Genomic DNA, 48,881 nt, shown 5'->3' with positions numbered 1-48,881 from the left:
GAAACGGTCTATGAGGTTATCCTGGCGCAGCACCTGCGGGAGAATCCCTGATGAAGAACGGGATCAACCGTACTGTGAATCGCCTTGTTGAGTAAATTTTCTCTCCTTTGCGCGCTTGGCGGCTTGGCGAGAGTCCATAATCAGCTTGAATTACCCACAAATATTTCTGAAGAGCCAAACAAATTAACCCCGTCATTTCGCACTCCTTGCGTTAACGTGTAACAATCATCGTCGCCTGGTCATATCCAGTTTTCAAGATCACAAATGCAGCGAAACCTGATAGAATCTCGACTGTTTTGGGCCTGTAGCTCAGTTGGTCAGAGCAGGGGACTCATCAAAATGGTGCGTCCACACAGAAATGTGCGGAATGAACGGGATGAATTCAGGGGAACCTCATCAGTCAGGCTGGTGGCAACCCTGAGCCAAGCCGAAGGTATACCTTCGGAAGGTGCAGAGACTACCTGGGGACTGGAAACCGCAAGGTTGCCGAAGTGTCCTTAATAACAGGCAAGAGCGTCCCGCGCCCTAACAACCCGGTTGAGGGTGATGAGATAGTCCACTCCTGATGGAAATATCAGGGTACAGTGAATCCCTTGGTCCCAGGTTCGAGTCCTGGCGGGCCCACCAACTCCATCCCTTCTTCAGCATTACGCAGAAATGGGCGATACTCCTGCAAAGACAAGCTTTATTCAGACATGACGAGGCGAAGAACAACATGAGTAATGAAGCCCCCCTGATCAGTGATGACCCGATGTATCGCCTGCTACGCGAAGGCGCAGTGGAGGAATTCAATACCCGGCGTGCCGCAGGCGAAGCCTGTGACTTGCGTGGCTGCGATTTCCGCACTCTGGATCTGCGCAAGCTGGACGCCACTGACCTGGATCTGCGTGACGCCTATTTCCGCCAGACAGACCTTCGCGGTGTTGACCTGTCAAATGCCAACCTCGAAGGCGCCAGCATCAACGCAGCAAAGATCTCCGGCGCCTATTTTCCGCCGCAGCTGAGCGCGGAAGAACTGATGCTGTCGCTGACACATGGCACGCGTATGCGTTACCGGAAAGACTAGTCACGGTCCAGCCACTCAACATAGCCTGCATACCAGAAAATCGAGTCCGACAAACGCGCCCTGACCTGCTCCAGGTGTGCCGTTACTGCATCGCGCAGCTTTTTGTCTTTTCGTAAATCGTCCAGTGTCAGTGTCATGCCTGTTATCACGGCTGTCGCTGACGGCAGTGGATTGTCATCCAGCGCCAGCTTGCCGTCCAGCATGGGAATCAGCGGCGCATCCGTCTCAAGCCAGCGGCCCTTTTGGTAGAACCGTTGCCAGGCCATGCGTACCAGCCGGCTGGCGAGCTGAGTGTGGCTTTTATCGCCACTGACACGCCCCCAGTCCTGCAAGCCCTTCGCCACCAGCGCATAGTCCTGCAGTGCGCCATCTGCCAGCACGCTCCCTGCATCCATAGCACGCACCAGGCGATCACCATTCCACAATGTGGTGGCAAGGTAGTTGGCAAGCTGCTCACCGTGGCGACGGTAGGCTTTTCCACCACCTGCTTCAACGGCATCCGCCAGCGCGCTCAGCGCCAGGCCATTCCATGCCGCCAGGCCCTTGCTGTCTGCGGGCAGGGAACGCCCTGCACGGGCTTTCAGTAGTTTGCTGCGTATCGCATCGAGACGTTTTTTCAATACGGCAACAGGTTGCCCGGTTTGCTTCGACAACCCGGCTTCCGTTAGCTGCCAGCGCGGCAACTTGCCCCACGCTGACTTCGAAACACCGGTTTCAAACCAGGCTTTCTTCGCCAGCTTCAGCTCATCGCCTGACAGCACCTTTTTGAGCGCCTCATCTGTCCACAGGTAGTAAGCCCCCTCTCTGCCGTGTTCGTCCACGGCGGAGAAGCTGCTGATGAAATAATTTTCCCGCCACATTTCACGCAACATAAAATCAAGTGTTTCAAAGGCCGTATCCCGGTAAACTTGCGCGTCAAAATCACTGGCAGCCCGCAGGTAAAGCGACACCAGCCGGGCATTGTCATAGAGCATTTTTTCATAGTGCGGCGTGTGCCAGCCCGGGTCCACGACATAGCGGAAGAAGCCGCCACCGACAAGATCGTGCATGCCTTGCGTGGCCATGTTGTCCAGTGTCAGACGCAGGAACTCATCGACATCGCCCTGTGCCTTGATACGACCGCGCGCATGCAGCAGGGCGCTTAACTGCGGGGTCATCGGGAACTTGTTCTGCTCGCCAAAACCACCGGACAAGTCATCCATTAATCGGCTGGCCTGTTCGACAAACCTGGGCGCCATTGGCGTATGTGGCACAGCCTGCTGTGTGTCGGGACGGCGTATTTCACGCCATTCCACCAGTGCGTCTTCCGCGATACGCCGCAATTCATCCGGCTCACTTTGCCAGCGTTCCTGCATCTGTTTCAGTACGGCAAGAAAACGGTCCCTGGGTAAATAGGTCATCCCCAGCATCGGGTAGCCTTCCGGCGTCAGGAAGACATTCAGCGGCCAGCCGGCACGGCCACGGGTGAGCTGTACGAATTCAATCAGGTGACTGTCGAGTGCCGGATTGAGTTCGCGGTCAACCTTGACCGGAATAAAATACCTGTTGAGAAATTCTGCTACCTGCGGATCCTGGTAGCTTTCACGCTGCATGACGTGACACCAGTGGCAGGAAAAATAGCCGCTGGAGATAAACAATGGCCGGTCCAGTTTCTTCGCCAACTGCACAGCGTCTTCCCCCCACACCTGCCAGTGCACGGGGTCATTGCCATGCATGGCGAGATAGGGAGAGGGATGATCGCTCAGGCGATTGGCGAATGGCGCCTGCCCCGCCATTGCGAGGGGGCTTGCAACGAGCACCACCAGGAACCACAAACACCCTTTACGCATGCGTACCTTCCTTGCAGAGATGAACCGATGTAAGCGTCTTGCTGGAGGGCTTACTTTTCGTCGTTCTCGTAACGATCCAGTTCTTTCTCCATTTCATCGTCTTTCAGCGGCTCATCTGTCATGGGCGGCTCGTACTCCTCGTGCGAACGCTCCGGACCCGGCTTGAAGCGTTCCGACATGAATACGCCTATTTCAAACAACAGCCACATGGGAATAGCCAGCAGCGTTTGCGAAATGATATCCGGCGGGGTCAGCAGCATACCCACAATAAACGCGGCAACGATAATATAGGGCCGTTTCTCTCGCAGTGTTTTGGGCGTTACCACACCGCTCCACACCAGCAACACCGTCGCCACCGGCACCTCAAAGGCCAGCCCGAATGCAAAAAACAGGGTCAGGACAAAATCCAGGTAACGACTGATGTCTGTCATGACCTCCACGCCTTCGGGCGCCGATTTGGTCAGGAAGCCAAACACCAGCGGAAACACGACAAAGTAGGCAAACGCCGCGCCCAGGTAAAACAACACCGTGCTCGACACCATCAGCGGCATGACACGCTGCTTTTCGTGCTGGTAAAGCCCTGGCGCCACAAAGGACCAGGCCTGGTAAAGGATATAGGGCATGGCGGCAAAGATGGCGACCACCATGGCCAGCTTGAACGGGGTAAAGAACGGCGAAGCGACCTCAATCGCAATCAGCGAACTGTTTTCCGGAAGGTGTGCCGTGAGTGGCCCGGCCAGTTGCGTGAACAGCCAGTTGGCGAAAGGCATGAGCGCGAGGAAAATCACTATGACCACCAGCACTACGCGCAGCAGGCGGTCGCGCAACTCGATCAAATGCGCAACGAAAGGCAGCTCTGCCTCTTCATCCGGTGGCTGGGGATTATCCGTTTGCGTCATTCGACTTGTGCGTTACAGCGACGGGTGGCTCAGGGTCGGGGGATGCGGGCTTTTCCTCACCCTGTGCTTCCAGTCCGTGTTTGGCATCCAGAATGGTTTGTTTGGTGTCTTCTATGATTTCGTACAACGATTCGCTGTTGGCCTGTTTGGCCAGCGCTTTCCTGAGTTCATCCGCGGCAATTTCACGGTCGATGTCCGCTTTTACGCCAGACACAAAACGCCGTGCGCGCCCGACCCACAGACCGGCCGTGCGCGCCAGCCCTGGCAGGCGTTCCGGCCCTACGACCAGAAGCGCCACCACGCCGATTACTGCAAGTTCCCAGAAGCCAATATCGAACATGCGCGGTCAAGACTGGCTCAGACTTTTTCCTGTTTCTTGGAGGTCACTTCGCCGTCAATGATGTGGCCGGCATTCTTGCCTTCCAGCTTTTCGTCGCCGCCCGGCTGATCGTCTTCCTTCATGGCCTTGCGGAAGCCCTTGATGGCGCCACCCAGATCACCGCCAATGTTGCGCAAACGCTTGGCGCCAAACAACACCAACACAATGGCGAGAATAATCAACAGCTGCCAAATACTGATACCCATAATGTTCTCCTGGAACCCAATCAGGCCGGGACTGGCCTATTTCTGTTCTCTTGCTGCCTTTTCATCCAGACCCGACAGACCAAAGCGGCGCTCCAGCTCGTTAAGCACCTGATCGGGGCCAAGCCCCTGGTGCGCCAGCAATACAAGACTATGAAACCACAAATCCGCCATTTCATAAACCAGCTGGTCGGCATCGCCGCCCTTTGCCGCAATTACGGTCTCGGTGGCTTCTTCACCGATTTTTTTCAGAATACTGTCCAGACCCTTGCTGTAAAGACTTGCAACATAGGACGAATCCGGCGCTGCCTGCTTGCGCTGTTCCAGCACTTCAGCCAACTGGCGAAGGATTTCGTCTGACATATCAGGATTTCCCGTAGATATCCGAGGGATCTTTCAACACCGGTTCAACGGTTTTCCAGCGCCCGCCTTCGAGTCTCTGGTAAAAACAACTGCGCCGCCCGGTATGACAGGCTATCCCGCCCTTTTGTTCGATTTGCAGGTTGATCACGTCATTATCGCAATCCAGGCGGATTTCCTTCACCACCTGCTGGTGACCGGATTCCTCGCCCTTGTGCCAGAGCTTTTGACGGGAACGCGACCAGTATACGGCATGACCGGTCTCGGCGGTCAGGCGCAGCGCCTCTTCGTTCATCCACGCGAACATCAGTACCTTGCCATCTTCGGCATCCTGGGCGATGACCGGTACCAGCCCGTCATCGGTCCACGCGATTGCATCCAGCCATTGTTCTGACATGCCGTTTTTTACCTGTATAAACCTGACGCGCAAGCGTCTGAATCCTTCCCTGCTGCGCTAGAGGCGCATTTCAATACCCTGGCTGGCCATGTGCTGCTTGGCCTCGGCAATCGTATATTCACCAAAGTGGAAAATACTCGCTGCCAGTACGGCATCCGCATGGCCCTGCAACACACCTTCGGCAAGGTGATCCAGGCTACCGACACCGCCGGATGCGATCACCGGCACATCGACTGCGTCGCTGACGGCACGGGTCAGCGCCAGGTCAAAACCGTTTTTGGTGCCATCACGATCCATACTGGTGAGCAGGATTTCCCCGGCGCCATATTCCACCATGCGTACCGCCCACTCGATGGCATCGATACCGGTTGATTTGCGACCGCCGTGGGTGAAAATTTCCCAGTGTATTTTCCCGGTCTTTGCACCATCGGCCACCTGCCTGGCATCGATAGCCACCACGATACACTGCGAACCAAACTGGTCTGCGGCCTCGCGCACAAAATCCGGGTTGAACACCGCAGCGGTATTGATGCCGACCTTGTCAGCACCGGCATTGAGCATACGGCGGATATCCGCCGGCTCGCGAATACCGCCGCCCACGGTCAATGGGATAAACACTTCACCCGCCACCTGCTCGACGACATGCACCATGGTGTCTCGCTGTTCGTGGCTGGCGGTAATATCGAGGAAGGTGATTTCGTCTGCACCTTGCTGGTCGTAGCGCCGGGCGATCTCTACCGGATCACCGGCATCGCGGATATCCACGAACTGCACGCCCTTGACGACGCGGCCGTTATCCACATCCAGGCAGGGAATAATACGTTTCGCCAGTGACACGAACTACCCGTCGACCAGCTTCTGCGCTTCAACCAGGTCAACGGTACCTTCATACAGTGCCCGGCCGATAATGGTACCTATGATGCCTTCGTCCGCAACGGCCTGAATCGCCTTGATGTCATCGAGGTTACTGATACCACCGGATGCAATCACGGGAATACTGATCGTGGCGGCCAGCTTTGCGGTTGCCTCCACGTTCACCCCCTGCATCATGCCGTCACGGCTGATATCGGTATAGATAATGGCTTCCACACCATCGCGCTCGAAACGCTGCGCCATGTCGATCACATCGTGGTTGGAGAGTTTCGACCAGCCATCGATGGCCACCTTGCCATCCCTCGCATCGAGACCAACAATAATATGCCCGGGGAATTCCAGGCACAGGTCATTGATAAAGTGCGGCGCACTGACGGCCCTGGTGCCGATAATGACATATTGCACACCGGCATCCAGGTACAACTGCACCGTATCTTCGTCGCGAATACCGCCACCGACCTGGATTGGCACATCGGGAAACGCCTCGGCAATACGATGCACCACATCGGCATTGACCGGCTGCCCGGCAAACGCGCCGTTCAGATCGACCAGGTGCAAGCGCTTCGCACCGGCGTCGACCCAGCGTTTTGCCATGTCCAGCGGATCGTCCGCAAAAATTGTTTCATCTTCCATTCGACCCTGGCGCAGGCGCACGCACTTGCCATCCTTGAGGTCGATTGCAGGAATCAGCAACATGTCCCCACCCTCGTGTTATCAATAAACATCATACCGCATTAACTGCCCTGTCCATCCCAGCGGCTGAAGTTGCGCAGCAGCGTCAATCCGGCGTGCTGGCTCTTCTCCGGGTGGAACTGTACCGCAAACAGGTTTTCACGGGCCAGCGCACAACAAAATGTACCGCCATAATCCGCAACACCCACACAGTCTTCAGGCTCGGCGGGCACCGCGTAGTAGCTGTGGACAAAATAGAAGCGGCTGCGCTGGTCAATATCCTGCCATAGCGGGTGCGCCTGCTGGTGTACCTGGTTCCAGCCCATATGCGGCACCTTGAGCTTCACGCCGTCAGCGTTGAGCGAATCGCTGAAACGCCGCACTTCGCCCTTGATCAGCCCCAGGCATTTCACCCCGTTATTTTCTTCACTGTGCTCCAGCATGGCCTGCATGCCCAGACAGATGCCCAGCAGCGGCTTGCTGGCAGCAACCTCGCGGATCACCTGGTCCAGCCCGCGGCGCAGTAACGCCTCCATACAGTGCCCGATACCGCCAACACCGGGGAAAATCACCCGCTCGGCCGCCAGAATTTCCTCTGCAACGGATGTGACGCGCACCCGGGTATCTCCCGCGACGTGTTCCACCGCCTTGGCGATGGAGTGCAGGTTACCCATTTCATAATCAATGATTGCGATGGTAGACATGGCGTACAGAAGCTTGCCGACGCGGCGCTGGAATTTTCCCGGCTACAGGCTCCCCTTGGTGGAGGGCATCATACCCGCCATGCGTGGATCCGCCTCGGCCGCCATGCGTACAGCGCGCCCAAACGCCTTGAATACGGTTTCAGCCACGTGGTGTGCATTGTCGCCACGCAGGCAATCGATATGCAGCGTCGCCCTGGCGTGACTTGTAAAGCCTTGAAAAAACTCATGAAAAAGATCCACGTCGAAATCACCGATGCGCCCGCGGGCAAAGCTGACGTGATATTCCAGCCCCGGCCTTCCGGAAAAATCGATCACCACGCGCGACAGCGCCTCGTCGAGCGGCACGTAGGCGTGCCCGTAACGACGAATACCTTTTTTATCGCCCAGCGCTTCGCTGAAGGCCTGTCCCAGCGCAATACCGATATCCTCCACGGTGTGGTGGGCATCGATGTGCAAATCCCCTTTTGCCTGTACGGATATATCCAGCAGGCCGTGGCGGGCAATCTGGTCCAGCATGTGCTCCAGAAAGGGGACACCGGTGTCGAATTCGGATTTGCCGGAGCCGTCCAGATCGAGTTTTACGCCAATCTGCGTCTCCAGGGTATCGCGCTGAATCTGCGCTGTTCTCGCCGTCATGATCAGGGTTTCGTTACCGTTGCTCGGAATGACTCGAATCCTATCTGAAATCGCGCAGTTAGAGAACCATTGTTTATGTATTAGTGGTTGCCGACAGGCGGAATTTTTGCACATAATGCGTACCTATGCTCATGCAGGTCGCGCTATGCCCACCCGAAAGCAGGAAAAGGTTGTTTCCCTGAAAGAAATCAAGGTTGCCTGCCAGGAGTGCAGCCTGAACGAGATCTGCCTGCCGGTTGGTATCGATGAAGAAGACATGGAGCGGCTGGATGCCATCATTGACCGCAAACGCCCGCTGGCGCGCGGCGATCAGCTGTTCCAGGTTGGCGACCGCTTCCGCTCACTGTTTGCGGTACGCTCCGGCTCGCTGAAGACCTACGCCACATCGGAAGACGGTCAGGAACAGGTGATGGGCTTTCACCTGCCCGGCGAGCTGGTCGGACTGGACGCCATTGCCAACGACACCCACCCACTCGCCGCCAAGGCGCTGGAAACCACCAGTGTCTGCGAAATACCCTTTGATCAGCTTGAAGCACTGAGTAACCGGTTACCGGATTTGCAACGCCAGATGCTGCGCGTCATGAGCCAGGAAATTCACAATGACGAGCAGAATATGCTCACACTCGGCCAGCGCTCGGCCGAGGAACGGCTCGCCGCCTTTCTGATCAGCCTCTCCAACCGCTACCGGCGGCGTGGCTTTTCAGCCACCCAGTTCAACCTGACCATGTCCAGAAGCGATATTGGTAACTACCTGGGGCTTGCGCTGGAAACTGTCAGCCGCCTGTTCACCCGCTTCCAGAACGAAGGCCTGCTGAAAGTCGAACGCCGCAGTATTGAACTGCTGGATCGCCAGCGCCTGTGCCATTTCTCCAGCGCCAACTGCTACGGCGACAACCCAACGCCTGACACCTGATCGCTCCGGAAACGCCCCCAGGGTGACGCAGACTTGATCTGCGTCAATGCCTGTTACGTCACACTCCCGCAAAGTACGCCTCAACCCCGCATGTCTACAGAGGAGTACAACAATGGGTACCTTGAAGAAAACCGTGATCGGCGTCGCCCTGGTCAGCAGTCTCGCTTCCATGCCACTCATGGCTTACGAAACAGGTGATTTTGTCGCCCGGGTTGGCTGGGCACACCTGGCACCGAATGATGATGCCGATGCTTTTTCCGGCATCCCCTCTCCCGCCACCACCGTCAGCGTTGAGGATTCCGATACGCTCGGTGTGTCCTTTACCTATATGTTCACCGATAACATCGGCCTGGGTGTACTTGGCGTGTGGCCGTTCACGGTAGACATCAAGGGCGACAAGGGCGCACTGGCCGGCGCCGGCAAGGTCGCCGACACCAAGGCATTACCGCCAACCTTTACACTCCAGTATCACTTCAATTCCGGTTCGAGCCTGCACCCCTATGTCGGCGCCGGTATCAACTACACCTATTTCTGGGATGAAAACACCAATGGCGCATTGAACGGCACCCAGCTCGATCTCGATGACAGTTTTGGTCTCGCCGCCGAAGCCGGCCTGGATTACGACCTCGGCAACGATACGCTGATCAGCGCGCAGGTCTGGTACGCGAAGATCGGCACCACGGCAAAATCGTCTGCCGCCGGCAAGGCGGATGTCGATATCGACCCCTGGGTCTTCATGCTGGGCGTCGGCAAGAAGTTCTGAAGTCACTGCAGGCGTGGCGAGAACCGCCACGCCTGTTTTCGTCCAATCTTTCTCTAGACAACAGGAAACGCTATGGACTCACAGACCACTTACAACTACAAGGTCGTGCGCCAGTTTGCCGTGATGACCATCGTGTGGGGCATCGTCGGTATGCTGGTCGGCGTCTTTATAGCCGCAGAACTGGTATGGCCGCAGCTGAACATGGACATTCCCTGGCTGACGTTCAGCCGCCTGCGTCCGCTGCATACCAATGCCGTTATTTTTGCATTTGGCGGCTCGGCACTGTTTGCGACGTCGTACTATGTCGTGCAACGCACCTGCCAGACACGCCTGTTTGGCGACAAGCTGGCGGCCTTCACCTTCTGGGGCTGGACACTGGTTATTCTACTGGCCGCCATCACCCTGCCGCTGGGCATTACCACCAGCAAGGAATACGCAGAGCTGGAATGGCCGATTGATATCCTCATCACCGTGGTCTGGGTGTCATATGCCATTGTGTTTTTTGGCACCATCATGAAACGTCGCGTCAAGCACATTTATGTCGCCAACTGGTTTTTCGGTGCGTTCATCCTGACCGTTGCCGTGCTGCACATTGTAAACAGCGCGGCCATCCCGGTGAGCCTGACCAAGTCCTATTCAGTATACCCGGGCGCCATCGACGCCATGGTGCAGTGGTGGTATGGCCATAATGCCGTGGGCTTCTTCCTGACAGCCGGTTTCCTCGGCATGATGTATTACTTCGTGCCCAAACAGGCGGGACGCCCGGTGTACTCCTACCGTTTGTCAGTGGTGCACTTCTGGGCGCTGATCTCGACCTACATGTGGGCCGGACCGCACCACCTGCACTACACGGCATTGCCAGTGTGGGCGCAGTCACTGGGCATGGTGTTCTCGCTGATCCTGCTGGCGCCCTCCTGGGGCGGCATGATCAACGGCATCATGACCTTGTCCGGCGCCTGGCACAAACTGCGCGACGATCCGATCCTCAAGTTCCTGATCGTGTCACTGTCTTTCTACGGCATGTCCACCTTTGAAGGCCCGATGATGGCGATCAAGACAGTCAACGCACTGTCCCACTACACCGACTGGACCATTGGCCACGTTCACTCCGGCGCGCTGGGCTGGGTCGCCATGGTCTCTATCGGCTCGATCTACTTCCTGATCCCGAAGCTGTTCGGGCGTGAGCAGATGTATTCCATCAAGCTCATCGACTGGCACTTCTGGATGTCGACCATCGGCGTGGTGCTGTACATCGTCGCCATGTGGATCTCCGGCATCATGCAGGGCCTCATGTGGAGGGCTGTCAATGACGACGGCACACTGACCTACAGCTTTGTCGAATCACTGGAGGCCATGTACCCGTACTACTTTGTCCGCTTCCTGGGTGGCGCGCTGTTCCTCTCCGGCATGCTGGTGATGGCCTACAACGTTATCAGGACGGTTTCCGGTGCAAAGCCTGTCGATGCACCTGTCCTGCAGACGGCATGAACGAGGAGAATTGTCATGAGTCATGAAGTCGTGGAAAAAAATATCGGTCTGATGGCGGTGCTGATCCTGCTGGTCATCAGTGTTGGCGGGCTGGTCGAAATCGTCCCGCTGTTCTTTGTGAAGAGCACAACGGAACCTGTTGAAGGCCTGAAACCCTACACCGCCCTGCAACTGGAGGGGCGCGATATCTACGTGCGTGAAGGCTGTTACCTTTGCCACTCACAGATGATCCGCCCGTTCCGTGCCGAGACCGAACGTTATGGCCACTACTCGGTAGCGGGTGAGTTCGTGTACGACCATCCCTTCCAGTGGGGTTCCAAGCGTACCGGCCCGGACCTGGCGCGCGTCGGTGGCCGTTACAGTGATGACTGGCACCGGGTTCACCTCATGAACCCCCGCGATGTGGTGCCGGAATCCAATATGCCGGGCTTCCCCTGGCTGGCGGAAAATGCACTGGACGGCAAGCTGATCAAAAAGAAAATGCGCGTGATGAATACGCTCATCAGCGCCACCTGTAACGGCTGCGAGACTTACAGCGATGCAGAAATCGACAAGGCTCCCGAAACGCTCAAGGGCAAGACCGAACTCGATGCACTGATCGATTACCTGCAAGTGCTCGGCACCGCCATTTCATCCCGGAGGTAAGCGCCATGGATCTCAATACATTGCGTGGAATCACTACCGTGCTGGCATTGATTGCTTTCCTGGCCGTGTGGGTCTGGGCCTGGAGCAACAAGCGCAAGCAAGCCTTCGACGAGGCAGCCAACCTGCCGTTCGCCGATGACAGTAACCTGGAACCAAAGGATGCAAGCCATGAATGAAGCAAACCTTGCACAGGATTTCGCCTTCACCAGTGAATTCTGGAGTGGCTGGATCATTGTTCTGACACTGGCCAATATCCTCGCCTGCTGGTGGCTGATACGCTGGACCGCCAAACGCCGCGCCGGTGAAGCCGCCGAAGGCGATACCACCGGACACACCTGGGACGAGACACTGGCCGAGTACAACAACCCGTTGCCACGCTGGTGGCTGTGGATGTTCTATATCACCCTGATCTTCAGCCTGGTCTACCTGGTACTGTACCCGGGGCTGGGTAGTTTCCGTGGTGTACTGAACTGGACCCAGCAGAGCGCCTACGCGAAGGAGATGGAGGCGGCGGATGCCAGGTTTGGCCCGCTGTTCGCGAAATTTGCCGCGAAACCCATCCCGGAACTTGCCCGGGACCCGGCGGCATTGCGCATTGGTGAACGCCTGTTCGTCAACTACTGCGCCAGCTGTCATGGCTCGGATGCCGGCGGCGCCATTGGCTTCCCCAGCCTGCGTGATAACGACTGGTTGTACGGCGGCACGCCTGAAGCCATTACCACCACCATTCTTGACGGCCGCAGCGGCACGATGCCCGGCTGGAAAGCCGCGCTGGGTGAACAGGGTGTCAAGGAAGTCGCTGCGTACGTGATCAGTCTCAGCGGGCGTGACGCCGATGCCGCACTGGTCAGTGCCGGACAACAACGTTTCGCCACCTACTGTGCCGCCTGCCACGGTGCTGACGGCAAGGGCAACCAGGCGCTGGGGGCACCCAACCTGACCGATAACATCTGGCTGTATGGCGGTTCTGCGGGAGCCATCCGCAAGACGATTGCCGAGGGGCGTACCGGCCGCATGCCTTCGCACCGCAACTTCCTGGGTGAAGACAAGGCGCACCTGCTGGCCACCTATATCTACAGCCTGTCACAGGAGAAACACTGAACTCATGCCGGCTGGGCCCGCAAGACCTGCTCAACCCACATCCCGCCCGGAACAGCACGGACAGGAAGGTTCCGGGCAGGATGAGATGTACGCCAGCCACAAGAAAGTCTATCCGCGTGAGGTCCACGGCACATTTGCCAGACTCCGCACCCTGGGCGTGGTGGTATTGCTGGGTCTGTTCTACGGCATCGCCTGGTTACCCTGGGATGGCCATCAGGCCGTCCTGTTCGACCTCCCGGCACGCAAGTTCTATATCTTCGGACTGACCTTCTGGCCGCAGGACTTCTTCTACTTTGCCTGGCTACTGGTTATTGCCGCGCTGTCGCTGTTCTTTTTCACGGCACTGGCCGGGCGCCTGTGGTGCGGTTATGCCTGTCCGCAGACGGTATGGACCGAGGCCTTCATGTGGATCGAACGCAAGATTGAAGGCACTCGCAACCAGCAGATCAAACTCGACAAAAGCAAGCTGACGCCCGTCAAGATTCGCACCAAGGCGCTGAAACATTTTATCTGGATCAGCTTCTCGTTGTTTACCGGCTTCACCTTCGTCGGCTATTTCACGCCTGTCCGTGAACTGACCGTGGAAGCCATGAATTTCAACCTTGGCCCCTGGGAAACTTTCTGGGTGTTCTTTTACGGCTTCGCCACCTATGGCAACGCCGGCTGGCTGCGTGAACAGGTGTGTATTTACATGTGCCCCTATGCACGCTTCCAGAGCGCCATGTTCGACAGGGACACGCTGGTCATTTCCTACGACGAAGCCCGCGGCGAACCACGCGGCTCTCGCAAGCGCAATGTCGACCCGGTCAGCCTCGGACTGGGTGACTGTGTCGATTGCACGCTGTGCGTACAGGTATGCCCCACCGGCATTGATATCCGTGACGGCCTGCAATACCAGTGTATCGGCTGCGCGGCCTGTATCGACGCCTGTGATGATGTCATGGACAAGATGGGCTATGCGCGTGGCCTGATTCGCTATACCACGGAAAATGCCATGGCAGGCCTGAAGACCCACCTGCTGCGTCCGCGTATTATTATGTACTCCATCGTGCTGGCAGCACTGACGACAGGCCTGGTATACGCCATTACCGTGCGCATGCCGCTGGAGCTGGATATTATCCGTGACCGTAACAGCCTGTACCGGGAAACCGTGGACGGGCTGGTGGAAAATGTCTACACGCTTAAACTGATCAACATGGACGACAAGGCGCATACTTTCCGGGTCAGCAGCTCGGGACTGGAAGGCATGCAGCTCAACATGGAATTACCGGTCGTGGAAGTCCCCGCCGGTGAGGTACGCAACCTGCCGGTATCGATACGGATTGACCCGATCGTGCTGGAACGCACTGCAAATACCATCGAATTCACATTACAGGCCCTGGACGATCCGTCACTGTCACGTACAGAAACCGCGCGCTTCCTTGGCCCGGTCATAAGGTAGACACCATGCAGCAAGCAGCAAACATTGACCCGACCCCCTGGTACCGTAAAGCCTGGCCCTTGCTGTTGTTCATTCCACCGGTCGGCGCAGTGATTGGCGGTATACTGACCATCGTGCTTGCCATCCACAGTCCGAATGCACTGGTTGTCGATGACTATTACAAGGAAGGCCTGGCCATCAACCAGCAGAAGCACCGCATCGAAGCAGCCAGGCAGCAGCAACTTGACGCCCTGCTGCGCAGCGATGGCAGCCGGCTTGAACTGACACTCAGGCGTCATGAGAAAACAGCGGACGAGACATTATCGCTCCAGTTCATTCACGCAACACGTGCCGAGCTGGATCGCAATATTCAGATGAAACGGGCAGGTAACGGGAAATACGTCGCCCCCACACCTGCGCTACCGGCCGGTGTCTGGTATCTTCGTCTCCGACCCGCCGACAAACGCTGGGAAATACGTGCCCGCGTACAGAGCGGAAAGCGGTTCCAGGTGCGCCTGAGTTCGGACGAACTCTGAAAGCACCCGGAATACCGAAAAGGAGGAGCACATGTCGGACATACCCCGTATTCAACGTATCATCGCCGTGTTGTGGCCGTCTTTCCTGACGTCCGGTATTGCCACCGGCGCTTTCTTCACGTTGTTCGACCCGCTGGACCTGATCCACATCGCCGGCCTGCCCGCGATGAGCCGCATGGGCGCCTACAGCACTGGATTCTTCCTGTTCTGGCTCCTGACCGCCGGGACCTGCGCACTGACCTGCTACTTCCAGAGGCCCTGCCACAACACCAACAACAACGGGGTCAGCCGGGCCTGACCTGCAACCAGAAGGTCACCGGGCCATCGTTCACCAGGCCCACCTGCATGTCGGCGCCAAATTGCCCGGTTTCCACCTGCGGGTGCCTGATGCCGGCCTGCTCAACAAGGTAGTCAAACCACTTCCTGCCCTGTTCCGGTGAAGCCGCCTGGCTGAAACCGGGCCGACGCCCGCGTGAAGTATCCGCCGCCAGCGTAAATTGCGGCACCAGCAGCAGGCCACCGCCGACCTCGCTCAGCCCCAGGTTCATACGGCCCTCGGCATCGCTGAACACCCGGTAGCCCAGCAGGCGCTCCAGCAGGCGGTCTGCCTGCAGGGCGCAGTCGCCACGTTCCACACCAATCAACACCAGCAGGCCGGTACCGATGCTGCCGACACGTTTCCCCTCAACATCGACCCAGGCTTCGGTTGTACGCTGTAACAGGGCTATCACGACAGCTGCCCGGCAAAATCGTCTGTGGCTTCCAGTAACGCATCCGCGATGGCCGGTTCCCCGGCTGAATGCCCGCTTGCCGGGATAATGCGCAATTCCGCCCCCGGCCATGCGCGATGCAGGGCAAAGGCCTGGTCGACCGGGCACACCACGTCATAGCGGCCGTGGATGATACGACCGGGGATGCCCGCGAGGCGTCCTGCATCCTCGATAATCCGGTCAGGGCGGATAAAGGCATCATGAACGAAATAGTGACATTCGATACGCGCCATGCTCAACGCAATATGGCTGTCGGCAAAGTGCCGCACCAGTGATGGCTGACGCTGGAGCGTCGAAGTCGTGCCTTCCCAGACCGACCAGGCGCGCGCGGCGGCCAGACGTCGCACTTCATCGTCGCCGGTCAGCAGCGTGTAGTAGGCCTGCACCAGCCTGTCACGGCGTGCCGGAGGCACGGGCGCGATAAAATCCTGCCAGGCCTCCGGAAACAGCCGCGATGCACCCTGCTGGTAAAACCAGTCGATGTCCTGCCGGCGACACAGAAAAATACCTCGCAGCACCAGCGCCAGCACGCGCGCCGGAAATGCCTGTGCGTACAACAAACCGAGCGTGGATCCCCAGGAACCACCAAACAGCATCCACTGCCCGATATCGAGGTGCTCACGAATACGTTCCATATCGTCAAGTAATGCCTGCGTGGTGTTGCCTTCCAGACTGGCGTGCGGGGTCGAACGACCACAGCCGCGCTGGTCAAACAGCACTATGCGGTAACGATCCGGGTCAAAAAACTGCCGGTGCCAGGGTTCACAACCGCCGCCCGGCCCACCGTGTACAAACAGCACGGGTATGCCGGCCGGATTACCGCATTCCTCTATGTACAGCGCATGGGGCGCCTCAACCTTCAGTGTATGACGGACATAGGGTTCGACGGGGGGGTAGAGCGCTCGCATGCGTTGTATTTTGACATAAAAAAAGGCGTGCAAAGCACGCCTTTTCCGGATTGCAGCCGGTGCTAGATAAACAGGCAGATGTCGGAATCCTTGGCGACCGGCAGGAAGTAGGTCGCGCCAACATAGTCGGTGACTTCCGGGATAAACTCGCCCTGGTCGAAACCGAACACGTCCACCGTCATCTGGCAGGCAACCATCTTCACGTCAGCTTCGACGCACAGGTCACGCAGTTCTTCGACAGTGGCAACACCCTTGTTCTTGAAGGTCTGCTTCATCAGTCCGGTAGCCACCTTTTCAAAACCGGGAACACCGGCCATCAACAGGTTAGGCATTGGCCAGTCAAAGTCCTGGAACCACTTGGGACCAAACGGCATTTTCATTGGCATGGCCGGGTTACCCAGCGGGCTGACCAGCGTATTGCTGAGATCTTTCTTGAGCAGCAACAGACCGTAGAAAGTAAAGAAGATCGAGGTATCCCAACCCAGCGCGGCTGAAGTCGAGGCGAGGATAAAGGGCGGATAGGCCCAGTCCAGCGTACCTTTGGTAGCGATAATCGACATCGCAGGTGTACGTGCTTCATCAATGCTCTGCAATTTTGCCGGCAGCATTTCGTCCAGTTTCTTGTTCAGCCACTCGTCCATTTGTGCTTCGTTCATATCTGACATCAGTTATCTCCTCCTAGCCGCTCTTAGATACGGATAGTTCTCTACAGAATGTTATTTAAGCGGATGCTGCGCCATTGCGTAACAGAACCGCACCCCAAAACAGAAATTCCGTGCCGCTACCGCCAGATCACGCATGGCAACCCGGAAAATATGGCAGAGGACTGGCACCCAGTGACCGAGTATAGGAGCGGAGTTTTTCGGGGTCAAACAAATGACTGCAATCGACGACACCCCCAGCGGTTGTTTCAGCACTGCTCCCAGGGCAAACCGTGAAACCGCCAGCCTCCCAGCGTGCCCCGGTGATGGTGCTCGTCCAGTTCTCCCTCGAACCCCTCGGCAACATTATAAACATTGCAGAAGCCTTCTTTTATCAAAAGGTTACCTGCCTCCAGGGAACGCTTACCGCTGCGGCAGATGAGCAGGATGGGCGCACTCGAATCAACCGCCTCATGACAAATCCCGCCGAGCACCAGTTTGCGTATCTCGGTGACAAAATTGGGATTGAGATTCCAGTCAGGGTAGTCGATCCAGGGAATGTGGATGGCGCCAACCGGATGCCCGACAAACAGGTATTCCATGTCAGAGCGCACATCGATGAGGATGCTGCGCGGTTCATCCTGTATCAATTGCCAGGCTTCCTGTGGCAAAAGTGATTTGACTTCTTCCATTGGCATGGCTCCCTCATGTGCTGCACTGCACTGAAGTATAGCGCCTTCCCGTACAGCAACGCGTCAGACAGGAATCGTCACCTACACTCAATAATTCCGACAAAATTCAGCCACAATACACCACAATCTATATTATATTAACGAATATATTTATCAAATAGTCCACCAATAGCCTAATTATCGAGATTTATTATATATGTGGAAATTGAATAAAGATTTTAGTCGTTTTCTTTTCTCAACTTCTGGATTCTCTTCAGAAACACCTTCATTTCTTTGGCTGCCTGGATATCACCGTTCCGTTGTGCCACATCAATACCCGTCAGATAAGCCTGCTCGGCCTCGGCCATGCGCCCGGCTTCGGCCAGCACCTTGCCGTATATTTTCCAGGCCGCGGAATAATCGGGGTCCTGTTCAACGGCACTGGACAGATGCATGGCGGACGTGTCCAGATCGCCCTGCTTGTGATATTCGACCCCCAGGCTGTATCTCAGCAATGCGCTATCCATGCCCGAGACCAGCATTTTCTCCAGATTATTGATGATGCCCATGATCAATTCGCCCCAGCGTTTTCCGCCATTCCGGATTGGCTATCCCCACTGCAATCTTCCTGCTGCGTCCCAGCTCATTTTCATACCATCCCTGATGATACTCCTGCGGCTCGACCTCGTAGACCCACCAGGCGCCATCGGCATCCTGCGCCAGCCAGTTCGCCCAGTCCGGCAGAGCGGACGCATCAGCAGGCAGCTTCATCGCCGCCAGAACGCCGGGGACAGGAGCACCAGTAAGGTGAAAATTTCCAGTCGCCCCAGTAACATGGCCAGACTCAGTATCCACTTGGCGGTGTCATTGATAGTACTGTAGTGGTAACCCACCTCGCCCAGCCCGGGACCGAGATTATTCAGGCACGCTGCAACGGCAGAAAATGCCGTAACCTGGTCCAGCCCGGTAGCCAGCAACGCCAGCATCATCAGCGTAAAACACCCGATATAAGTTGCAAAAAACCCCCAAACCGCCTCCACAACCCGCTCAGGCATGGCCTTGTTTCCCACTTTGACAGGAATCTGGGCGCTAGGGTGTACCAGGCGACTGATTTCACGCAAACCCTGCTTGAACAGCAGCAGAAAACGGATCACTTTCATGCCGCCGCCGGTGGACCCGGCGCAACCCCCGATAAAACTGATAAACAGCAGCATGACGGGCAGGAAACCCGGCCAGTGGAAATACTCCGCCGTGGTAAAGCCGGTGGTGGTGCCGATGGAGACAACCTGGAAGATTCCGTGGTGCAGGGCATCACCAAAATGTTCGAACGTACCGCTGAGATACAGGTAGGACACCGTCACAACTGCCGCCAGGCCCAACACGGCCATATAGGCGCGGAATTCCGAATCGCGAAAGTAGGCCAGCGGATTGAGTGAGCGCCAGGCAACAAAATGCAGCGAGAAATTTATCCCGGCCAGCAGCATGAAAACCACTGCCACTGTCTCGATCGCGGTACTCTGAAAGTAACCGATACTCAGATCATGGGTTGAGAACCCGCCTATCGCCACCGTGGAAAAACTGTGGGAAATGGCATCGAAAGCACCCATGCCGGCAACCCAGTAGGCCAGCGCACAGGCTACCGTCAACGTCAGATAGATATACCACAGCGCCTTGGCCGTTTCGGTAATGCGCGGTGTGAGCTTGTTGTCCTTCATCGGCCCGGGGGTTTCAGCGCGGTATAACTGCATGCCACCAATACCCAGCATTGGCAGCACGGCGACAGCCAGTACGATGATGCCCATGCCGCCCAGCCACTGTAAGTCCTGGCGGTAGAAGAGGATGGAGCGCGGCAGGTGATCGATGCCGGTAATCACGGTCGCACCGGTAGTGGTCAGGCCGGACATGGACTCAAAGAACGCGTCGGTAAAGCTCATGTGCGGATGGTCAGCGAGCGAAAACGGTATGGAGCCCACCAGCGCCAGTACCACCCAGAACAGCGATACCACCACAAATCCGTCACGCACGCGTAATTCGCGGTGTTGCCGGCGTACCGGGAACCAGAACGCTGCGCCGGTGACCAGTACGCCGCCGAAGGCGGTCAGGAAGGCATGCTGGCTGCCTTCCCCCAGCCACACCGCCAGTGCCAGCGGCGGCAACATGGTGAAGCTCGCCACCATGAGCAACAGCCCGAGAATTCGCTGAATGGTACCGAAACTCATGCGTCGGATCGTCTAGAAAAAGGTGACGCCGACCTGGAACAATCGCTCGACCTCGGCGATCTGCTTCTTGTCGATCAAAAACAGAATGACGTGATCCTCACTCTGGATAACGGTGTCGTGGTGGGCAATCAGGACTTCTTCACCACGCACCAGGGCGCCAATGGTTGTGCCCGACGGCAACTTTATTTCTTCCACCGTGCGCCCGACCACGCGCGAGGTCTTGCTGTCGCCGTGCGCCACCGCTTCAATGGCCTCGGCCGCCCCGCGACGCAGGGAGTGCACTACCGCCACGTCACCGCGCCGGATATGCGTAAGCAGACTGCCGATGGTGGCCTGCTGCGGCGACACGGCGATATCGATCGCACCGCTCTGCACCAGGTCGACGTAGGCCGGCCGGTTGATCAATGACATGACTTTGCGTGCGCCCAGTCGCTTGGCCAGCATGGCCGACAGGATGTTCGCTTCCTCGTCATTGGTCAGGGCACAGAAAACATCGGTATTTTCGATGTTCTCCTCGATCAGCAGCTCTTCGTCCGCTGCATCGCCGAGCAGCACAATGCTCGACTCCAGCTGTTCGGAGCGCAGTCTTGCAACTTCCGGATTGCATTCAATCAGCTTGACCTGGTAGGTGCCCTCGATGGCCTCCGCCAGGCGCAGCCCGATATTACCGCCACCGGCAATCATGACGCGCTTGACCCGCTTGCCGAGCGTACGCAACTCACTGGTCACCGCACGGATATGTTTACGCGCGGCAATAAAAAAGACTTCGTCATCCGCTTCGATAACTGTATTGCCTTCCGGCAGTATGGCGGTGCCGCGCCTGAATATTGCCGCCACCCTGGCTTCTACCCCGGGCATATGTTCCCGCAACTCACACAACTCCTGCCCGACCAGCGGCCCGCCGCGTACCGCCCGCACGGCCACCAGCTGTACCCGCCCGTTGGCGAAGTCCAGCACCTGCAAGGCTTCAGGCTGTTCGATAAGGCGTTCGATATAATCTGTCACCAGCTGCTCGGGGCTGATGAACACATCAACCGGCAGGGCTTCCTGGGTAAACAACTTCGGGTATCTGAGGTATTCCGGTGCACGCACGCGGGCAATCTTGATCGGTGTGTGGAACAGCGTGTAGGCCACCTGGCAGGCCACCATATTGGTTTCATCGCTGTTGGTCACGGCGAGGATCATATCGGCATCCTCGGCACCCGCGCGGGTAAGAATTTCCGGGTGTGAGGCGTGACCGACGACGGTGCGGATATCAATGCGGTCCTGCAGGTCCTGGAGGATATCGGGCCGGTGGTCGACCACGGTAATATCGTTGGCTTCGCTGGCCAGGTTCTGGGCCACCGATGAACCGACCTGGCCGGCGCCGAGAATAATGATTTTCATAGGCTGATCTCAGTCGCCGCCTTTCTTGAAATCGATCCCCAGACCGCGCAGCTTGCGGTACAGGTGCGTGCGTTCCATGCCCACTCGCTTGGCAAGCTTGCCCACGCTGCCCCCCACTTCCTGCAACTGGTGTTCGAGATAGACTTTTTCGAATTGCTCGCGCGCCTCGCGCAGCGGCAGGTCAAGCGGCAGGTCTGCACCACCCTCGCCACCCGCCACCGGTGCACGTTCGTGCTGCAGGGCGCCCTCGACTTCTTCCAGTTCGATGACCGGCCCCTGGCCGAGGATGAGCAGTCGCTGAACCATATTCTTCAGCTCGCGGATATTGCCCGGCCAACTGTAGTGGCGCAGCCGGTTCTGGGCAGCGATGGAGAATTCGCGATAAGGCAGGTTTTCCTGTACCACGAAACGGTCCACATAGTAGTTGAGCAGTTCGGGGACATCCTCGCTGTGCTCACGCAGCGGCGGCACCGTTAGCGGGACGACGTTCAAATGGTAATACAGGTCTTCGCGGAAACGCCCGGCCTTTACCGCTTCTTCAAGGTCTGTCGAAGTGGTTGCAATCACACGGATATCCACGGGCACCGGCTCGGTCCCACCCATGCGCAGGAAGGAATGGGTCTGGAACACGCTGAGCAGGCGCGATTGTGTCTGCATGTCCATGTCGGAGATATTGCCCAGCAACAGCGTGCCGCCGTTGGCCTGTTCGAGACGCCCGTAGGTAATGTTGTTGTCTTCCTCACTGCCGAACAATTCCGCCGCCGAATGTTCCGGCGACATAGAGCCAACCGCCACCTCGACAAAGGGTTTGTCGCGCAGGCTGCTGTGCGCGTGAACATAGCGCGCCACCACTTCCTTGCCCGAACCCGGCTCGCCACTCACCAGCACCCAGGTATTGTGCTGCGCGATACGCCGCGCCTGTTCACGCAGCGCCTGCATGATGTCGCTTTTGCCGGCCGGCTCGGCAACCGGCAGCGCCTGGCGCTTGAGACCCTGGTTTTCCTGTTGCAGCTTTTCCGATTCCAGCGCCCGGTTGACCACCAGCAACAGCTTGGCCAGGGAAATCGGTTTTTCAATGAAATCGTAGGCGCCCAGACGAGTCGCCTCGACGGCTGTCTCAACGGTGCCGTGGCCGGACATGATCACCACCGGGCAGGGCAGGCCACCACCCTCGGACCATTCGCGCAGCAGGGTGATGCCGTCGACATCATCCATCCAGATATCGAGAAGAATCAGGTCAGGACGACGTTTGCGGCGCGCATGGCGTGCCGCCTCACCGCTCTCCGCAATACTGACTTCAAAACCCTCGTCTTCAAGGATTTCTTTTACCAGATTACGGATGTCCGGCTCGTCGTCTACCACCAGAATGTGTCCGGAGGACATGTGGATACCTGTAACTCGCTTGGTCAAGGAAGCCTTTATACGACATTCAAGGTGGAACTGTCGACATTACGATCAAGTGCGCCGGATTTCAGCATGGAACCGCAGTTCGATACAGGCGTGGTGGTGCCCGGTATTACGCGCACGTATCTGCCCGTTGTGCTCCTCGACAATCTTCTTGACGATGGCCAGGCCGAGACCCGAACCGCGCGTCTTGGTTGTGACGTAAGGCTCAAACAGGCGTTCCAGCACCTCGTCGGAAAAGCCACTGCCGTTGTCAGAAAAACTGATGTCGATAAAGCGGTCGCCGGCTTCCAGCACCCACTGCGAGTGCACGATCAGCTCTCCATCATCCCTGTCACGTACTGCTTCGAGCGCATTCTTGAACAGATTATGCAACAACTGGCGCATACGACCGGCATCACCGCTTATCATGGGCGCCGGTTCAACCAGATCCAGCTGAATGTGCAAGTCCGAACCCCGGTAAAGCTCGGCAACGTCACGCAATAACTCGTGCAGGTCCAGCGGTTCCAGCTGCAGCATGGGTGCGCGGGCGTAATCACCAAATGCATTGACCATGTCCTTTAATGTATCGACCTGCTGAACAATAGTCCGTGTGGCGCGATCCAGTATTTCCGCCTCTTCCTTATCCATCGATTTGAGATATTTGTGACGCAGGCGTTCTGCGGACAGCTGGATCGGCGTGAGCGGGTTCTTGATCTCGTGTGCCAGCCGCCTCGCCACTTCACCCCAGGCCGCATCACGTTGCGCACGAATCAGGTCGGTGACGTCATCAAATACCACCACCTCGCCACCGCTCAGGTCGTCGCTGACCGGAAGCGCAGTACTGCGGCACATCAATACGTGGCGACCGGCGCTGTCGAACAGTGTGACCTGCTCCTGCCAGTCGAGTTGCTGTGCCTCATGCCGCTTCGCCACCAGTGACAGTAACGGCTCAAGGAATTCGTGCCGCGCCTGGATATCCTGCAGTGACTTGCCCAGCTCGCGGGTCAAATCGATACCGAGGATCTGGCAGGCCGATTCATTTACGGTACGCAACTCACCTGCACCGTTGATACTCAACACACCCGATGACAGACTGCCAAGCACCGTTTCCAGGTAGGCGCGCTGGCTTTCCACTTCCTGCTGGCCACGCCGCGTCTGGTCACGCGCCCGCGCCAGGCGCCGGGTCATATCGTTGAAGGAACGCACCAGGAAGCCCAGCTCGTCCTCACTATCAACCGGCAACCGTTTGCTGTAGTCGCCCTCGGCAACAGCACGCGTGCCCTCGGCCAGTACGCCGATAGGCTCAACCATTCGCCGCGCCGAGTAGAATGCCACCCACACGGCAGACAGCAGGCTGAGCACCACCACCAGTGACAGGGTCAGAATATAACTGTATTTAAGCGGTGTACGCAGGTAGGCCAGCTTGCGATAACGCACGATCTGGTTTTCGACATTGCTGGCCAGCCGGCCAAGCCGCTCGGGTATCGGGTACAGTGCCTGCAGGGTGAGCGGTTCGGCTGCCCGTCTGTTGGTTACCACGGGAACCACGGCGCGCACATACAGACCGGTCTCGTCGATCGGGTCAAGACCCACATAGGACCGACCCGGCGTCAGCGACAGCATCGCCTGGTCGCTGGGGCGGTGTGGAATGATGCCTGCCCCTTCGATGCTGCTGGAGGCAACAATACGCCCATCCATACCAAACACCGTCAACTCTGTCGCACCGCTGCGCACGCGCAGATCGTAAAGCCCGAAAGGCAATGCCGTGGGCGACATCTCACCCAGTTCGGAAGCCACCTTCTCGGTCAGCCTGAGCAGGTCACCGAGCCGTATGTCGAGTGAACCGCGACTGAGTTCCAGTGCATCATCCAGTGCCTGTTCGATCTGCACGTCAAACCACGAATCAATACCCCGCTGCAGAAATTGCAGGGAGAAGTAATACACCACGGCGATGGGCAACACCGCCAGTATCACGAAGGTAATGACCAGTCGCGAGGTCAGGCGTGCGCCGGGGGCGCGCGTTCGATACTGTGACACCAGCCAGAACAGGTTGGTACTGATCAGGCCGATCAGCACCACCAGCCCCAGCGCGTTGAGCAGCAACAGCCAGGAATACATCTGGCCGAAGCGCTCGGAGTTGTGCGTGGCGTCACTCATCAGTGACAACGACACCAGCAGGATGACGAACAACACCAGCATCGGCCAGATGCCGAGACGGGAACGGTTTACGGCAGCAACGGCCATCGGTGCCAGTCGCCTTGCAGACTCCATTCTGAACCAAGATAGGCCCACACCCGGATTGGCGTAGGCAGGGCTTCAACGTCGAGGTCGGCACGCATGCGCACCCAGTATTTACGCCCGGCGCGCAGCAGGTTTTCATCGATCAATGGTAAATCGTAGACATTACCGATAAAGGCCAGCGCCGCATCCAGGGTACGGAAACTGTGCTGTGTGCCCGTACTCAGCACCTTGACCAGGTAACTCTCGGTGAGTGCGTGGTACTCCAGCTCAAACTTCTGCTCCAGTTGGGCGACGCGTTCGGGGAACAGCCATTCACGCTCACGGATCACTTCAACACTGAGCTTCAGCACCAGCGGCACACCATTGTGCAGGGCCTCCTGCAGGGTGTCATTCAGGGTGAGTTCTACACGTGCACCGACGCGGTAGACACCGTCGATGAGCAGGGTGCGGGTATCATGAATCCTGACGTCACCGGCCTGGACCGGTGTAAAAATCAGGCAACAGGACAACAACCAGAGAGACAGTCGCCAGTGGCGACGTGCCGGTAACCCGTCAGTTGTAGCTATCGCGTGCTCCGTCACAGTGCGGTCGTCGAACCTTTTATCAAACGTGCGTAATAGAATCCGTCCATACCCTGTTCACCGGGCAACAGCTGGCGTCCGACCGACTGCTTCTGGCCCCACGCCACATCCAGTGGTGATTCAGTGGCATCATTGTGTTCCGCCATAAAGGCCTCAACTACACCGGCATTTTCACAACGAAACACCGAACAGGTGACATACAACAGAATACCGCCTGGCGCGAGCAAGGGCCATAGCGCATTCAGCAACTGCCGTTGTTGCGCAGACAATGGTGGCAGATCAGACTCGCGGCGCAGCTGCCTGATATCCGGGTGACGGCGCACTACACCACTGGCGGAACAGGGCGCATCGAGGAGTATGCGGTCAAACGGCCTGCCATCCCACCACGCCCCTGCCGACCCGGCATCCGCGCACACCGTTTCAGCCTCAAGTTTCAGACGCTGAAGGTTCTCCACGACCCGCTCCAGGCGCTGAGGGGTATTATCGATTGCCAGCAAAGCGACGCCCGGCTCGATTTCAAGCATGTGCCCGGTTTTCCCGCCCGGTGCAGCACAGGCATCCAGCAGCCGCTGACCCGGCGCAAGCCTGAGCAGTCCAGCCGCAAGCTGCGCGCCGGCATCCTGTACGGAAACCGCCCCGTCACGAAAACCCGGCAGACTGTCGACCGGCACCGGGGCATCGAGCTCGATGGCGCTTTCCACAACGGGGTGCGCCCGCGCACCAATACCCGCCTCCACAAGCCGCTCAAGCAATACATCGCGGCTGGATTGCTGTGTATTGACCCGCAGCACCATGGGCGCTCGCTGGTTACTGTGCTCCAGTATCTGCTGCCAGTGCTCAGGCCAGTCGCGCTGCAATTGCCGGATCCACCAGTCCGGACTGGACCAGCGCGCCGTCGGTAGCGCATCGGCAGCCGCCAGCAGGCTGTCTGACTGGCGCAGGGCATTGCGCAAGACCCCGTTGACCAGCCCCGCTGCCCAGTGCTTGCCGGAACGCCTCGCCAGCGCCACGGTTTCACTTACCGCAGCGTGGTCAGCGGTATCCAGCATCAATACCTGGTAGAGGCCAACGAGTAACAGTGCATGCAGATCCCGGTCTTTTTTACGCAGGGATTTTTGCAACAGTTTGCCGAGTACAAATTCGAGACGCTGGCGCCAGCGCAGCGTGCCAAGCACCAGTTCGCGGGCAAATGCGCGCTGTCGCGGATCCTCGAAAGCGGCCATTTCCGTCGTCAGCAGACCCGACAGGGACTCACCCTGCTCCAGCACCTGGAACACCAGCCGGCTGGCCAGTTCACGCGGTTCACGAACACCGACTGCGCGACCTTTCATCGTGACGCATTGCCGGTTACCGGCGTGCTGCCGGCTGCGATCATGTCAGCACCAGCCCGTCGACCGAACGGGCATTGAGAAAATCTGCGGCACGCATCCGCTTGCCGCCGGGCAGCTGGATTTCGAGCAGGCGCAACCCGCCCTCCCCACAGGCCACAACGATACCGTCACGCCCGGCAGCCACCACGGCACCCGGTTCCCCCGCTGGCGCCTCGCGGGTGGCCTGCGCCACCCAGATACGCAGTTTTTCGCCCTGATAACCGGCCTGGGCAACCGGCCAGGGGTTAAAAGCACGTACCTGGCGCTCGATGTCGCGCGCACTGCGACGCCAGTCGATACTGGCCTCCGACTTGTCCAGCTTGGCGGCGTAGGTGACCAGCGATTCATCCTGGGGCACGGGGGACAGGCGACGCGTGGCCAGGTCATCGAGATGCGCGGCCAGTAGTTCGGCCGCCAGCCTGCTGAGGCGGTCGTGCAACGAGCCGCCGGTTTCATCATCACGGATTTCCGTACGCAGCTGCGCCAGCACCGGGCCGGAATCCAGCCCGGCCTCCATCTGCATCAGGCACACACCGGTTTCCCGGTCACCGGCCAGAATGGCGCGCTGGATCGGCGCCGCGCCGCGCCAGCGCGGCAACAGGGAAGCGTGCAGGTTTACACAGCCGAGCGCGGGGATATCCAGTACCGCCTGCGGAAGAATCAGCCCATAGGCCACCACGACCATAAGATCGGGTTCGAGCGCGGCCAGCGCCGATTGTTCCGTACTGTCCTTGAGGCTGAGCGGCTGGAAAACCGGGATATCGTGCTGCAGGGCAAGTTGCTTGACCGGCCCGGGACGGAGCTTTCTGCCGCGTCCCGCCGGCCTGTCAGGCTGACTGTAGACACCAGCAACATCGTGCCCGCTGTCGAGCAGTGCCTGCAGTACGGGCACGGAGAAATCAGGGGTTCCGGCGAAAACAACGCGCACAGGGGTTCAGCCGCCAGCTTTCAGCTGCCCGCAGCTGACGGAAAACAGATCATGGACGATAGCATGCCGGCGTGGAAAATCCTCCATCAGATAACAGGCTCTGCATGATGTTCAGCGCTGCTTTCCGTGTCACCCTGGCGCGCCTGCTTTTCCAGCTTTTTGCGGATGCGATTGCGTTTTAACCGGGACAGGTAATCGACAAACAGCTTGCCGTTGAGATGATCGATTTCGTGCTGAATACAAACCGCCAATAATCCGTCGGCCTCCAGTTCGAACGCCTGCCCGTCCCGATCCAGCGCCCGCACGCGGATATGTTCGGCACGCTGTACACGTTCATAGATCCCGGGCACCGACAGGCAGCCTTCGTCCATCTCCTCGACGCCGTCCTGCTCGATAATTTCAGGGTTGATGAACACCCGCGACTCATTCTGTTCACTGGACAGGTCGATCACGATCACGCGCTTGTGAACATTGACCTGGGTGGCCGCCAGGCCGATACCCGGCGCGGCGTACATGGTCTCTAACATGTCGTCGACCAGCTGGCGCAACGCGTTATCAACCCCGGAAACGGGTTTTGCCCGGGTACGCAGCCGCGCGTCAGGAAAATGGAGAATTTCGAGTTTCGCCATGTGATTTACGTCACAATCTACTATCACTATCGTGAATATACTCTAACATAGTGATCGTAGGCCTGTTTGGCTCAATCCCCGTTATTTTGTGGCGGAACAAATTTCGCTACACTCCGCGAGCCGACTGCCGTTAACTATCACCGGATAACTGCGCCAGCAGTGGGTTGGCGCGCAACACAGACAAAAAAACGGAACGCAATAAAGGGACGCCCATATGTCGATACTCAAATCGCTGGCGCTGGCTCTGGCTCTTGTGACCACAGCCGTATTCGCAGACCAGGTGGCGCTGAAGGAAGGACATCCTGACCGCTACGTGGTCGTCAAGGGGGACACCCTCTGGGATATTTCCGGGAAATTCCTCGACAGCCCGTGGTTGTGGCCGGAAATCTGGTACGTCAATCCGCAGATCGAAAACCCGCACCTGATTTACCCCGGCGACGTGATCAACCTGGTCTACGTTGATGGCAAGCCGCAGCTGCGTATACAGCGCGGCAAGGGCACCTACAAACTGTCTCCGAAAGTCCGCGCCGAACGGCTGGACAAGGCCATTCCGACCATTCCGATCGACAGTATCCAGCAGTTCCTGACCCAGCCGCTGGTGGTCGACGAAAACACCATGGAGGGTGCAGCCTATGTCGTATCCAGCGCGGGAGAACACCTGATTGTGGGTGCCGGCGACCGTGTCTATGTGCGCGGCATCAATGCTGACCAGGGTAATCGCTACAACGTCTTCCGTCCCGGAGATGCCTATATCGACCCTGACAGTGGCGAGATCCTTGGCTACGAGGCCCTGTACCTGGGCGATGGCCACAGCGAGCGTTTTGGCGACCCGGCCACGCTGAAGCTGGATCGCACCACCCGGGAAATCAATATTGGCGATCGTGTCATGCCGATGACCCAGGAAGATGTCTACGCCTATTTCACTCCGCATGCGAGCAAGGACGACGTGGACGGTACGATCATCGCCGTCGTCGATGGCGTCAGCCAGATCGGCCAGTACCAGGTTGTCGTCATCAATCGCGGCAAGCGTGAAAATATCGATGTCGGCACAGTGTTCGCCGTAGAGCAACGCGGCGCAACCATCCCGGACCAGGTCAGCGACGACAGCAATGACACGGTAAAACTGCCGGATGAACGCGCTGGCCTGCTGATGGTGTTCCGCACCTTCGACAAGGTCAGCTTCGGCCTGATCATGAAAGCCACCAGCTCACTGCACGTCGGAGACCGCATCCGCACACCCTGAGCAGCCGACACGCCAGGGACTGGCAAAAGCCGGTACCTTCGGGCATGGTAAGATCATGTTTCGAGGTAGCGGCTTTTTATTGGGAGAGGCTCAAGGATGAGATCACACCCGCAAACACCCGACCACCACGCCCGTCAATCCGATGCGCTGTTTCACTGGCTTGCCCTGATCCGTTTGCCCGGCATGGGCAGCCGCCGCATCACCCGGCTACTGGAAACTTTTGGTTCACCGGCAGCGGCGTTTTCCGCCTCACCGGAGCAGCTGCGCCAGGCCGGCGTTCCATCGGACTGCGTCGATGGCTTCCGCCAGCCGGATCTCGCGGCTATTGAAAATGATTTGCGCTGGGGTGAAGGACCTGACAACCATATTATCGGTCTGGATGACCCGCGCTATCCGTCCCTGCTGAAAAGCATCCCCGACCCGCCGTCCCTGTTGTTTGTGCACGGTGATCCCGATTACCTGGGCCAGCCACAACTGGCGATTGTCGGCAGCCGTAACCCGACACCTTCCGGCGTCGCGCTGGCCCGGGAATTCGCCGGCTACCTGGCGGACTTTGGTCTGACGATCAGCAGCGGCCTGGCAACCGGTATCGATGCCGCCGCCCACCAGGGAGCCCTGCAGGCACACGGCGGCACACTGGCCGTCACCGGCACCGGGCTGGATCGTGTCTACCCGGCCTGCCATCGCGAGCTGGCGCACCGGATTGCCGACAATGGCGCCCTGGTATCCGAGTTTCCGCCCGGCACACCGTTACAACCCTCCAACTTCCCCCGCCGCAACCGTATCATCAGCGGCCTGAGTGCTGGCACCCTGGTGGTGGAGGCCGCCCTGCGGTCCGGCTCCCTGATTACAGCCCGCCTGGCGCGCGACCAGGGCCGCGAGGTGTTCGCCATCCCGGGTTCCATCCACAACCCGCTCGCACGCGGCTGCCATGCGCTGATTCGCGAAGGTGCCAAGCTGGTGGAAACCGGCCGGCACATCCTCGAGGAGCTGGCCCCGCTGGTCGAACTGGCACGTTCGACAGCGCGTCCGTCAGCCACGCATGGCGCTGAAACGGACAAGGAAAACCCGCCAGACAAAACCCTGGAACTTGCAGCGGATTACCGGAAATTACTCGACTGCATGGGCTATGACGCCATCAGCGTCGACCAGCTTGTGCAGCGCAGCGGATTGACGCCGGAAGAGGTTTCCTCCATGCTGCTCATGCTGGAACTGGATGGCCATCTCGATTCCGGTGCCGGCGGGCGTTATACCCGTGTACGATAGAGGCCTGAAATGAAAGAAAATATGTTTGACGTGCTGATGTATCTGTTTGAGCACTATTACATGGATGAGGAAACCGATCTGAGTCCGGATCGCGAGTCCCTGCATACCGAACTGGTGGAAGCCGGGTTCCCGTCACTGGAGATCAACCAGGCCTTTGAATGGCTGGAAGGTCTTGCCGTGCAGGAACATGAAATCCAGTCGCCACAAACCGGGAATGCCATCCGCATTTTCTCGGAACGCGAATGTGAGCGCCTGGACACCGAGAGCCGTGGCTTCCTGTTGTTCCTGGAGCAGATGGGTATACTGCCGCCGGACTCCCGCGAGCGTGCTATCGAGCGTGCCATGGCGCTGGAGACCGATGACTTTGATATCGGCCAGCTGAAGTGGGTGGTTCTGATGGTGCTGTTCAACCAGCCCGGCGCCGAAGCCGCCTATGCATGGATGGAAGATCTGGTGTTTGACAGCATGCCGGGAGGCTACCTGCACTAACCGCAACGGCATACGCATTCTGTATCAAGCCGCACATTGTGCGGCTTTTTAGCTATAGAGACTATGAGCAAAAACCTCGTAATCGTGGAATCGCCCGCCAAGGCGAAGACCATCAAAAAATACCTCGGCAAGGGCTTCGAAGTCCTCGCCTCGTATGGCCATGTGCGCGATCTGGTGCCCAAGGAAGGCGCGGTGAAGCCCGACGAGGACTTCGCCATGAAGTACCAGGTCATCGAACGTAATGCCAAACACGTCGATGCCATCGTCAAGGCGCTGAAGAAAGCCGACAACCTGTACCTCGCGACTGACCCGGATCGCGAAGGTGAAGCCATTTCCTGGCATTTGCTGGAACTGCTGAAAGACCGCGGCGTGCTGAAGGACAAGGGCGCCTATCGCGTGGTATTCCACGAGATCACCAAACGCGCCATCAACGATGCCGTAGAGCACCCGCGCGAACTGTCGATCGACATGGTCAATGCACAACAGGCACGTCGCGCACTGGATTACCTGGTCGGCTTCAACCTGTCGCCGCTGCTGTGGAAAAAAATCCGCCGCGGCCTGTCTGCGGGACGTGTACAAAGCCCGGCGCTGCGCATGATTGTCGAGCGCGAGGAAGAGATCGAGAAGTTCAAGCCACGCGAATACTGGACCATCGAGGCCGACCTGGAAAAGGACAAGCAGGCCTTTACCGCCAGACTGACACACCTGCACGGCAAGAAGCTCAGCCAGTTCTCCATTAGCCGGGAAAAGCCCGCCAAACAGGCGGAAAAAGAATTACTGGAGGCCTCGAAGGGCAAGCTGACAGTCAGCACCATCGAGAAGAAGCAACGCAAGCGCAACCCGGCCGCGCCTTTCACCACCTCGACGCTGCAGCAGGAAGCCTCGCGCAAGCTCGGCTTTACCACCAAGCGCACCATGAGTGTGGCGCAGCAACTGTATGAAGGTATCGATATCGGCGCAGGCGCTGTCGGCCTGATCACTTACATGCGTACCGACTCGGTGAATCTTGCCAACGAGGCACTCGACGAGCTGCGCGAACTGATCCGGGAGCGCTACGGCGACAAGGCGCTGCCGGACAAGCCACGCCATTTCAAAACCAAGGCCAAGAACGCGCAGGAAGCCCACGAGGCGATCCGCCCGACGTCGGCGAAGAACATCCCTGAAGCCATCAAAAAGCACCTGAGCCCGGACCAGTACAAGCTCTATAACCTGGTCTGGAAGCGTACTGTCGCCTGTCAGATGAAACACGCCACCATCCACACGGTAGGCGTGGACTTCCAGGTCGGTGACGGTAACACGCTGCGCTCGACCGGCTCCACCGTTGCAGACCCCGGCTTTATGGCGGTCTATGAAGAAGGCGTGGATGACGCCAAAAAGAGTGGAGGCGAGGAAAACCGTCTGCCTCCACTGGAAAAGGGCGACATCGTCGATCTGAAAAAAATCCGCCCGGAACAACACTTCACAGAACCACCGCCACGCTACAGCGAAGCCAGCCTGGTCAAGTCGCTGGAAGAACACGGTATCGGCCGTCCGTCGACCTATGCCACGATCATTTCGACCCTGCAACAGCGCGAGTACGTGACACTGGAGAAGAAACGCTTCCAGCCCACTGACGTCGGTCGCATTGTCAGCAAGTTCCTGACCAATCATTTCACCAAGTACGTGGACTATGACTTCACCGCGCGCCTCGAGGATGAACTCGATGCCGTATCGCGTGGCGAGAAAGAATGGATCCCGTTGATGAAAGAGTTCTGGTACCCGTTCAGGGAACTGGTCAAGGACAAGGAAGAAAGCGTTTCCCGCAGTGAAGTTACCACGGAGCCACTGGGTGAGGACTGTCCCAGGTGCGGCAAGCCGCTGAATATCCGACTGGGACGGCGCGGGCGCTTTGTCGGCTGCAGTGGTTACCCGGATTGTGACTACACGCGCAACCTCGACGATGACGGCGAAAGCAACGAACCGGAAATCGTCGAAGGGCGCATGTGTCCGGAGTGTAATTCACAGCTGATCATTCGCAGCGGCCGCTACGGCAAGTTCATCGGCTGCTCGGGTTACCCGAACTGCAAATATATCGAACCGCTGGAAAAACCCGAAGACACCGGTGTGACCTGTCCAAAATGTAACAAGGGCAGTATGCTTAAACGCAAGTCGAGACGCGGCAAGATTTTCTACTCCTGTTCAACTTACCCGGACTGCGATTATGCGGTGTGGAATGAACCGGTGGAAGGCCCGTGCCCCGAATGCAACTGGCCAATCCTGACCATCAAGACCACCAGGAAACGCGGCACCGAACGCGTCTGTCCACAGCAGGACTGCTCCTTTGTCGAACCGTTTGAGCTGGACGAAGCCGAAGAGACCAGTAACGCCGATTGAACCGTTTTCCGTCACACTGGCAGATTTCACTGGCAGCGCGCTGTATCCGTCGCGGCGGCATTCTCGCCTACCCGACTGAAGCCGTGTTCGGGCTGGGCTGCGATCCCGCCAACCCCCGCGCCGTGATGCAGTTACTGGCACTCAAGCAACGCCGGCCCGAAAAAGGCCTGATTCTGGTCGCCGCGTCCCTGCAGCAACTGCGGCCCTGGATCGCAGCCGTTCCTCGCAAACTGCTGCGCCGCCTTGAGTCGAGCTGGCCCGGCCCCTACACCTGGCTGTTACCCGCCGCCGAACATTGCCCGGACTGGCTGACTGGCGGCCGCGAAACGATTGCCGTACGTGTCAGCGCTCACCCGGTCGTACAGCGCCTGTGCAAGGCCACTGGCTGCGCCATTGTCTCCACCAGCGCCAACAGGGAGGGCAGGGCCCCGGCTCGCTCACGGCTGCAAATCCGGCTACGCTTCCCGGCCGGGATCGATTATTGTCTGCCCGGGGAGCTGGGTGGACTGAAACAACCCACCCGTATCCGCGACCTTGTAACAGGCCGCGTCATCCGCTAACGGAAAGCACATGCCGCATACAGACAACGACAGTCCCGACATCACCCCCGTGCGGGACTATCTGATGGGGCTGCAGGACCGTATCTGTACAGCCCTGCAGGCCTTTGAACCCGAAAAACCCTTCCGGGAAGATAGCTGGGTCCGTGAGGAAGGCGGCGGTGGCCGCTCCCGGGTACTGGAAGACGGCGCCGTATTCGAGAAGGCCGGCATCAACTTTTCCCACGTCCACGGCGGACAACTGCCTGCCTCCGCGACTGCACACCGACCGGAACTGGCGGGTCGCCGTTTCGAGGCGCTCGGCGTGTCGCTGGTGATACACCCGCGCAACCCCTATGTACCGACCTCACACGCCAACGTGCGTTTTTTTATTGCTGAAAAAGAAGGCGCTGCGCCAGTGTGGTGGTTCGGCGGCGGTTTCGACCTGACACCCTACTACGGGTTCGAGGAAGACGCCGTACACTGGCACCGCACGGCCAGGGAAGCCTGCGCTCCCTTTGGCGACGACCTGTATCCTCGCCTGAAACAATGGTGTGATGAATACTTCTATCTGAAACACCGCAATGAACCACGCGGTATCGGCGGTCTGTTCTTCGACGACTACAACGCACCGGGCTTTGCCGACAGCTTCGCCTTCATGCGCAGCGTTGGCGACCATTACATTCCGGCCTACGTGCCGATTGTGGAAAAACGCAAGGAACTGCCCTACAGCGAGCACGAACGCGACTTTCAGCTCTACCGGCGCGGACGCTATGTGGAGTTCAACCTGGTGTATGACCGCGGCACCCTGTTCGGCCTGCAGACCGGCGGGCGCACCGAATCCATTTTGATGTCACTGCCGCCACTGGTGAAATGGCGTTATGACTGGCAGCCTGAAGCGGGCTCAGCCGAAGCTGTGCTTTACGATACCTTCCTGAAAGCACGGGACTGGGTATAGGGAGATCTGAATAATTCGTCAGGCCCTCCCTAGTGCAGGCCACCTTCACGAGCCATCTTTGACTCCTTCAACTTGACCCGCAACAGGTTCAGACCCTCAAGATAGGGCACAGTATTGTTGGCACGGATCACGTCGCGGCCCTCCTTGCTGCCGGCAAAACGAATGAATTCCCTGACCCTGTCAGCGTGCTCGCTTCGCTTGTTATACACCAGGTACAACGGGCGGTAGAGCAGGTATTCCCCGGTGCGTACATTCTCGTAGGTCGGCGACTTTCCGTTCAGGTCAAGAATCCTGACGTTGCGCTTGCGCGCGCTGCTGATACCCGAAATAGCAATGGTTCCCGGCTCGCTTTCCACCTTCTTTTCCAGCGGACCCGAGGAGTCAAACCATTCACTGGCGGCAAAATCCTGGTCGTAATTATCGAAAAGCAACTTGCGCGCCGTACTGCCTACGCCAGAAATCTTTCCCTTGCGCGCCAGCAGCTTTATCGGCATGTCATCGCCGCCCAGCTGCTTCCAGTTAGTAATCTGACCGAGATAGACCTTGCGCAAATCCTCAAGGGAAATATTGCCTACCGGACTGTCCTTGTGCACGATGGCAACCAGCGCATCCCAGGCAACCGGCACCTGTACGATACCGCTCTCTTCGGCAATACCGCGAATTCGACGCCGGCAACTGCCACCAATGTCAGCGGACAGACTTGCCACATCACGAATACCGCGCGTCGCCCCGCCACCCTGAACGTCAATAACAATTCCGGTCTTTTTCTCGTAAGCTTTGGCAAGCGACACGAGATAGGCTTTCTTGGAAATACCACACCCGACCCAGTGCAGGGCGGGCTGCTGTTCGGCCAGCACCGGTTGCACCATGATTGGCGAAAAAAGCACCAACATCAAACCTGTAAAAAACCTGTTCATCCTGTTCCCCTTTTCCATTGCATCCTGTCCCAGGGAAGTAGCGGCAGCTTCCAGTCAAAGTTAATACCTCATAAATCGGCGGGCTGACCGCCTCCTTTGGCTGGTATACTTCTGTAACAGACTGAATCAAACGAGAAAACACAGGGATATCGACGATGAAGAAATGGCAATGCGTGGTCTGCGGATTTATCTATGACGAATCCGAGGGCTGGCCGGATGACGGCATCGCAGCGGGCACCCGCTGGGAAGATGTTCCGGAAGACTGGGAATGTCCGGACTGTGGCGTATCCAAATCTGACTTCGAAATGGTCGAGATTTAGCTGAAGACAAAAAAAACCCCACCAAAGCGGTGGGGCGAAAAACGCTTTTCAGCGTCGGAGGAGTCAGTCACACAACAATGAAGCCGTTTGATTTGGATTGCGCCTTCAGTGAAGAAGACGCAGTCCGAATCGAGTTCCATCCATGGATCGGGATTGTCGACCTTGTCCTTGATAGCGGTCGACCCGGCAAATACTTTAGCCATCCATTGGCTGCCGCTTCCCGTCCTTGCCAGAAGTGAATGCAAGCACAGTGCCAACTTCCTGAAAAGTTCGCATGCTACTGTTAATCCTGAACTTCCGTAATTTTACCGAAACGGCGCTAACGATTTTTTGACGTGGATCAACCGGGTGAACGGTGGAAAACCGCCGGACTCCCGGCGGCTGAATGCCGGAATCCAGGAGCCTGTCGGATTCAGGCAATCGTAGCGAGCATGGTGGGAGAGTGCGTCCGACAGGCTCCTAGCCCAGCGTATCGCGATGTTTGTTTTCAGCACCATCGTGTGGCTTGCCCGGCCCGGTCAATTTGTCAATCACAGCGGCTTCCTTCAGCAGTGCGTCCAGGCCGCACGGCTCTGCGCTGTTTCCGGACAAGGGTAAAACGGCCAGCGCCTGGTGTCGTTTCATCACGCGGAAATAATCGTCCGCTGGCAACAGGTGCGCGGCGAGGGTAAAACCCGCATTGAGATGCTGTCGTGCAGCCGGGTGTTTTCGTGCCACTAGCAGCTGGCCATAACAAAGCTCCAGCAACGCACGTTCAAAATCATCGCAGGCGCCAGCCACAAGACTGCGGTACGACATTTCCGCATCACGCCCTGACCAGTAACGCGCGACCAGTTCAGCCAGGCGTTCACGAAAATGCAGCTGCACACGACTGGATGAACCCCGTGATGGTGACTGCAGTCGTTTCGCCCAGTACTCCGCCTGCCCGGCATCCAGCGGCTCGCCGTACCAGTCGGCCAGCGACAACGGGTTATCTGACAACAACTGCAACAATGGCTCCGGTGTCCGCAAAATCACACCCCGCAACATAGTTCTGCAACAACACACAGGGTACACTGTCGCCATTCGGGTTCCTACGATCAACAGGGAGTCATAACGTGTCCGAATTTGAAACCGGCCGTGGCCGCTATCCGGGTGTACGCATGCGGCGTATGCGGCGTGACGACTTTTCACGCCGCCTGATGCGCGAATCACGACTTTGTGTCGATGACCTGATCTGTCCGCTGTTTGTCCTGGAAGGCAGCAGGCAACGCGAAACCATCGGCTCCATGCCCGGCGTGGAACGCCTCAGTATTGACCTGCTGCTGGAGGAAGCCGCCAGCCTGTACGAACTGGGTGTGCCGGCCGTTGCGCTGTTCCCGGTGACCCCGCCCGAGGCCAAGAGCGATGATGCTGCAGAAGCCTTCAACCCGGACGGCCTGGCGCAGCGTGCTGTGCGTGAACTGAAACACCGGCTGCCGGAACTCGGCGTGATTACCGATGTGGCGCTCGATCCTTTCACCCGCCACGGACAGGATGGCCTGATTGATGAAACCGGCTACGTGCTTAACGATGAAACCGTCGATGTGCTGGTCAAGCAGGCACTGTCCCACGCAGAAGCCGGCGCGGATATCGTTGCTCCATCCGATATGATGGACGGGCGCATCGGCGCTATCCGCCATGCGCTGGAAACCGCGGGACACCACAACACGCGTATTCTGGCCTATGCCGCCAAGTACGCCTCGAGCTTTTACGGCCCGTTCCGTGATGCCGTGGGCTCGGCCGCCAGCCTCGGCGCCGGCAACAAGTACAGTTACCAGATGGACCCGGCCAACAGCGATGAAGCCCTGTGGGAAGTCAGTCTCGACCTGGAGGAAGGCGCTGACATGGTAATGGTCAAACCCGGCATGCCCTACCTCGATATTGTGCGCAGGGTGAAAGACCAGTTTGGCGCGCCCACGTTCGTCTACCAGGTGAGCGGGGAATACGCCATGCTCATGGCTGCCGCTCAAAAAGGCTGGCTGGATGAAAAAGCGGTCATCATGGAATCGCTGCTGGCATTCAAACGCGCCGGCGCCGACGGCATCCTTACCTATTTCGCCAAACGTGCCGCGCAGTGGTTGCGCGAACCATGAGTGAGGCCGAACGTATCGACCGTTACGCTGTCATGGGTAACCCGATTGCCCACAGCAAGTCACCACAGATCCACCGCATGTTCGCTGAACAGACCGGCCAGTCGCTGCGCTACGATGCCCTGCTGGTGCCGGAAGACGGGTTTGCCGATGCCGTTGCACACTTCCTGTACCGCGACGAAGGCAAGGGACTCAATATTACCGTGCCCTTCAAGCAACAGGCCTGGGAACTCGCTGACCGCCTGAGCGAACGTGCCGAGCCGGCCGGTGCAGTGAACACCCTGATGCTGAAAGACGGCACACTGTACGGTGACAATACCGACGGCACCGGCCTGGTACGCGACCTGACCCGCAATCATGGTGTGGCACTGAAAGGCAAACGTATCCTGATACTGGGCGCCGGCGGCGCAGCACGCGGCGTACTGCTTCCCCTGCTTGAACAGCAACCCGTGTCCCTGCACATCGCCAACCGTACCGTGTCACGCGCCCGGGAACTGGTGGAGCAGTTTGCGGATTACGGTGAACTCAGTGCAAGCGGTTTCGACCTATTGTCGGACAGCTTCGATATTATCATCAACGCAACGGCTGCAGGTCTTGGTGGCGAAGTCCCGCCCTTGCCTGACGGCATTATCAGTGACCGCAGCCTGTGCTACGACATGATGTATTCCCCGGAACCCACCGCTTTTGTTCGCTACTGCACTGAACGCAAGGCCGCAAAAGCCATTGATGGGCTGGGCATGCTGGTGGAACAGGCGGCCGAATCGTTTTACCTGTGGCGTGGCGTGATGCCGGATACACAACCGGTCATCGAAGCACTCGGAAATGCGGGTTAGCGCATCGTCACCAGCTCTTCCGCGCTGGTAGGGTGTATCGCCACCGTTTCATCAAGATCTTTCTTTGTGGCACCCATACGAATGGCGACCGCAAACCCCTGCATCATTTCATCGGCACCCGGCCCGATAACGTGACAGCCCACCACCTTTTCCCGCGCCCCGACCGTGACCAGCTTCATGGCGGTCTTCTGCTTGCGCTCGGTGAGCGCGTTATACATGGCGGTGAAGCGCGTCTGGTACACCTTGACCGCCTCACCGTGCTGGTCGCGTGCTTCGCTTTCCGTCAACCCGACAGTACCGATAGGTGGATGACTGAACACCACAGTGGCAATATTTTCATACGGCAAATACCGCTCTGTCATGCCACCGAACAAACGGTCCCCAAGCCGGCGTCCTGCGGCAATGGCAACCGGTGTCAGTTGCGCACGCCCGGTCACATCGCCGATGGCGTATATGCCGGGCACATTGGTATTCTGAAACTTGTCGGTGGGAATATAGCCACCAGCATCCATTTCAACACCGGCACTGTCCAGTGACAACCCGGCCGTCAGCGGGTATCGACCAATGGCCCAGATCAGTTCATCAAACCCCACCAGGCGCTGACCATTCTCGCATTCGATGAGCAGCGTGCCATCATCGGCCCGACACACTTCGTTGACCTGGGTGCGGGCGAGTATATCGATTCCATCGCCGAGCATCTCTTCCATGAGGTTCTCGCGCAGCATGGCTTCAAAATCCCGTAACAGGTGTTCCCGGCGCAGCAGCATGGTGACATCCGAGCCCAGCGCATTGAGCATGCCGGCCAGTTCCACGGCAATATAACCTGAACCCACAACGGCAACCCGGCGTGGCAGGTCTTCCAGTTCAAAAAAACCGTCTGACGTTATCCCCAGCTCGGCGCCGGGCGTATCCGGCAGCAGGGGTGCTCCGCCCGGAGCGACAACAATATGATCGGCCGTGTAGTGTCTACCTTCCACTTCCAGCGTACGCGCATCGACAAATCGTGCTTCGCCAACGATCTCGTCAATATTCGAGTCGGCCAGATAGGTGTGGTACCAGTCGTTAATCCCGCGAACATAGTTATCGCGTTTCGCCTTCAGTATTTTCCAGTCAAACGCTGTTTCACCCGCGCGGAAACCATAGTGTTGCGCATCCTCCAGCGTGTGCGCAATGCCTGCACCGAACCACATGACCTTCTTGGGTACACAACCGACATTCACACAGGTGCCGCCCAACGGGCCTTTTTCAACCACGGCACAGCGAGCACCGTAACGCGCCGCACGTTCCGCAACCGACAGTCCTCCACTACCACCACCGATTGCAATCAGGTCATAATGCTGGCTCATTACACACACCCCGTTGTTGAACAGGGGTTGCATTCTACTGGAAAGCCGCCGAGACACCATGAATCCCTTACTGGAATTGACTGAACTGCCCGCCTTCGACCGGATCCGCCCGGCGCACGTGGAACCCGCCGTAGACCAGGCACTGGCCGACACCCGTGCCGCTATCGAAACCCTGTTACAGGCAGGGCCTCCCTGGAACTGGGACAACACCCTGGCACCACTCGAGCTGGCACTCAACCGCCTGCAGCGCGTGTGGTCACCCGTGAGCCATCTCAACGCGGTGATGAACAATGATGACCTGCGTGCCGCCTACAATGCCTGCCTGCCAAAACTCAGTGCTTTCGAAACCGAACTGGGGCAGCACGAAGGGCTATACCGGGCAATCAGGGCCATAGCCGACGGTGACGCATTTCACACCCTGAACACGGCACAGCAGCAATCCATCCGCCACCGGCTGCGTGACTTCAGGCTGATGGGTATTGAACTGGACAAGGATGCACAGGCGCGCTTCAAGGATATCCAGCAACGGCTGTCCGAATTACAGTCGCGCTTCCAGGAAAACCTGCTGGACGCGACCCATGGCTGGAACAAGCTCGTCACGGATGAAACCGTATTGTCAGGGCTGCCGGAATCCGCACGCGAGCTCGCGCGTCAACAGGCTGAAAAGGAAAACGTCGAGGGCTGGCTGTTCACCCTCGACGTCCCATCCTACTTCCCCGTTGTAGCCTATGCCGATAACCGTGTCTTGCGCGAGGAACTCTACAGCGCCTACATGACACGCGCCTCTGATGCCGGCCCCAACGCCGGGCAATGGGACAATACGGCCCTGATGGATGAAATCCTCGCACTGCGCCATGAGTCCGCACGCCTGCTGGGATTCGAAAATTATGCCGAGTATTCACTCGCGACCAAAATGGCCGATTCGCCACAACACGTTATCGCGTTCCTGAATGAACTCGCGGAACACTCTCTTGAACCTGCGCGCAAGGACATGAATGCCTTGCGTGAGTTTGCCCGCGAACAGGGCGCAGACTACACGCTACAGGCCTGGGATGTGCCCTACTGGTCGGAGAAGCTGCGCAAACATCAGCATGATCTTTCGCAGGAAATGCTCAAATCCTGGTTCCCTGACACACGCGTGATACAGGGGCTGTTCGATGTGGTGGAACGCTTGTATGGCATACGCATCAGCGAGAGAAACAATGTTGCGACCTGGCACCCGGATGTGCGCTTCTTCGACATCCACGATGCCAGCGGAAATCTGCGCGGCAGTTTCTACCTCGACCTCTATGCACGTGCCGGCAAGCGCGGCGGCGCGTGGATGGACGAATGCACTTCGCGGCTGGTAATGCGTGACCTGCAGCAACCCCCGGTAGCCTACCTGACCTGCAACTTCTCACCGCCAGTCGGTGACCGTCCTGCACTGCTCACGCACGATGAAGTCACCACCCTGTTCCACGAATTCGGCCACGGCCTGCACCATATGCTGACGCGAATCGATTACCCGAGCGTGTCGGGTATCAATGGTGTGGCCTGGGACGCTGTTGAACTGCCCAGCCAGTTCATGGAAAACTGGTGCTGGGAACGCGAACCGATCAACCTGATCTCCGGCCACGTCGAAACCGGCGAAGCGCTGCCCGATGAGCTGTTCGAGCGCATGCGTGGTGCACGTAATTTCCAGTCCGCCATGCAAATGGTCAGGCAGCTGGAGTTTGCCCTGTTCGACATGCGCATCCATGCCGAGTACCGGCCACATCAGGGCACACGGATCTACGCCACCCTCAACCAGGTTCGCGAGCAGGTTGCCGTGGTACCGGCGCCCGACTTCAACCGTTTCGCGCACGGCTTCGCGCACATTTTCGGCGGCGGCTATGCCGCCGGCTACTACAGCTACAAGTGGGCCGAGGTTTTGTCTGCGGATGCCTATTCACTGTTCGAGGAAACCGGCGTCTTCAGTCGCGAAAGTGGCAAACGTTTCCTGGAAAACATTCTCGAGAAAGGTGGCTCGGCCGACCCCATGCAGTTATACCGTCAGTTCCGCGGCCGCGAACCGGACATTCACGCACTGCTCAGGCATAGTGGACTGGAGGCCTGAGCCGCCAGACATGCGCGGTCTGTCGCTTGCGGTACAATAACCTTCAGGACCAGCCCCGGGAACCCTTATGCACTACCAGGATCTACGCGACTTCATTAAACAACTGGAAGCCGCCGGACAACTCCAGCGCATCAGTCATCCGGTTGACCCGAATCTCGAGATGACCGAGATCTGCGACCGCACCCTGCGGGCCGGTGGCCCCGCATTGCTGTTCGAGCATCCTGTCGGCTCGGAGATCCCTGTACTTGCCAACCTGTTTGGCACCGCGCAACGTGTCGCTGCCGGCATGGGTGCGGACTCCGTCACTGAACTGCGTGAAATCGGCAAACTGCTGGCCGCACTCAAGGCGCCTGAACCGCCGAAAGGCATGAAAGATGCCTGGGACAAGTTGCCGCTGTTTCGCAAGGTGCTGGATATGGCGCCAAAGGTGCTGAAGAAAGCACCCTGCCAGCAACATATCATCGATGCCGGTGCCGTCGACCTTGGCAAGCTGCCGATCCAGACCTGCTGGCCGGAGGATGCCGCGCCGCTCATCACCTGGGCACTGGTTGTTACCCGTGGCCCGGAAAAGGAGCGCCAGAACCTGGGTATCTACCGGCAACAGGTGTTGTCACGCAACAAGGTCATCATGCGCTGGCTGCCACATCGCGGCGGGGCGCTGGACTACCGGGACTGGCAACAGGCACACCCCGGCGAACCCTTCCCCGTCGCCGTTGCGCTGGGCGCTGACCCGGCCACTATCCTGGCGGCCGTTACACCGGTTCCCGACGCCCTTTCTGAATATGCCTTTGCCGGTTTGCTGCGTGGCGCAAAAACCGAACTGGTAAAATGCCACACGCTGGACCTGCAGGTACCGGCCAGTGCCGAATTTGTCCTGGAAGGTCACATTCATCCTGGCGAGGAAGCCCTGGAAGGACCGTTCGGCGATCACACCGGCTACTACAATGAGCAGGAACGTTTTCCGGTGTTCACCATCGACTGCATCACCCACCGCGACAGGCCCATCTACCACAGCACCTATACCGGTCGGCCACCCGACGAACCTGCCATCCTTGGCGCTGCCCTTAACGAGGTATTCGTACCGATACTGCAAAAACAGTTTCCTGAAATCACCGACTTCTACCTGCCGCCGGAAGGCTGTTCCTACCGTATCGCCTGCGTGAGCATGAACAAACAGTACCCCGGGCACGCCAAGCGAGTGATGTTCGGCGTATGGAGTTTTCTTCGCCAGTTCATGTACACCAAGTTCGTCATTGTCACTGACGACGATGTGAATGTCCGCGACTGGAAAGATGTGATCTGGGCCATGACCACACGCATGGATCCGGCGCGTGACGTCACGCTGGTGGAAAACACGCCTATCGATTACCTGGACTTCGCCTCACCGGTATCCGGCCTTGGCAGCAAGATGGGGATGGATGCAACATCCAAATGGGAGGGCGAAACCGATCGCGAATGGGGGCGCCCGATCAGCATGGACCCGGACACCCGGGCCCGGGTCGACGCCATGTGGGACAAGTTGGGGATACGACTGGACTAACGCCGGTTTTCAGTTCGATTCACACAGCAGGCTGTTGTCCCCTTCGGCACTCACCGCCATCTCTTCGAGGAACTTCAAAACCAGCAGGCTGTTCGTTTCCATACCATCAAGTTCGTGCAGCGCCTGGTCAATATTGCCTTCGTGGTACTGCGCCAGCGCCTCCAGCGCGTGACGATGAACAGCGCGGTGCGGCTCTTCCAGCTCGCGGTAACCGGGCAAGCTGCTGAAACAACCGTGACCCTCGCCTTCGTAATACCACTGGCCAAGACGGCAACGGGTGTGGTCGGCAAACTCTTCGACACGCTTGTCCGACACGCCCATCAAGACCTGGTAGACAGCAAACTTGTATACAAGGTGATCTGTCTTGGCGAGCTCCACAAAACTTCTCAGGGCACCGGCAGAGATCACACCTTCCATGTCCCGGGACAACTCAAGTATGGAACTCATACCCGAGCTTGCATCATTACCAATCCTGCACAACTCTGACGATTGCTCTGCCATGGTCGCCATTTTATTCTGCGTGGTGCTGGTTTCTTCCTGGATTTTTGCTACCTGTGTAGCAATTTCCTGGGTCGCCTCGTTGGTACGCTTGGACAAATTTCGTACCTCGTCTGCCACCACGGCAAACCCGCGCCCGTGCTCACCGGCACGTGCTGCCTCTATAGCGGCATTCAGCGCCAGGAGATTTGTCTGCTCGGAGATCTCGGTGATCAGGTTGACGATATTACCGATGGCATCGGCACGGTCATTCAGGCCTTCGACATTACTGACCGCTTCGTCTACCGATGAGGATACCTGGCGCAGGTTCCTTACCATTTGTTCCGTGCCCTCACGCGCTGTAACGGACACGCTTGCAGCCTTGATGGCAACGGTCTTTTCACTGGCCAGGCTTCCTGCAAGCTGCGCCAGTGTCGACTGGAGCTCGGTCAGGCTGCGGCCAAAATTATGGAAATTCCGGTACAAACCATCAGCCATTTGCAGCCTTGCCGCAGATTGTTGCTGGTCAGCCGTGGCGGCATCCAGTTGCTCCTGCATCCGTTCCAGCATGGCATCCTTTTCGGCAAGTTGACTGCTCAGTCGCTGGATTTCTTTCCCGGCATCCGCCAGCTGTGCACGAGTACGCCCAAAAATTGCCATGTTTTCAACCTCACTGTCAGTAAATCTGTTTTTATTCCGACCATCATAGCGGCCATCATATTGCTGCCTTTACCCATTAAAGTCTGTACCTGACCCGGCCGAATAACCGTCAAACCCATGACGCGGCAGGGCTTTCACCTGTTATTTTTCATTCACCGGCGTGTAACCTGCCAATCCGTTGGCGACCGGCATCCGCTTTTATGCCTGCCTCCATACAAACCCTGCACAGGGGGCAAATACAGGCGCAATTTTTGCATCAACAATATCTTGCACTAAGCTTTAACCTGTTCCATTCGTAGCTGTGAGGATGAGGATTATGAGTAACCGACTGTACCGGCTGTTGTTTGGCTTGTTGCTGCTGGTCGCGCTCTACTTTGACCTGTACCCGCTAATCTACACCCTGATGGGCATGGCTGTTTTTGAAGCCGTGACCAATCTGCGTGTCCCGCTGATCGTTACCCGGCTGCGCGGCACCACATCGCCTGACAACACGGAAGGCTGCCTCGGCATTGCCTTTCGCACCCGCACAAATTTCGAAGCCGAGCGCGGCTGGCGCCTGCTCGTTGCCGGCATGCTCGCCATCGGCCTGTTTCTTTTCCCGGGGCCATTGTGGTTCTTCCCCTGGTTCATCGGCTTTGCCTTGCTCGGCGCCGGCGTCAGTGGCGTATGTCCCATGTTTCTCGCGCTGAAGTGGACCGGAATGCGATGACGACACCGCCTCACAATGAGGCCGTCCACGTCGGTCTGCCACTCAAAATTGCCGGTATCGTCTTCTGGGGCCTGGTCACCATCGGCCTGTTGATGGTTGCCGCGGCCATGCCATGGATGGAACGAATTGCCGTACTCGAGCACGACACACTACCCCGGCAAATTGTGACGTTTGTACAGGACAGGTTTGAAAATAGTCCCGACACAACACTGGACTCGCTGCAAGAACCCCTCATGTCGCTGATGCAGGAACTGGATATCCCCGCGGTACGCATTCAACACGGTGTCGATAGCCGAACGTTCGGCAAACCGCAAGACGACCTGGACAGTGACACAACCCGCCTCTCTGCCGCTGACTTGCAGGCCGGACATGCTGCGGATGTTGTGATCACGGTCTACCAGCAAAACATCGCACAGGTACAACTCCAGCGAAAGAAACAGCTGATGCTCGCCCTCGGCATCAGCTTTTTTGCCTTTGGGCTCATTATTCAGTGGATTCTGCAAAAGGTTATTACCCGACCTTTTCACCAGATGATTAAAACTGCCGAATCCTGCTCACAGGGCAACAACGCCCGCTTCGATGAAACCCGCTCGGATGAATTCGGCTACCTGTCCCGCTTCATCAACAAGGCCATGGCGACACTGCAGGCGCGTCAGTCGGAACTCAGCGATGCGCTGCAACGCGCCCAGGCAAGCGAGCATGCACTGTTTGAGGAAAAACGTCGTGCCGAAGTTACCCTGAACTCTATCGCGGAGGGTGTCATCACCACAGACCGGCAGGGGAAAATCCGTTTCATGAATCCGGTTTCCGAGAAACTGTCCGGCTGGACCCAGGAAGAAGCTACCGGCCGCCCGATTGACGACATCATTCACCTGATCGATGAGCAGAACGGTAAAACCATCCCCTGTGCCATCAACACCAGCCTGCGCAGGAATCAGGTCGAACGTAACCTGCAGGGACGCATGCTGGTTCGCAAGGGTGGCGAGGAAATCGCTGTTGCTGAATCTGCCGCACCCATGCACGACGCGCAGGGAAATACTGTCGGTGCCGTGCTGGTCTTTGACGATGTACGCCAGACACGTGAACTGACCCGCCAGCTGTCTCACCAGGCCTCTCACGATGCATTGACCGGGCTGCTGAATCGTCGCGAGTTCGAAAACCGTCTCCAGCAGGCGCTGGAAAACACGCGCAGCAACGGTGCACACTACGCGCTCTGCTATATCGACCTCGACCAGTTCAAGATCGTCAATGACACCTGTGGACACACGGCCGGTGACGAACTGCTGCGCGAACTGGGCACACTCCTGCAAAAAAGGCTGCGCGACAGTGATGTGGTTGCACGGCTTGGCGGCGATGAATTCGGCATACTGTTACAGGGTTGCACCATGGACGATGCCGAAATCCTCGCCGGTGAAGTCCGCCAGGCAATCCGTGCACTGCACTTTGTGTGGGATGGCAAAACCTTTTCGGTTGGCGCAAGTATCGGCATTGTCCCGCTTTCCGCTTCAACCCAGAGTGTTGCCGAGGCATTGTCCTCAGCCGACGTCGCCTGTTATGCCGCCAAGGAACAGGGTCGTGACAGGGTTCATGTCAGCGAACCGGATGACAAGGAACTGAGGCGTCACCGCAGTGAAATGCGCTGGGTAGGTCGAATTCGCGAAGCACTGAAAGAAAATCGCTTTACCCTGTACCGACAGTCCGTGGTGCCCGTGGACTGCAGTCATCAGCTTGATACACACACCGAGCTGTTACTGAGAATGCTGGGCGAGGACGGCAAGCTGATTCCACCCGGTCGATTCCTGGGCGCCGCCGAACAGTATGGGCTGATGCCTGACATCGACCGCTGGGTTATCCAGCACTCGCTTCAATGGCTGGCCGGCGAAATACAGTATCACCACTCCAGCATCACCATGGCGGTGAATTTATCAGGGCAATCTCTTACAGCACATGGCTTTCTTCCCGATGTCGTTGAGCTGATTCGCGACAGCCAGGTGCCGCCTGAACAGATCTGCTTTGAGATTACCGAGACAGCGGCTATTGCCAACTTCGAGCTGGCAGTTAAATTCATGCGCCTGCTGCATGAAATGGGCTGCCGGTTTGCACTGGACGATTTCGGCAGTGGCATGTCGTCGTTTGCTTACCTCAAGCAATTGCCGGTCGACTACCTGAAGATCGACGGCAGTTATGTTCGTGACCTTCTGCATGATCCGGTCGATCGCGCCATGGTCCAGGCGGTCAACCAGATTGGCCATGCCATGGGTATACAGACCATCGCAGAGTATGTCGAGGAACACTCCATCCTGGGTGAACTTGCAGCCATTGGTGTGGATTACGCCCAGGGCTATGCGATCGACAAGCCGCAGCCGCTGGTCTTCGCCCGCGACAGCCAGGACG

At 58.1% G+C, this 48,881-nt stretch carries 52 protein-coding genes and 1 pseudogene; 23 read left to right on the top strand and 30 right to left on the bottom strand.

Going from position 1 to position 48,881, the window contains the following annotated elements; all coding sequences use genetic code 11:
- Positions 1-715: 715 nt before the first annotated feature.
- A complete protein-coding gene (locus ACW81B_RS08215; protein WP_491579735.1) occupies positions 716-1,066 on the top strand; it encodes a pentapeptide repeat-containing protein in 351 nt (116 codons plus the stop codon).
- Here the strand turns inward: ACW81B_RS08215 and ACW81B_RS08210 are convergent.
- Genes ACW81B_RS08210 through hisB form a run of 10 tightly spaced genes read right to left on the bottom strand, consistent with a single transcriptional unit; the run spans position 1,063 to position 8,018 of the window.
- Complete coding sequence (locus ACW81B_RS08210) at positions 1,063-2,895, bottom strand: thioredoxin domain-containing protein (RefSeq protein ID WP_491579734.1); 1,833 nt, start codon at positions 2,893-2,895, stop codon at positions 1,063-1,065. The genes ACW81B_RS08215 and ACW81B_RS08210 overlap by 4 nt on opposite strands.
- 50 nt (positions 2,896-2,945) lie before the next feature.
- Positions 2,946-3,794: a twin-arginine translocase subunit TatC gene (gene tatC / locus ACW81B_RS08205; RefSeq protein ID WP_491579733.1), complete on the bottom strand. Its 849-nt coding sequence runs from the start codon at positions 3,792-3,794 to the stop codon at positions 2,946-2,948.
- Entirely contained in the window at positions 3,778-4,134 is a 357-nt protein-coding gene (gene tatB / locus ACW81B_RS08200; RefSeq protein WP_491579732.1) for a Sec-independent protein translocase protein TatB, read from the bottom strand. The genes tatC and tatB overlap by 17 nt, the downstream gene beginning before the upstream one ends.
- Before the next feature lie 17 nt (positions 4,135-4,151).
- Positions 4,152-4,379 carry a twin-arginine translocase TatA/TatE family subunit gene (gene tatA / locus ACW81B_RS08195; RefSeq protein ID WP_491579731.1) on the bottom strand — a complete coding sequence of 76 codons (228 nt, stop codon included), beginning with the start codon at positions 4,377-4,379 and terminating at the stop codon, positions 4,152-4,154.
- Between the two features lie 36 nt (positions 4,380-4,415).
- Positions 4,416-4,739: a phosphoribosyl-ATP diphosphatase gene (locus ACW81B_RS08190; RefSeq protein ID WP_491579730.1), complete on the bottom strand. Its 324-nt coding sequence runs from the start codon at positions 4,737-4,739 to the stop codon at positions 4,416-4,418.
- 1 nt (position 4,740) lies between these two features.
- Entirely contained in the window at positions 4,741-5,133 is a 393-nt protein-coding gene (hisI, locus tag ACW81B_RS08185; RefSeq protein WP_491579729.1) for a phosphoribosyl-AMP cyclohydrolase, read from the bottom strand.
- Positions 5,134-5,190: 57 nt separating this feature from the next.
- On the bottom strand, positions 5,191-5,970 hold the full coding sequence (gene hisF / locus ACW81B_RS08180) for an imidazole glycerol phosphate synthase subunit HisF (RefSeq protein WP_491579728.1): 780 nt from the start codon (positions 5,968-5,970) through the stop codon (positions 5,191-5,193).
- Positions 5,971-5,973: 3 nt separating this feature from the next.
- Complete coding sequence (gene hisA / locus ACW81B_RS08175; RefSeq protein WP_491579727.1) at positions 5,974-6,702, bottom strand: 1-(5-phosphoribosyl)-5-[(5-phosphoribosylamino)methylideneamino]imidazole-4-carboxamide isomerase; 729 nt, start codon at positions 6,700-6,702, stop codon at positions 5,974-5,976.
- 38 nt (positions 6,703-6,740) lie between these two features.
- Positions 6,741-7,382: an imidazole glycerol phosphate synthase subunit HisH gene (hisH, locus tag ACW81B_RS08170; RefSeq protein WP_491579726.1), complete on the bottom strand. Its 642-nt coding sequence runs from the start codon at positions 7,380-7,382 to the stop codon at positions 6,741-6,743.
- A gap of 42 nt (positions 7,383-7,424) precedes the next feature.
- Entirely contained in the window at positions 7,425-8,018 is a 594-nt protein-coding gene (gene hisB / locus ACW81B_RS08165) for an imidazoleglycerol-phosphate dehydratase HisB (protein ID WP_491579725.1), read from the bottom strand.
- Between the two features lie 145 nt (positions 8,019-8,163).
- Between hisB and fnr the strand changes: the two genes are divergently transcribed.
- The 9 genes from fnr to ACW81B_RS08120 all read left to right on the top strand — a co-directional run bounded on the left by fnr (position 8,164) and on the right by ACW81B_RS08120 (position 15,182).
- The gene (gene fnr, locus ACW81B_RS08160) at positions 8,164-8,931 is read left to right on the top strand and encodes a fumarate/nitrate reduction transcriptional regulator Fnr (protein ID WP_491579724.1); all 768 of its coding nucleotides are present in this window, start codon (positions 8,164-8,166) and stop codon (positions 8,929-8,931) included.
- A gap of 112 nt (positions 8,932-9,043) precedes the next feature.
- Positions 9,044-9,694, top strand: coding sequence for an OmpW/AlkL family protein (locus ACW81B_RS08155; protein WP_491579723.1), 651 nt, complete (start codon positions 9,044-9,046; stop codon positions 9,692-9,694).
- A gap of 72 nt (positions 9,695-9,766) precedes the next feature.
- On the top strand, positions 9,767-11,182 hold the full coding sequence (gene ccoN / locus ACW81B_RS08150) for a cytochrome-c oxidase, cbb3-type subunit I (RefSeq protein WP_491579722.1): 1,416 nt from the start codon (positions 9,767-9,769) through the stop codon (positions 11,180-11,182).
- Positions 11,183-11,197: 15 nt separating this feature from the next.
- On the top strand, positions 11,198-11,827 hold the full coding sequence (ccoO, locus tag ACW81B_RS08145) for a cytochrome-c oxidase, cbb3-type subunit II (protein ID WP_491579721.1): 630 nt from the start codon (positions 11,198-11,200) through the stop codon (positions 11,825-11,827).
- A gap of 5 nt (positions 11,828-11,832) precedes the next feature.
- Entirely contained in the window at positions 11,833-12,003 is a 171-nt protein-coding gene (locus ACW81B_RS08140) for a cbb3-type cytochrome oxidase subunit 3 (protein ID WP_491579720.1), read from the top strand.
- Complete coding sequence (gene ccoP, locus ACW81B_RS08135) at positions 11,996-12,928, top strand: cytochrome-c oxidase, cbb3-type subunit III (protein WP_491579719.1); 933 nt, start codon at positions 11,996-11,998, stop codon at positions 12,926-12,928. The genes ACW81B_RS08140 and ccoP overlap by 8 nt, the downstream gene beginning before the upstream one ends.
- Before the next feature lie 4 nt (positions 12,929-12,932).
- A complete protein-coding gene (ccoG, locus tag ACW81B_RS08130) occupies positions 12,933-14,369 on the top strand; it encodes a cytochrome c oxidase accessory protein CcoG (RefSeq protein ID WP_491579718.1) in 1,437 nt (478 codons plus the stop codon).
- A gap of 5 nt (positions 14,370-14,374) precedes the next feature.
- Positions 14,375-14,884 carry a FixH family protein gene (locus tag ACW81B_RS08125; RefSeq protein WP_491579717.1) on the top strand — a complete coding sequence of 170 codons (510 nt, stop codon included), beginning with the start codon at positions 14,375-14,377 and terminating at the stop codon, positions 14,882-14,884.
- 31 nt (positions 14,885-14,915) lie between these two features.
- Positions 14,916-15,182, top strand: coding sequence for a hypothetical protein (locus tag ACW81B_RS08120; protein WP_491579716.1), 267 nt, complete (start codon positions 14,916-14,918; stop codon positions 15,180-15,182).
- Here the strand turns inward: ACW81B_RS08120 and dtd are convergent.
- From dtd to def, 14 genes are all read right to left on the bottom strand, one after another.
- On the bottom strand, positions 15,169-15,615 hold the full coding sequence (gene dtd, locus ACW81B_RS08115) for a D-aminoacyl-tRNA deacylase (protein ID WP_491579715.1): 447 nt from the start codon (positions 15,613-15,615) through the stop codon (positions 15,169-15,171). The two genes, ACW81B_RS08120 and dtd, sit on opposite strands and share 14 nt — an antisense overlap.
- The gene (gene pip / locus ACW81B_RS08110; protein WP_491579714.1) at positions 15,612-16,562 is read right to left on the bottom strand and encodes a prolyl aminopeptidase; all 951 of its coding nucleotides are present in this window, start codon (positions 16,560-16,562) and stop codon (positions 15,612-15,614) included. Before pip ends, dtd begins: the two co-directional genes overlap by 4 nt.
- A 62-nt stretch (positions 16,563-16,624) precedes the next feature.
- Positions 16,625-17,122 (bottom strand): sulfur carrier protein DsrE2, encoded by a 498-nt coding sequence (gene dsrE2 / locus ACW81B_RS08105; RefSeq protein ID WP_491579738.1) that lies wholly within the window; start codon positions 17,120-17,122, stop codon positions 16,625-16,627.
- 350 nt (positions 17,123-17,472) lie between these two features.
- Complete coding sequence (locus tag ACW81B_RS08100; protein WP_491579713.1) at positions 17,473-17,901, bottom strand: rhodanese-like domain-containing protein; 429 nt, start codon at positions 17,899-17,901, stop codon at positions 17,473-17,475.
- Between the two features lie 212 nt (positions 17,902-18,113).
- Positions 18,114-18,443 (bottom strand): tetratricopeptide repeat protein, encoded by a 330-nt coding sequence (locus ACW81B_RS08095; RefSeq protein WP_491579712.1) that lies wholly within the window; start codon positions 18,441-18,443, stop codon positions 18,114-18,116.
- Entirely contained in the window at positions 18,427-18,645 is a 219-nt protein-coding gene (locus ACW81B_RS08090; protein ID WP_491579711.1) for a hypothetical protein, read from the bottom strand. Before ACW81B_RS08090 ends, ACW81B_RS08095 begins: the two co-directional genes overlap by 17 nt.
- On the bottom strand, positions 18,642-20,093 hold the full coding sequence (locus ACW81B_RS08085; RefSeq protein WP_491579710.1) for a TrkH family potassium uptake protein: 1,452 nt from the start codon (positions 20,091-20,093) through the stop codon (positions 18,642-18,644). Before ACW81B_RS08085 ends, ACW81B_RS08090 begins: the two co-directional genes overlap by 4 nt.
- Before the next feature lie 12 nt (positions 20,094-20,105).
- Positions 20,106-21,479: a Trk system potassium transporter TrkA gene (trkA, locus tag ACW81B_RS08080; RefSeq protein ID WP_491579709.1), complete on the bottom strand. Its 1,374-nt coding sequence runs from the start codon at positions 21,477-21,479 to the stop codon at positions 20,106-20,108.
- Between the two features lie 9 nt (positions 21,480-21,488).
- Positions 21,489-22,862 (bottom strand): sigma-54-dependent transcriptional regulator, encoded by a 1,374-nt coding sequence (locus ACW81B_RS08075; protein ID WP_491579708.1) that lies wholly within the window; start codon positions 22,860-22,862, stop codon positions 21,489-21,491.
- A gap of 72 nt (positions 22,863-22,934) precedes the next feature.
- Positions 22,935-25,109, bottom strand: a complete 2,175-nt coding sequence (locus ACW81B_RS08070) for a sensor histidine kinase (protein ID WP_491579707.1) — start codon at positions 25,107-25,109, stop codon at positions 22,935-22,937.
- A complete protein-coding gene (locus tag ACW81B_RS08065) occupies positions 25,091-25,687 on the bottom strand; it encodes a DUF4390 domain-containing protein (RefSeq protein WP_491579706.1) in 597 nt (198 codons plus the stop codon). Before ACW81B_RS08065 ends, ACW81B_RS08070 begins: the two co-directional genes overlap by 19 nt.
- Entirely contained in the window at positions 25,684-27,018 is a 1,335-nt protein-coding gene (gene rsmB / locus ACW81B_RS08060) for a 16S rRNA (cytosine(967)-C(5))-methyltransferase RsmB (RefSeq protein ID WP_491579705.1), read from the bottom strand. The genes ACW81B_RS08065 and rsmB overlap by 4 nt, the downstream gene beginning before the upstream one ends.
- A gap of 40 nt (positions 27,019-27,058) precedes the next feature.
- Positions 27,059-27,985 carry a methionyl-tRNA formyltransferase gene (gene fmt, locus ACW81B_RS08055; protein WP_491579704.1) on the bottom strand — a complete coding sequence of 309 codons (927 nt, stop codon included), beginning with the start codon at positions 27,983-27,985 and terminating at the stop codon, positions 27,059-27,061.
- A gap of 86 nt (positions 27,986-28,071) precedes the next feature.
- Positions 28,072-28,614 (bottom strand): peptide deformylase, encoded by a 543-nt coding sequence (def, locus tag ACW81B_RS08050; protein WP_491579703.1) that lies wholly within the window; start codon positions 28,612-28,614, stop codon positions 28,072-28,074.
- A gap of 214 nt (positions 28,615-28,828) precedes the next feature.
- Here def and ACW81B_RS08045 point away from each other — a divergent pair, with 214 nt between their 5' ends.
- The 6 genes from ACW81B_RS08045 (at position 28,829) to hemF (ending at position 35,479) form a co-directional block, all read left to right on the top strand.
- On the top strand, positions 28,829-29,857 hold the full coding sequence (locus tag ACW81B_RS08045; RefSeq protein ID WP_491579702.1) for a LysM peptidoglycan-binding domain-containing protein: 1,029 nt from the start codon (positions 28,829-28,831) through the stop codon (positions 29,855-29,857).
- A gap of 96 nt (positions 29,858-29,953) precedes the next feature.
- Positions 29,954-31,123, top strand: coding sequence for a DNA-processing protein DprA (gene dprA / locus ACW81B_RS08040; RefSeq protein ID WP_491579701.1), 1,170 nt, complete (start codon positions 29,954-29,956; stop codon positions 31,121-31,123).
- Positions 31,124-31,132: 9 nt separating this feature from the next.
- The gene (locus ACW81B_RS08035) at positions 31,133-31,612 is read left to right on the top strand and encodes a Smg family protein (RefSeq protein WP_491579700.1); all 480 of its coding nucleotides are present in this window, start codon (positions 31,133-31,135) and stop codon (positions 31,610-31,612) included.
- 63 nt (positions 31,613-31,675) lie between these two features.
- A complete protein-coding gene (gene topA, locus ACW81B_RS08030) occupies positions 31,676-33,985 on the top strand; it encodes a type I DNA topoisomerase (protein WP_491579699.1) in 2,310 nt (769 codons plus the stop codon).
- Positions 33,982-34,545 (top strand): L-threonylcarbamoyladenylate synthase type 1 TsaC, encoded by a 564-nt coding sequence (gene tsaC / locus ACW81B_RS08025; protein ID WP_491579698.1) that lies wholly within the window; start codon positions 33,982-33,984, stop codon positions 34,543-34,545. Before topA ends, tsaC begins: the two co-directional genes overlap by 4 nt.
- 10 nt (positions 34,546-34,555) lie before the next feature.
- Positions 34,556-35,479: an oxygen-dependent coproporphyrinogen oxidase gene (gene hemF, locus ACW81B_RS08020; RefSeq protein WP_491579697.1), complete on the top strand. Its 924-nt coding sequence runs from the start codon at positions 34,556-34,558 to the stop codon at positions 35,477-35,479.
- A 29-nt stretch (positions 35,480-35,508) separates the two neighbouring features.
- Here hemF and ACW81B_RS08015 read toward each other — a convergent pair whose 3' ends face one another.
- Complete coding sequence (locus tag ACW81B_RS08015) at positions 35,509-36,366, bottom strand: substrate-binding domain-containing protein (protein WP_491579696.1); 858 nt, start codon at positions 36,364-36,366, stop codon at positions 35,509-35,511.
- A gap of 185 nt (positions 36,367-36,551) precedes the next feature.
- Between ACW81B_RS08015 and ACW81B_RS08010 the strand changes: the two genes are divergently transcribed.
- Positions 36,552-36,716, top strand: a complete 165-nt coding sequence (locus ACW81B_RS08010) for a rubredoxin (protein ID WP_491579695.1) — start codon at positions 36,552-36,554, stop codon at positions 36,714-36,716.
- Here the strand turns inward: ACW81B_RS08010 and ACW81B_RS08005 are convergent.
- On the bottom strand, positions 36,713-36,919 hold the full coding sequence (locus tag ACW81B_RS08005; protein ID WP_491579694.1) for a hypothetical protein: 207 nt from the start codon (positions 36,917-36,919) through the stop codon (positions 36,713-36,715). The two genes, ACW81B_RS08010 and ACW81B_RS08005, sit on opposite strands and share 4 nt — an antisense overlap.
- A 256-nt stretch (positions 36,920-37,175) precedes the next feature.
- The gene (locus tag ACW81B_RS08000) at positions 37,176-37,727 is read right to left on the bottom strand and encodes a hypothetical protein (protein WP_491579693.1); all 552 of its coding nucleotides are present in this window, start codon (positions 37,725-37,727) and stop codon (positions 37,176-37,178) included.
- 131 nt (positions 37,728-37,858) lie between these two features.
- On the opposite strand from ACW81B_RS08000, the gene hemB reads away from it, so the two are divergent.
- Both hemB and aroE read left to right on the top strand, forming a co-directional pair.
- On the top strand, positions 37,859-38,830 hold the full coding sequence (gene hemB, locus ACW81B_RS07995; RefSeq protein WP_491579737.1) for a porphobilinogen synthase: 972 nt from the start codon (positions 37,859-37,861) through the stop codon (positions 38,828-38,830).
- Complete coding sequence (aroE, locus tag ACW81B_RS07990) at positions 38,827-39,660, top strand: shikimate dehydrogenase (RefSeq protein WP_491579692.1); 834 nt, start codon at positions 38,827-38,829, stop codon at positions 39,658-39,660. Before hemB ends, aroE begins: the two co-directional genes overlap by 4 nt.
- On the opposite strand, the gene gorA is transcribed toward aroE, so the two are convergent.
- Complete coding sequence (gene gorA / locus ACW81B_RS07985) at positions 39,657-41,006, bottom strand: glutathione-disulfide reductase (protein WP_491579691.1); 1,350 nt, start codon at positions 41,004-41,006, stop codon at positions 39,657-39,659. The genes aroE and gorA overlap by 4 nt on opposite strands.
- A 58-nt stretch (positions 41,007-41,064) precedes the next feature.
- Between gorA and prlC the strand changes: the two genes are divergently transcribed.
- Both prlC and ubiD read left to right on the top strand, forming a co-directional pair.
- Complete coding sequence (gene prlC / locus ACW81B_RS07980; protein ID WP_491579690.1) at positions 41,065-43,101, top strand: oligopeptidase A; 2,037 nt, start codon at positions 41,065-41,067, stop codon at positions 43,099-43,101.
- Positions 43,102-43,168: 67 nt separating this feature from the next.
- Positions 43,169-44,641, top strand: coding sequence for a 4-hydroxy-3-polyprenylbenzoate decarboxylase (gene ubiD, locus ACW81B_RS07975; protein WP_491579689.1), 1,473 nt, complete (start codon positions 43,169-43,171; stop codon positions 44,639-44,641).
- 9 nt (positions 44,642-44,650) lie between these two features.
- On the opposite strand, the gene ACW81B_RS07970 is transcribed toward ubiD, so the two are convergent.
- On the bottom strand, positions 44,651-45,058 hold the full coding sequence (locus ACW81B_RS07970; protein WP_491579736.1) for a CZB domain-containing protein: 408 nt from the start codon (positions 45,056-45,058) through the stop codon (positions 44,651-44,653).
- 51 nt (positions 45,059-45,109) lie between these two features.
- Positions 45,110-45,457 (bottom strand): annotated as a pseudogene (locus tag ACW81B_RS07965) (methyl-accepting chemotaxis protein); the annotation flags it as partial.
- Positions 45,458-46,094: 637 nt separating this feature from the next.
- Here ACW81B_RS07965 and ACW81B_RS07960 point away from each other — a divergent pair.
- Together ACW81B_RS07960 and ACW81B_RS07955 are read left to right on the top strand one after the other, a co-directional pair.
- Positions 46,095-46,487: a YgaP family membrane protein gene (locus ACW81B_RS07960; RefSeq protein WP_491579688.1), complete on the top strand. Its 393-nt coding sequence runs from the start codon at positions 46,095-46,097 to the stop codon at positions 46,485-46,487.
- The coding region (locus tag ACW81B_RS07955) for an EAL domain-containing protein (RefSeq protein WP_491579687.1) at positions 46,484-48,881 on the top strand (2,398 nt) is incomplete at its 3' end. The genes ACW81B_RS07960 and ACW81B_RS07955, both read left to right, overlap by 4 nt.

The organism is Thiogranum sp. (assembly GCF_058323355.1).
Note: the sequence above shows the minus strand (reverse complement) of the source record. Positions and strands in the feature narration are given on the sequence as shown.

Excerpts from the sequence above, each read along its gene's own strand:
- ACW81B_RS08215 (WP_491579735.1), top strand. The coding sequence starts at position 716 with ATGAGTAATGAAGCCCCCCTGATCAGTGATGACCCGATGTATCGCCTG.
- ACW81B_RS08210 (WP_491579734.1), bottom strand. The coding sequence starts at position 2,895 with ATGCGTAAAGGGTGTTTGTGGTTCCTGGTGGTGCTCGTTGCAAGCCCC.
- tatC (WP_491579733.1), bottom strand. The coding sequence starts at position 3,794 with ATGACGCAAACGGATAATCCCCAGCCACCGGATGAAGAGGCAGAGCTG.
- tatB (WP_491579732.1), bottom strand. The coding sequence starts at position 4,134 with ATGTTCGATATTGGCTTCTGGGAACTTGCAGTAATCGGCGTGGTGGCG.
- tatA (WP_491579731.1), bottom strand. The coding sequence starts at position 4,379 with ATGGGTATCAGTATTTGGCAGCTGTTGATTATTCTCGCCATTGTGTTG.
- ACW81B_RS08190 (WP_491579730.1), bottom strand. The coding sequence starts at position 4,739 with ATGTCAGACGAAATCCTTCGCCAGTTGGCTGAAGTGCTGGAACAGCGC.
- hisI (WP_491579729.1), bottom strand. The coding sequence starts at position 5,133 with ATGTCAGAACAATGGCTGGATGCAATCGCGTGGACCGATGACGGGCTG.
- hisA (WP_491579727.1), bottom strand. The coding sequence starts at position 6,702 with ATGTTGCTGATTCCTGCAATCGACCTCAAGGATGGCAAGTGCGTGCGC.
- hisH (WP_491579726.1), bottom strand. The coding sequence starts at position 7,382 with ATGTCTACCATCGCAATCATTGATTATGAAATGGGTAACCTGCACTCC.
- hisB (WP_491579725.1), bottom strand. The coding sequence starts at position 8,018 with ATGACGGCGAGAACAGCGCAGATTCAGCGCGATACCCTGGAGACGCAG.
- fnr (WP_491579724.1), top strand. The coding sequence starts at position 8,164 with ATGCCCACCCGAAAGCAGGAAAAGGTTGTTTCCCTGAAAGAAATCAAG.
- ACW81B_RS08155 (WP_491579723.1), top strand. The coding sequence starts at position 9,044 with ATGGGTACCTTGAAGAAAACCGTGATCGGCGTCGCCCTGGTCAGCAGT.
- ccoN (WP_491579722.1), top strand. The coding sequence starts at position 9,767 with ATGGACTCACAGACCACTTACAACTACAAGGTCGTGCGCCAGTTTGCC.
- ccoO (WP_491579721.1), top strand. The coding sequence starts at position 11,198 with ATGAGTCATGAAGTCGTGGAAAAAAATATCGGTCTGATGGCGGTGCTG.
- ACW81B_RS08140 (WP_491579720.1), top strand. The coding sequence starts at position 11,833 with ATGGATCTCAATACATTGCGTGGAATCACTACCGTGCTGGCATTGATT.
- ccoP (WP_491579719.1), top strand. The coding sequence starts at position 11,996 with ATGAATGAAGCAAACCTTGCACAGGATTTCGCCTTCACCAGTGAATTC.
- ccoG (WP_491579718.1), top strand. The coding sequence starts at position 12,933 with ATGCCGGCTGGGCCCGCAAGACCTGCTCAACCCACATCCCGCCCGGAA.
- ACW81B_RS08125 (WP_491579717.1), top strand. The coding sequence starts at position 14,375 with ATGCAGCAAGCAGCAAACATTGACCCGACCCCCTGGTACCGTAAAGCC.
- ACW81B_RS08120 (WP_491579716.1), top strand. The coding sequence starts at position 14,916 with ATGTCGGACATACCCCGTATTCAACGTATCATCGCCGTGTTGTGGCCG.
- pip (WP_491579714.1), bottom strand. The coding sequence starts at position 16,562 with ATGCGAGCGCTCTACCCCCCCGTCGAACCCTATGTCCGTCATACACTG.
- dsrE2 (WP_491579738.1), bottom strand. The coding sequence starts at position 17,122 with ATGTCGATTATCGCTACCAAAGGTACGCTGGACTGGGCCTATCCGCCC.
- ACW81B_RS08100 (WP_491579713.1), bottom strand. The coding sequence starts at position 17,901 with ATGCCAATGGAAGAAGTCAAATCACTTTTGCCACAGGAAGCCTGGCAA.
- ACW81B_RS08095 (WP_491579712.1), bottom strand. The coding sequence starts at position 18,443 with ATGGGCATCATCAATAATCTGGAGAAAATGCTGGTCTCGGGCATGGAT.
- ACW81B_RS08090 (WP_491579711.1), bottom strand. The coding sequence starts at position 18,645 with ATGAAGCTGCCTGCTGATGCGTCCGCTCTGCCGGACTGGGCGAACTGG.
- ACW81B_RS08085 (WP_491579710.1), bottom strand. The coding sequence starts at position 20,093 with ATGAGTTTCGGTACCATTCAGCGAATTCTCGGGCTGTTGCTCATGGTG.
- trkA (WP_491579709.1), bottom strand. The coding sequence starts at position 21,479 with ATGAAAATCATTATTCTCGGCGCCGGCCAGGTCGGTTCATCGGTGGCC.
- ACW81B_RS08075 (WP_491579708.1), bottom strand. The coding sequence starts at position 22,862 with ATGTCCTCCGGACACATTCTGGTGGTAGACGACGAGCCGGACATCCGT.
- ACW81B_RS08070 (WP_491579707.1), bottom strand. The coding sequence starts at position 25,109 with ATGGCCGTTGCTGCCGTAAACCGTTCCCGTCTCGGCATCTGGCCGATG.
- rsmB (WP_491579705.1), bottom strand. The coding sequence starts at position 27,018 with ATGAAAGGTCGCGCAGTCGGTGTTCGTGAACCGCGTGAACTGGCCAGC.
- def (WP_491579703.1), bottom strand. The coding sequence starts at position 28,614 with ATGGCGAAACTCGAAATTCTCCATTTTCCTGACGCGCGGCTGCGTACC.
- ACW81B_RS08045 (WP_491579702.1), top strand. The coding sequence starts at position 28,829 with ATGTCGATACTCAAATCGCTGGCGCTGGCTCTGGCTCTTGTGACCACA.
- dprA (WP_491579701.1), top strand. The coding sequence starts at position 29,954 with ATGAGATCACACCCGCAAACACCCGACCACCACGCCCGTCAATCCGAT.
- ACW81B_RS08035 (WP_491579700.1), top strand. The coding sequence starts at position 31,133 with ATGAAAGAAAATATGTTTGACGTGCTGATGTATCTGTTTGAGCACTAT.
- topA (WP_491579699.1), top strand. The coding sequence starts at position 31,676 with ATGAGCAAAAACCTCGTAATCGTGGAATCGCCCGCCAAGGCGAAGACC.
- hemF (WP_491579697.1), top strand. The coding sequence starts at position 34,556 with ATGCCGCATACAGACAACGACAGTCCCGACATCACCCCCGTGCGGGAC.
- ACW81B_RS08010 (WP_491579695.1), top strand. The coding sequence starts at position 36,552 with ATGAAGAAATGGCAATGCGTGGTCTGCGGATTTATCTATGACGAATCC.
- ACW81B_RS08005 (WP_491579694.1), bottom strand. The coding sequence starts at position 36,919 with ATGGCTAAAGTATTTGCCGGGTCGACCGCTATCAAGGACAAGGTCGAC.
- hemB (WP_491579737.1), top strand. The coding sequence starts at position 37,859 with ATGCGGCGTATGCGGCGTGACGACTTTTCACGCCGCCTGATGCGCGAA.
- aroE (WP_491579692.1), top strand. The coding sequence starts at position 38,827 with ATGAGTGAGGCCGAACGTATCGACCGTTACGCTGTCATGGGTAACCCG.
- gorA (WP_491579691.1), bottom strand. The coding sequence starts at position 41,006 with ATGAGCCAGCATTATGACCTGATTGCAATCGGTGGTGGTAGTGGAGGA.
- prlC (WP_491579690.1), top strand. The coding sequence starts at position 41,065 with ATGAATCCCTTACTGGAATTGACTGAACTGCCCGCCTTCGACCGGATC.
- ubiD (WP_491579689.1), top strand. The coding sequence starts at position 43,169 with ATGCACTACCAGGATCTACGCGACTTCATTAAACAACTGGAAGCCGCC.
- ACW81B_RS07970 (WP_491579736.1), bottom strand. The coding sequence starts at position 45,058 with ATGGAAGGTGTGATCTCTGCCGGTGCCCTGAGAAGTTTTGTGGAGCTC.
- ACW81B_RS07960 (WP_491579688.1), top strand. The coding sequence starts at position 46,095 with ATGAGTAACCGACTGTACCGGCTGTTGTTTGGCTTGTTGCTGCTGGTC.